This is a genomic window from Nocardia sp. NPDC049707, assembly GCF_040674855.1.
Taxonomy (GTDB): Bacteria; Actinomycetota; Actinomycetes; order Mycobacteriales; family Mycobacteriaceae; genus Nocardia.
Genome location: NZ_JBFANN010000022.1, coordinates 1 through 54,958, shown reverse-complemented (window position 1 = coordinate 54,958; position 54,958 = coordinate 1). Strand labels below are relative to the sequence as shown.

Annotated in this window: 56 protein-coding genes and 1 pseudogene (1 of these 57 cut by a window edge); 32 read left to right on the top strand and 25 right to left on the bottom strand. The window is 65.6% G+C overall.

The window, feature by feature from the left end; translation table 11 throughout:
• The 3 genes in view from AB0J29_RS20615 to AB0J29_RS20605 are tightly spaced (each overlapping or abutting the next) and all read left to right on the top strand, a layout consistent with a single transcriptional unit that may run on beyond the window.
• Positions 1 to 26, top strand: partial view of an ABC transporter ATP-binding protein gene (locus AB0J29_RS20615; RefSeq protein ID WP_364788285.1) — the final stretch only. It extends 610 nt beyond the left edge of the window; only the last 26 of its 636 coding nucleotides appear in the window; its start codon lies off the left edge, out of view; the stop codon is at positions 24 to 26.
• Positions 23 to 865: a metal ABC transporter permease gene (locus AB0J29_RS20610; protein WP_364788282.1), complete on the top strand. Its 843-nt coding sequence runs from the start codon at positions 23 to 25 to the stop codon at positions 863 to 865. Before AB0J29_RS20615 ends, AB0J29_RS20610 begins: the two co-directional genes overlap by 4 nt.
• The gene (locus AB0J29_RS20605) at positions 844 to 1,650 is read left to right on the top strand and encodes a zinc ABC transporter substrate-binding protein (protein WP_364788279.1); all 807 of its coding nucleotides are present in this window, start codon (positions 844 to 846) and stop codon (positions 1,648 to 1,650) included. Before AB0J29_RS20610 ends, AB0J29_RS20605 begins: the two co-directional genes overlap by 22 nt.
• A 54-nt stretch (positions 1,651 to 1,704) precedes the next feature.
• Here AB0J29_RS20605 and AB0J29_RS20600 read toward each other — a convergent pair whose 3' ends face one another.
• Positions 1,705 to 3,339: a class I adenylate-forming enzyme family protein gene (locus AB0J29_RS20600; protein ID WP_364788275.1), complete on the bottom strand. Its 1,635-nt coding sequence runs from the start codon at positions 3,337 to 3,339 to the stop codon at positions 1,705 to 1,707.
• Positions 3,336 to 5,117, bottom strand: coding sequence for a CoA transferase (locus AB0J29_RS20595; RefSeq protein ID WP_364788272.1), 1,782 nt, complete (start codon positions 5,115 to 5,117; stop codon positions 3,336 to 3,338). Before AB0J29_RS20595 ends, AB0J29_RS20600 begins: the two co-directional genes overlap by 4 nt.
• Before the next feature lie 123 nt (positions 5,118 to 5,240).
• Between AB0J29_RS20595 and AB0J29_RS20590 the strand changes: the two genes are divergently transcribed.
• The gene (locus AB0J29_RS20590) at positions 5,241 to 6,443 is read left to right on the top strand and encodes an acyl-CoA dehydrogenase family protein (RefSeq protein WP_364788269.1); all 1,203 of its coding nucleotides are present in this window, start codon (positions 5,241 to 5,243) and stop codon (positions 6,441 to 6,443) included.
• A 7-nt stretch (positions 6,444 to 6,450) separates the two neighbouring features.
• Here AB0J29_RS20590 and AB0J29_RS20585 read toward each other — a convergent pair whose 3' ends face one another.
• The 3 genes and pseudogenes from AB0J29_RS20585 to AB0J29_RS20575 all read right to left on the bottom strand — a co-directional run.
• Positions 6,451 to 7,503 (bottom strand): hypothetical protein, encoded by a 1,053-nt coding sequence (locus tag AB0J29_RS20585; RefSeq protein ID WP_364788266.1) that lies wholly within the window; start codon positions 7,501 to 7,503, stop codon positions 6,451 to 6,453.
• The gene (locus AB0J29_RS20580; protein WP_364788427.1) at positions 7,500 to 8,705 is read right to left on the bottom strand and encodes an MFS transporter; all 1,206 of its coding nucleotides are present in this window, start codon (positions 8,703 to 8,705) and stop codon (positions 7,500 to 7,502) included. The genes AB0J29_RS20585 and AB0J29_RS20580 overlap by 4 nt, the downstream gene beginning before the upstream one ends.
• Positions 8,706 to 8,965: 260 nt before the next feature.
• Positions 8,966 to 9,058 (bottom strand): annotated as a pseudogene (locus tag AB0J29_RS20575) (short-chain fatty acyl-CoA regulator family protein); the annotation flags it as partial.
• Positions 9,059 to 9,257: 199 nt separating this feature from the next.
• Here AB0J29_RS20575 and cbiM point away from each other — a divergent pair.
• Genes cbiM through AB0J29_RS20560 form a run of 3 tightly spaced genes read left to right on the top strand, consistent with a single transcriptional unit; the run spans position 9,258 to position 12,113 of the window.
• Complete coding sequence (gene cbiM / locus AB0J29_RS20570) at positions 9,258 to 10,355, top strand: cobalt transporter CbiM (RefSeq protein WP_364788263.1); 1,098 nt, start codon at positions 9,258 to 9,260, stop codon at positions 10,353 to 10,355.
• A complete protein-coding gene (gene cbiQ / locus AB0J29_RS20565) occupies positions 10,352 to 11,299 on the top strand; it encodes a cobalt ECF transporter T component CbiQ (RefSeq protein WP_364788260.1) in 948 nt (315 codons plus the stop codon). Before cbiM ends, cbiQ begins: the two co-directional genes overlap by 4 nt.
• Entirely contained in the window at positions 11,187 to 12,113 is a 927-nt protein-coding gene (locus AB0J29_RS20560; protein WP_364788424.1) for an ABC transporter ATP-binding protein, read from the top strand. The genes cbiQ and AB0J29_RS20560 overlap by 113 nt, the downstream gene beginning before the upstream one ends.
• A 15-nt stretch (positions 12,114 to 12,128) precedes the next feature.
• Here AB0J29_RS20560 and AB0J29_RS20555 read toward each other — a convergent pair whose 3' ends face one another.
• Complete coding sequence (locus AB0J29_RS20555; RefSeq protein WP_364504569.1) at positions 12,129 to 12,329, bottom strand: zinc transporter Slc39a7; 201 nt, start codon at positions 12,327 to 12,329, stop codon at positions 12,129 to 12,131.
• A gap of 433 nt (positions 12,330 to 12,762) precedes the next feature.
• Here AB0J29_RS20555 and AB0J29_RS20550 point away from each other — a divergent pair, with 433 nt between their 5' ends.
• The gene (locus tag AB0J29_RS20550; protein ID WP_364788257.1) at positions 12,763 to 13,302 is read left to right on the top strand and encodes a Fur family transcriptional regulator; all 540 of its coding nucleotides are present in this window, start codon (positions 12,763 to 12,765) and stop codon (positions 13,300 to 13,302) included.
• A gap of 316 nt (positions 13,303 to 13,618) precedes the next feature.
• Here the strand turns inward: AB0J29_RS20550 and AB0J29_RS20545 are convergent, their stop codons facing one another.
• Complete coding sequence (locus tag AB0J29_RS20545) at positions 13,619 to 13,834, bottom strand: heavy metal-associated domain-containing protein (RefSeq protein ID WP_364788254.1); 216 nt, start codon at positions 13,832 to 13,834, stop codon at positions 13,619 to 13,621.
• Between the two features lie 225 nt (positions 13,835 to 14,059).
• Here AB0J29_RS20545 and AB0J29_RS20540 point away from each other — a divergent pair, with 225 nt between their 5' ends.
• Positions 14,060 to 14,638 carry a TetR/AcrR family transcriptional regulator gene (locus AB0J29_RS20540; RefSeq protein WP_364788251.1) on the top strand — a complete coding sequence of 193 codons (579 nt, stop codon included), beginning with the start codon at positions 14,060 to 14,062 and terminating at the stop codon, positions 14,636 to 14,638.
• A 17-nt stretch (positions 14,639 to 14,655) separates the two neighbouring features.
• Here AB0J29_RS20540 and AB0J29_RS20535 read toward each other — a convergent pair whose 3' ends face one another.
• From AB0J29_RS20535 to AB0J29_RS20520, 4 genes are all read right to left on the bottom strand, one after another.
• Positions 14,656 to 15,363: a ubiquinone/menaquinone biosynthesis methyltransferase gene (locus AB0J29_RS20535; RefSeq protein ID WP_364788248.1), complete on the bottom strand. Its 708-nt coding sequence runs from the start codon at positions 15,361 to 15,363 to the stop codon at positions 14,656 to 14,658.
• A gap of 53 nt (positions 15,364 to 15,416) precedes the next feature.
• Positions 15,417 to 16,343, bottom strand: coding sequence for an NAD-dependent epimerase/dehydratase family protein (locus tag AB0J29_RS20530; protein ID WP_364788245.1), 927 nt, complete (start codon positions 16,341 to 16,343; stop codon positions 15,417 to 15,419).
• Positions 16,340 to 16,702, bottom strand: coding sequence for a hypothetical protein (locus AB0J29_RS20525; RefSeq protein ID WP_364788242.1), 363 nt, complete (start codon positions 16,700 to 16,702; stop codon positions 16,340 to 16,342). Before AB0J29_RS20525 ends, AB0J29_RS20530 begins: the two co-directional genes overlap by 4 nt.
• Positions 16,703 to 17,141: 439 nt before the next feature.
• Complete coding sequence (locus tag AB0J29_RS20520) at positions 17,142 to 17,489, bottom strand: DUF6463 family protein (protein ID WP_364788239.1); 348 nt, start codon at positions 17,487 to 17,489, stop codon at positions 17,142 to 17,144.
• 30 nt (positions 17,490 to 17,519) lie between these two features.
• On the opposite strand from AB0J29_RS20520, the gene AB0J29_RS20515 reads away from it, so the two are divergent.
• From AB0J29_RS20515 to AB0J29_RS20505, 3 genes are all read left to right on the top strand, one after another.
• On the top strand, positions 17,520 to 18,119 hold the full coding sequence (locus AB0J29_RS20515) for a TetR/AcrR family transcriptional regulator (protein ID WP_364788236.1): 600 nt from the start codon (positions 17,520 to 17,522) through the stop codon (positions 18,117 to 18,119).
• A 401-nt stretch (positions 18,120 to 18,520) separates the two neighbouring features.
• Complete coding sequence (locus AB0J29_RS20510) at positions 18,521 to 19,534, top strand: alcohol dehydrogenase catalytic domain-containing protein (protein WP_364788233.1); 1,014 nt, start codon at positions 18,521 to 18,523, stop codon at positions 19,532 to 19,534.
• Positions 19,535 to 19,601: 67 nt separating this feature from the next.
• On the top strand, positions 19,602 to 20,387 hold the full coding sequence (locus AB0J29_RS20505) for an SDR family oxidoreductase (protein WP_364788230.1): 786 nt from the start codon (positions 19,602 to 19,604) through the stop codon (positions 20,385 to 20,387).
• 18 nt (positions 20,388 to 20,405) lie between these two features.
• Here AB0J29_RS20505 and AB0J29_RS20500 read toward each other — a convergent pair whose 3' ends face one another.
• Positions 20,406 to 22,139, bottom strand: a complete 1,734-nt coding sequence (locus AB0J29_RS20500) for an MOSC and FAD-binding oxidoreductase domain-containing protein (protein ID WP_364788227.1) — start codon at positions 22,137 to 22,139, stop codon at positions 20,406 to 20,408.
• 249 nt (positions 22,140 to 22,388) lie between these two features.
• Between AB0J29_RS20500 and AB0J29_RS20495 the strand changes: the two genes are divergently transcribed.
• Positions 22,389 to 23,252, top strand: coding sequence for a DUF427 domain-containing protein (locus tag AB0J29_RS20495; protein WP_364788224.1), 864 nt, complete (start codon positions 22,389 to 22,391; stop codon positions 23,250 to 23,252).
• A gap of 227 nt (positions 23,253 to 23,479) precedes the next feature.
• Positions 23,480 to 24,421: an acyl-ACP desaturase gene (locus AB0J29_RS20490; RefSeq protein ID WP_364788421.1), complete on the top strand. Its 942-nt coding sequence runs from the start codon at positions 23,480 to 23,482 to the stop codon at positions 24,419 to 24,421.
• A 194-nt stretch (positions 24,422 to 24,615) separates the two neighbouring features.
• Here AB0J29_RS20490 and AB0J29_RS20485 read toward each other — a convergent pair whose 3' ends face one another.
• From AB0J29_RS20485 to AB0J29_RS20475, 3 genes are read right to left on the bottom strand one after another with little or no spacing between them, the layout of a single operon-like run.
• Complete coding sequence (locus tag AB0J29_RS20485; protein WP_364788221.1) at positions 24,616 to 25,464, bottom strand: class I SAM-dependent methyltransferase; 849 nt, start codon at positions 25,462 to 25,464, stop codon at positions 24,616 to 24,618.
• Between the two features lie 3 nt (positions 25,465 to 25,467).
• A complete protein-coding gene (locus AB0J29_RS20480; protein ID WP_364788218.1) occupies positions 25,468 to 25,812 on the bottom strand; it encodes a VOC family protein in 345 nt (114 codons plus the stop codon).
• Positions 25,813 to 25,832: 20 nt separating this feature from the next.
• On the bottom strand, positions 25,833 to 25,991 hold the full coding sequence (locus AB0J29_RS20475) for a CopG family transcriptional regulator (protein WP_364393553.1): 159 nt from the start codon (positions 25,989 to 25,991) through the stop codon (positions 25,833 to 25,835).
• 155 nt (positions 25,992 to 26,146) lie between these two features.
• Between AB0J29_RS20475 and AB0J29_RS20470 the strand changes: the two genes are divergently transcribed.
• A complete protein-coding gene (locus AB0J29_RS20470) occupies positions 26,147 to 26,740 on the top strand; it encodes a hypothetical protein (protein ID WP_364788215.1) in 594 nt (197 codons plus the stop codon).
• 6 nt (positions 26,741 to 26,746) lie between these two features.
• Here AB0J29_RS20470 and AB0J29_RS20465 read toward each other — a convergent pair whose 3' ends face one another.
• From AB0J29_RS20465 to AB0J29_RS20455, 3 genes are all read right to left on the bottom strand, one after another.
• Positions 26,747 to 27,421: an LppP/LprE family lipoprotein gene (locus AB0J29_RS20465; protein ID WP_364788212.1), complete on the bottom strand. Its 675-nt coding sequence runs from the start codon at positions 27,419 to 27,421 to the stop codon at positions 26,747 to 26,749.
• A 198-nt stretch (positions 27,422 to 27,619) separates the two neighbouring features.
• Positions 27,620 to 28,000: a hypothetical protein gene (locus AB0J29_RS20460; protein WP_364788209.1), complete on the bottom strand. Its 381-nt coding sequence runs from the start codon at positions 27,998 to 28,000 to the stop codon at positions 27,620 to 27,622.
• A complete protein-coding gene (locus AB0J29_RS20455) occupies positions 27,997 to 28,809 on the bottom strand; it encodes a TetR/AcrR family transcriptional regulator (protein ID WP_364788206.1) in 813 nt (270 codons plus the stop codon). The genes AB0J29_RS20460 and AB0J29_RS20455 overlap by 4 nt, the downstream gene beginning before the upstream one ends.
• Before the next feature lie 149 nt (positions 28,810 to 28,958).
• On the opposite strand from AB0J29_RS20455, the gene AB0J29_RS20450 reads away from it, so the two are divergent.
• The 4 genes from AB0J29_RS20450 (at position 28,959) to AB0J29_RS20435 (ending at position 33,239) form a co-directional block, all read left to right on the top strand.
• A complete protein-coding gene (locus tag AB0J29_RS20450) occupies positions 28,959 to 29,756 on the top strand; it encodes an ABC transporter ATP-binding protein (RefSeq protein ID WP_364788203.1) in 798 nt (265 codons plus the stop codon).
• Positions 29,753 to 31,087 carry an ABC transporter permease gene (locus tag AB0J29_RS20445; RefSeq protein WP_364788200.1) on the top strand — a complete coding sequence of 445 codons (1,335 nt, stop codon included), beginning with the start codon at positions 29,753 to 29,755 and terminating at the stop codon, positions 31,085 to 31,087. The genes AB0J29_RS20450 and AB0J29_RS20445 overlap by 4 nt, the downstream gene beginning before the upstream one ends.
• A 63-nt stretch (positions 31,088 to 31,150) precedes the next feature.
• Positions 31,151 to 32,410 carry a saccharopine dehydrogenase NADP-binding domain-containing protein gene (locus tag AB0J29_RS20440; protein ID WP_364788197.1) on the top strand — a complete coding sequence of 420 codons (1,260 nt, stop codon included), beginning with the start codon at positions 31,151 to 31,153 and terminating at the stop codon, positions 32,408 to 32,410.
• Between the two features lie 247 nt (positions 32,411 to 32,657).
• On the top strand, positions 32,658 to 33,239 hold the full coding sequence (locus AB0J29_RS20435) for an ElyC/SanA/YdcF family protein (RefSeq protein ID WP_364788418.1): 582 nt from the start codon (positions 32,658 to 32,660) through the stop codon (positions 33,237 to 33,239).
• Positions 33,240 to 33,276: 37 nt separating this feature from the next.
• Here the strand turns inward: AB0J29_RS20435 and AB0J29_RS20430 are convergent, their stop codons facing one another.
• From AB0J29_RS20430 to AB0J29_RS20420, 3 genes are all read right to left on the bottom strand, one after another.
• Positions 33,277 to 33,477 carry a hypothetical protein gene (locus AB0J29_RS20430; RefSeq protein WP_364788194.1) on the bottom strand — a complete coding sequence of 67 codons (201 nt, stop codon included), beginning with the start codon at positions 33,475 to 33,477 and terminating at the stop codon, positions 33,277 to 33,279.
• 147 nt (positions 33,478 to 33,624) lie between these two features.
• On the bottom strand, positions 33,625 to 34,155 hold the full coding sequence (locus tag AB0J29_RS20425) for a phenolic acid decarboxylase (protein WP_364788191.1): 531 nt from the start codon (positions 34,153 to 34,155) through the stop codon (positions 33,625 to 33,627).
• A gap of 103 nt (positions 34,156 to 34,258) precedes the next feature.
• Entirely contained in the window at positions 34,259 to 35,140 is an 882-nt protein-coding gene (locus AB0J29_RS20420; protein ID WP_364788188.1) for a LysR family transcriptional regulator, read from the bottom strand.
• Between the two features lie 127 nt (positions 35,141 to 35,267).
• Between AB0J29_RS20420 and AB0J29_RS20415 the strand changes: the two genes are divergently transcribed.
• A complete protein-coding gene (locus AB0J29_RS20415) occupies positions 35,268 to 36,617 on the top strand; it encodes an MFS transporter (protein WP_364788185.1) in 1,350 nt (449 codons plus the stop codon).
• Positions 36,618 to 36,637: 20 nt separating this feature from the next.
• Positions 36,638 to 37,591 (top strand): non-homologous end-joining DNA ligase, encoded by a 954-nt coding sequence (gene ligD / locus AB0J29_RS20410; protein WP_364788182.1) that lies wholly within the window; start codon positions 36,638 to 36,640, stop codon positions 37,589 to 37,591.
• Between the two features lie 4 nt (positions 37,592 to 37,595).
• Here ligD and AB0J29_RS20405 read toward each other — a convergent pair whose 3' ends face one another.
• Positions 37,596 to 38,594, bottom strand: coding sequence for a DUF4389 domain-containing protein (locus tag AB0J29_RS20405; RefSeq protein ID WP_364788179.1), 999 nt, complete (start codon positions 38,592 to 38,594; stop codon positions 37,596 to 37,598).
• Positions 38,595 to 39,056: 462 nt separating this feature from the next.
• Between AB0J29_RS20405 and AB0J29_RS20400 the strand changes: the two genes are divergently transcribed.
• Positions 39,057 to 40,481: an aminotransferase class V-fold PLP-dependent enzyme gene (locus AB0J29_RS20400; RefSeq protein ID WP_364788176.1), complete on the top strand. Its 1,425-nt coding sequence runs from the start codon at positions 39,057 to 39,059 to the stop codon at positions 40,479 to 40,481.
• Between the two features lie 10 nt (positions 40,482 to 40,491).
• On the opposite strand, the gene AB0J29_RS20395 is transcribed toward AB0J29_RS20400, so the two are convergent.
• Complete coding sequence (locus tag AB0J29_RS20395; RefSeq protein WP_364788172.1) at positions 40,492 to 41,412, bottom strand: hypothetical protein; 921 nt, start codon at positions 41,410 to 41,412, stop codon at positions 40,492 to 40,494.
• A gap of 127 nt (positions 41,413 to 41,539) precedes the next feature.
• Positions 41,540 to 42,094: a hypothetical protein gene (locus AB0J29_RS20390; protein ID WP_364788169.1), complete on the bottom strand. Its 555-nt coding sequence runs from the start codon at positions 42,092 to 42,094 to the stop codon at positions 41,540 to 41,542.
• A 117-nt stretch (positions 42,095 to 42,211) separates the two neighbouring features.
• Between AB0J29_RS20390 and AB0J29_RS20385 the strand changes: the two genes are divergently transcribed.
• The 9 genes from AB0J29_RS20385 to AB0J29_RS20345 all read left to right on the top strand — a co-directional run bounded on the left by AB0J29_RS20385 (position 42,212) and on the right by AB0J29_RS20345 (position 53,091).
• Positions 42,212 to 43,561, top strand: coding sequence for an ATP-grasp domain-containing protein (locus tag AB0J29_RS20385; protein WP_364788166.1), 1,350 nt, complete (start codon positions 42,212 to 42,214; stop codon positions 43,559 to 43,561).
• Positions 43,555 to 45,030, top strand: a complete 1,476-nt coding sequence (locus AB0J29_RS20380) for a pyridoxal-dependent decarboxylase (protein WP_364788163.1) — start codon at positions 43,555 to 43,557, stop codon at positions 45,028 to 45,030. The genes AB0J29_RS20385 and AB0J29_RS20380 overlap by 7 nt, the downstream gene beginning before the upstream one ends.
• A 149-nt stretch (positions 45,031 to 45,179) precedes the next feature.
• Positions 45,180 to 46,544 carry a glutamine synthetase family protein gene (locus AB0J29_RS20375; RefSeq protein ID WP_364788160.1) on the top strand — a complete coding sequence of 455 codons (1,365 nt, stop codon included), beginning with the start codon at positions 45,180 to 45,182 and terminating at the stop codon, positions 46,542 to 46,544.
• Positions 46,525 to 47,265 (top strand): gamma-glutamyl-gamma-aminobutyrate hydrolase family protein, encoded by a 741-nt coding sequence (locus AB0J29_RS20370; RefSeq protein WP_364788157.1) that lies wholly within the window; start codon positions 46,525 to 46,527, stop codon positions 47,263 to 47,265. Before AB0J29_RS20375 ends, AB0J29_RS20370 begins: the two co-directional genes overlap by 20 nt.
• Complete coding sequence (locus AB0J29_RS20365; RefSeq protein WP_364788415.1) at positions 47,265 to 48,620, top strand: aldehyde dehydrogenase family protein; 1,356 nt, start codon at positions 47,265 to 47,267, stop codon at positions 48,618 to 48,620. The genes AB0J29_RS20370 and AB0J29_RS20365 overlap by 1 nt, the downstream gene beginning before the upstream one ends.
• 10 nt (positions 48,621 to 48,630) lie before the next feature.
• On the top strand, positions 48,631 to 49,398 hold the full coding sequence (locus tag AB0J29_RS20360; RefSeq protein ID WP_364788154.1) for a 3-oxoacyl-ACP reductase: 768 nt from the start codon (positions 48,631 to 48,633) through the stop codon (positions 49,396 to 49,398).
• Positions 49,399 to 50,231: 833 nt separating this feature from the next.
• A complete protein-coding gene (locus tag AB0J29_RS20355; protein WP_364788151.1) occupies positions 50,232 to 52,199 on the top strand; it encodes a TerD family protein in 1,968 nt (655 codons plus the stop codon).
• Positions 52,200 to 52,517: 318 nt separating this feature from the next.
• On the top strand, positions 52,518 to 52,916 hold the full coding sequence (locus AB0J29_RS20350; RefSeq protein WP_364788148.1) for a hypothetical protein: 399 nt from the start codon (positions 52,518 to 52,520) through the stop codon (positions 52,914 to 52,916).
• A gap of 28 nt (positions 52,917 to 52,944) precedes the next feature.
• Entirely contained in the window at positions 52,945 to 53,091 is a 147-nt protein-coding gene (locus AB0J29_RS20345; protein WP_063721623.1) for a DUF1059 domain-containing protein, read from the top strand.
• A gap of 71 nt (positions 53,092 to 53,162) precedes the next feature.
• Here AB0J29_RS20345 and AB0J29_RS20340 read toward each other — a convergent pair whose 3' ends face one another.
• Positions 53,163 to 53,882 carry an SDR family oxidoreductase gene (locus AB0J29_RS20340; protein WP_364788145.1) on the bottom strand — a complete coding sequence of 240 codons (720 nt, stop codon included), beginning with the start codon at positions 53,880 to 53,882 and terminating at the stop codon, positions 53,163 to 53,165.
• A gap of 91 nt (positions 53,883 to 53,973) precedes the next feature.
• Here AB0J29_RS20340 and AB0J29_RS20335 point away from each other — a divergent pair, with 91 nt between their 5' ends.
• Positions 53,974 to 54,558 carry a TetR/AcrR family transcriptional regulator gene (locus tag AB0J29_RS20335; RefSeq protein WP_364788142.1) on the top strand — a complete coding sequence of 195 codons (585 nt, stop codon included), beginning with the start codon at positions 53,974 to 53,976 and terminating at the stop codon, positions 54,556 to 54,558.
• Positions 54,559 to 54,958 lie beyond the last annotated feature (400 nt).

The window sequence follows — 54,958 nt, the reverse complement described above, 5'->3', positions numbered from 1 at the left end:
CGGGCCGGTTGCGGGAGGTGGCGTGAACGGACCTGCTCAGCTGGGCGATTTGCTCGGGCTGGTGCCGGTGCGGCGGGCCGGGGTGGCGCTGGTACTCGGTTCGATCGGGCTACCGGTCATCGGGGTGGTGATCGTCGGGCTCGACATCATTCCGGTGCGATTCGCGATGATGCACGTCGCCCTGCTCGGCGCCGCGGTCGGCATGCTGGCCGGTCTCGATCCGGCGCTGTGTGGCCTGGTGGCGTGCGCGGTCGCCGGAGCCGGGATCAGCCCGCTGGCTCGCACACCGGAAAGTCTGTCCGGGGCAATGGGTTTGCTGATGAGCCTGGCGATCGCGGCGGCGCTGCTGGTGCTTTCGGTGGCCGGGGTGAACGCCTCGGCGGCGTTCGCGCTGCTGTGGGGTTCCATCCTCTCGGTGCGGACCCAGGACGTGGTGGTGCTCGGCGTACTGGCCGTGCTGGTTCCCGCGCTGTTGTGGTGGCGACGGCGCGATCTGGCGCTGCTGCTGCACGATCGGGAATTGGCGCTGGTATCCGGCGTTGCGGTGGGGCGGCTCACTCTGGTGCTGCTGGTGCTGGTGGCCGTCGCGGTCGCCGGTGCGATCCGGCTCACCGGGGCGTTGCTCGTCGACGCGCTCACCTTGCTGCCAGCCCTGGCCGCCCGTCGGCTCGGGCATTCGCTGGCCTCGATCATCTTCTGGGCCATGGGCATCGGTGTCACCGTCAACCTCGTCGGATTCCTCCTCGCCCTCACCTTCGACCTGCCTCCGGGGCCGGTCCTGGTGCTCACCGCTGGGGCGGTCGCCCTCGCGGTTCACTTCATTCCTGAACGGAGAAGACAGTCATGGCACGTTTCCGCTCATTGATCGCGGGCCTGTCCTGGACAACCGGCCTCGCGGTCGCCGCGGGTGTGCTGCTCGGCGGCTGTTCGAGCACCGATGACGAGCACGATCATCACGATGGGCAGCACCGACCGAAGGTCGTCGCCACCACCGCGTGGGAGGCGGCGTTCGCCAAGGCGGCGGGTATCGAGGACGTCAAGGTCATCGTGCCCGCGTCGGTGCACCACGCGCCGGACTACGACCCCAAACCGTCGGATCTGACCGCGGTCGCCGAGGCCGACTTCGTGCTGTACGCGTCGTTCGAACCGTTCGCGGGCAAGATCAAGGAGGCGGCGGGTTCGAAGGCGAAGCTGATCGAGGTGAATCTCGACAATTCCGCCGATAAGGTGACCGCACAGGTGAAGTCGCTCGGCACCGAATTCGGCACCTCCGACCATGCTGATCCGTGGGTGACCGCGTTCGCCGCCGAATACGACAAGCTGGGCAAGGACATTCGGGCGGCATGGCCCGGCAGCAAGCAGCCGACCGTTGTCGCACAGGTCTTTTCGACCTGGGCCGCGCAGCTGGCCGGTGCGGATATCGTCGGCACCTATGGACCCGAAGCCGTCACTCCCGGGCAGTTGGCCGGTTTGGCGGCCAAGAAGCCGGACTTCGTGTTCGACAATGCGCACATGTCCACCGGAGCGGTGTTGCCGGATTCGGGCGCCAAGCAGGTCTCGATCGTCAACTACCCAGGTCAGGACCTGGATCTTTTGACCGTCTACCGCGACGCCGCGACCACGCTGAAGAAGGCCATGTCGGGCTCCTGATCGTGGCGATCAGTTGCGGGGCAGGTGTTGAAAGCGCCTGCCCCGCAGCTGGTTTCAGCCTGTCGCCGCGATGAGTCGGGACCGCAGCGCGGCGCGGTCCGGTTTGCCCGCCGGGGTCAGTGGTAGTGCGTCGAGCAGCAGCAGGGACTCGGGGTGTTTTCCGCGTTCGAGTCCCTGGGACCGCAGGTGAGCGCACAATCCGGCGAGGTCGGGGCGGCGATCGGTGCGCGCGACCACCACTGCGGCCAGTTGTTCGCCCAGAACCCGGTGTGGCACACCGACACACACGACATCGCGCACGTCCGGGTGGGCGGCCAGCAGCTGCTCTACTTCGGCGGTGCTGATATTCGCCCCGCCCCGGATGACAATGTCTTTGAGCCTGCCGACGACGTGCAGCCGTCCCTCGGGGTCGAGGACGCCGAGATCGCCGGTGCGGACCCAGCCGTCGTCGGTGCGGTAGCGGGCGTCGAGTTCGGGAGCACCGACGTAGCACAGCGGTGTCATGGGGCCGCGCGCCACGATCTCCCCGGTCTCGCCGACCGCTGCCATCTCGCCGGTCTCGGTCCGGGCGATCCGGATATCGGCGACGCGCGGATCGGGCCGCCCCACCAGGACACCGGGACTCGCGGTGGCCGCTGCGTCCTCGACCAGTCCGGTATGGCAGTTCACACCGTCTGCCGAACCGTAGAGGTTGACGACCGGGCATCCGAAAGCCCGCTGTGCCTCCTCGGCGGTTGCCCGATCCAGCGGCGACCCGCCCAGCACCAGCGCTGTCAGCGCGGAAGTGTCGGCGGCGGCAGCATTGTGGTCGAGCATCATTCGCACCATCGTGGGGACGCCGAACACATGTGTCGGCCGATGGCGTTCGATCGCGGCGATCGCGGCTTGCGGGGTGAAGTGGTCGAGCAGGATCAGTGCGCCGCCGTGGCGGGCCAGGGTGACGGCGGTGCCGTTGCTGCCGAACGCCGAGGCCAGCGGGACCAAGAACAGACTGCGCGGCGGTGCGCCGTCGCGCAGCAGGGAAGCCATGAAGTTCCCGCGCCCACCCAAGAGCGCATTGTGGGTGTAGGCCACCATTTTCGGTTCCGCTTCCGACCCCGAGGAGACCAGGATCCGGACCGCGGCGTCCGGATCGGGGCGATTCGGGACGAACGCCTCGCCATCGGCGCGCAGCAGACTGGCGAAGGCGAGACAGCGGTCGGGAGTATCGGTTCCAACGGAGACGACGAACCGCAGCGTGGGCAGCCGGGTGCGCAGTTCGGACAGCTCGGTGGCGTGGTCATGGCCACGGAACTCGGAGGTGGCCACGACGGCGACGGCTTCGGCGCGGCGCAGCAGCGATTCGGCGTCGCGTATGCCCCGTCCTGCGGGGAACGGCAATGCGACGGCTCCGAGTGCGGCCAGCGCGAGGTCGGTGATGACGGCCTCGCGGCAATTCGGCAGTTGCACGCCAACGACGTCGCCGGGGCCGATGCCTTCGGCGGCAAGCCCGGTCGCCAGCCGCCGTACCAGTACGTCGAGCCGGGTGTAGCAGAGTTTGCCCTTGGCATCGAGGACGGCGGTGCGGTGTGGGTCCAGGCACCGGTGCGCGCGGAACAGCGAATACAGATCGAGGTCGGGGCAGGCGCCGTCGGCGGCCCAGGAACGGCGTAGCCGGTGTGGGACCAGGTCGCGCATCAGGACGGTCATCGGAACCTCCAAGCAGACGAAACCGCGACGGCCCCATGCCCGTCGGTGGTCAGGGCGTCGGCGAAGCGGGGATCGGCGGGCAGGTCGGCCAGGTCGGTGGTTACGGCCGTGGCCTGAATGCCGTTGTCGCGCAACAGGGCAATGGCGTCATTGGTGGCCAGCTCACGAATCCTGTCGGTATAATCTGTGGCTGCGTTCGCGTGTTCATCGGTTGCGGCCACCAGACCGTCGCCGGTGGGCAGCGGGCGGCGGAATCCGGCTGGGCGGCGCGGCTGACCTCCGGCTCTGATCCGGTCCAGCGCAGGTGCGGTCAGCAGGTTCGCCGCGGCCAGCAGTGAGGATTCGACCCGCATACCTCGGCCGGTGTGCTCGCGGGTGAGTAGACCGGCCAGGATCGCCTCGGTGCCGAGCATGCCGCCGAGCACATCCAGCAGCGTCATCAGCGACGGCAGCGGTGGTTCGTCGGCCGGTCGAGCAGCCTCGCCGACTCCGGTGCGGGCCTGCACCATGAAATCGGTGCCCATCGGGGCGTCGGCCAGTCGATCCGCCCAGCCGCTGGTGTAGGCGTAGACCAGGCCGGGGTTGACTGCCGACAAGTCCTCGGCGCCGAGTCCGAGTTGCTCTGCCTTGCCGGGCGCCCAGTTGTGTAAGAACACGTCGGCGTCAGCGGCCAACTCACACAGTCGCTTTCGGTCAGCGGGCGATTTGATGTCGATCTCCACTGCGTCTTTGCCGCGGTTCAGTGCCAGCCAGCGGGCCGAGATATCCGAACAGGTGGGCGGCATACCGCGCAGCGGGTCGCCGCCCGGAGGTTCGACCCGCACGACATTCGCGCCGAGCAGCCCGAGTAGGTGCGCCGCCAGCGGCGCCTGCACGCGGCGACCCGCCTCGAGTACGGTGAAACCCGTCAGCGGAAGATCGGTCGATCCGATGGAACCGCTACCAGCGGTGCGCCTTTCGGCTCCCGCAAGCAATTCCCACGGCAGCACGGGCTCGGTCCGGATCTCCGCGGCCCGCTCGGTCAAGGTGTGCAGTCGGCACACATCCGCTCCGGACGCATCCGCCGCCGCCCGAACCTGTATCCAGGTGCGCGCCGAGGCAGTGTGATGCAGGTCCTCGGGGAAAGGTGCGCAGGCCGTCGCATAACGGAATTGGAACGGCCGCCAGCCCTTTCGCAACGCCGCCTGCGGCGCGTCCATGGCCCGCCAGAACTCGGCCCACACGCCGACATCGAGCGCTTCCACCTCGAATCGAACACCATCGGCCGTGGTGAACGGCGGCCCGCCGGGTGCGAGCGCGATGGCTTCGTCGTCATCGGCACACGCGGCGGCCAGATACTGGGAGATGGTCAGCAGCGCGACGCGGTCGGCCGAAACGTCCACGGCGGTCACGGATCCGCCGCGCATCCTGCCGATGCGGGCGGCGAGCAGCCCCTGCACGGTGCTGATTCCGGTGGCGGTAGCGATGTAGTCGACCGCGAGACCGCGCGGTGACCCGTCGCGGCGGCCGTGCACCAGCATCAGTCCCGCGGCGGCCTGCGCGGTCGCTTCGTCATATACCTGATTGCCCGCACTGCCCCAGGTCACTCGCGCCTCGACCACCGCATCATCCGGGGCGGTCAGCAACAGCGCGTCACCGCGGCCGGTGACCGGTTCGGCGCCGAGCAGGCGCAGATGATCGAGAGCCGTCGCAGGCCCGCTGCCCGCGTGAAATCGCATGCCGCGCAGCGGTATCGAAGGTGGGCTTATTTCCGATGTTCGCATGGTGCCGGGTGTCATGGCTCTCCTCTTGAACGACGTGCGCCGTCGGGAACTCGGCGGCGGTCGCCACCGACCAGTTCCACGAACACAGCAGTCGGACCGTCTAGTCCCCGGGTTCCCGGCCAGTGCGGAGGAGAAATCATGGAGTCGTTCACATCTGGGAGTTCGGTGCCGACCACGGGCGTCCCAACCCCTGCGGTACAACCGAATTCAGATCCGGAGGCACTGCGCGAAAGGGTCACGGCCTTCATCGACCACCAGGTGGTGCCGAAAGAGACACAGCTCGACGCGGGCGGGTCCGCGGCCGCCGCGGTATCGGCTGAGCTGAAGGCGGCCGCACGGGCGGCGGGACTGTGGGCATTGCCACTGCCCGCTGCGCTGGGCGGGCAAGGGCTGCCTTTCGCCGACTATGCGCGACTGGCCGAGGCAGAGGGCGCCAGCGACCACGGGCCCGCGGTGCTCGGGTCGGCGTCGCTGCTGGATGTGCGGATGCTGCAACAACACGCCACCGACCCGATCCGCGAGACCTACCTGACACGACTGGTATCCGGAGAACTGCGCGCCGCCTACGCGATGACCGAACCCGACACCCCGGGCACCGATCCCGCCATGACAACCACCCGCGCGACCGCCCGACCCGACGGCTCATGGACGGTGACCGGCCGCAAATGGTTCGTCAGCGGCGGCGCGGACGCCGACCTGATCACGGTGCTGGCCCGCACCGACGGCACCGCGGCGAACCGTGCCGGACTGTCCCTGCTGCTGATTCCCACCGACGCTCCCGGCGTCCGTATCGTCCGGGAAGTGCCGATACTCGGCGTCGGCGGACAGTGGGAGATCGCCCTGGACGAAGTCCACGTGCCCGCCGCTCACCTGATCGGCGAACGCGGCGGCGCTCTGCGCATCGCGGGCGAACGCCTGCAACTCGGTCGCACCCTGCGCTGCCTGCGCTGGCTCGGCCAAGCAGAGCGAGCCTTCCGATTGATGTGCGACCGCGCCCGCATCAGAACCCAGGCGACGGGCCGACTAGCCGATCGACAACTGGTGCAGCAGCACGTCTTCGAGTCCCTGCTCGCCATCCGCAGTGCCCGCCCCCTGGTGCACAAGGCCGTCGCGCTCATCGACGCCGGTCACGATGCGCGGATCGAAGCCGGACTGGCAAAGGTCGCGGCGGCCCGAACACTGCAGCAAGTCGCCGACTCCGCGATCCAGGTCTACGGAGCCGCCGGGCTGGGCCCCGACACCGCATTGCCCGGACTGCTCAGGACGGGCCGGATGGCACGCATCCTCGACGGACCGGACGAACTGCACATCGAGGCAGTGGCCCGCCGTGTGCTGCGGTGAGGGCGGTTCAAGTATCGAATGGCCCGACGAGATCGATGTGGATTGCCAGGGCCAGCGCGAGAAAGTAGTCGCCCCAAACGAGTTCGTGTTCGGTGGCCGATCCGCGATCGAGATCGTAGCAGCCATCCAGCAACATTCCGGCGGGGCGCGCGCTGGTTGCGCCGCTCAGGTGGGTTGTCACCAGCTGTTCGATGATGTCCGTCGCTCGACTCCGCAACCGCGCGGTGCTGTACGAATCATGTTGCACAGCAGCAAGTTTCAGTAAAGCTACGGCCTCGATCGCGGCCGCGGAGGTGTCCGGCGGCGCGGACGGCACCGTCTCGGCGGCCGGGATCAGGGGCGACTCGTAGTCGATCAATTCCTCAGCGACGTAACGGTAATCGGGATCGATATGCCAGGTGGCGTCGGCGAGTCCGAGCAGCAGCCATGCCCGGCCCCGACTCCATCCCGGCTGCGGCTGCGGACACGGCACCCAGGAGCTGTTGGTCCATTCCCAGGCCGGTGTACCCATGGGCTCAGCACGCCATCGGGCCAGGTGGGTATCGATATGCGTCCGCGCCGCCGCGAGGCCGGTGGGGGCCTGCGATGCGGCCAGTAGCGGTAGCAGACCCGCAACCCCGTCCATCCGCGCCAGCAATCTGGGGCCACCGAATGCCGAACCCCAAGGCAGTACACCCAATTCGTGGTCGAAGTCGGCAGCGCACGCGCGCGCGGCTGCGTCACGCAGTTCGGCGGCAGCTGCGTCAGCTCCGCGTCCAGCTGCCAGAGCCGTTGCGTACCAGAAGATCAACCCTCGCGTCGAGGTATCGGCCGCAACCCACGAGGCCAGCCGACTGGAGACCTCCGCCGCTGTGGCCCTGTCGATCTCCGAGCCGCTGCGCAGCGCCCGCAGCCACAGCAATCCCGCCCAGAAACCACCGGTCCACGACCCCCGCGCCGTGCTCACCCATTCACCGGATCTGCTGTCGGCGTACAACGGAAACCGGTCGCCGACCTGCTCGTGGGTGTCGGCGACACGGCCGAGCATGGTGTCCAACGCGGCTGCGGTCCATGCGCTCATGCGTGCACCCGATCGCGCATCGCCCACATCGCCGCCACGCCGGCCGCGACGGCGAATTCCGCGGCCACCATCAGCCAACCGGAGCTGTAACCGATCCTTGGCACCAGAGAACCGAAAAGCGGTGGCCCCACAGCGAATCCCGCGAAGAAGCCCGCCGAGACCAGCGCGGAGTCCCGTCCGGCCCGCCCCGGTGCGGCCCGCTGGATCACCAGCACCATCGACACCGCATTGCCCGCCATCCCGAACACGCCCACCGAAACCACCGCAACCCACACCAGGCCGCTCACCATCGGAGCCACAGCCAACAACAGCGCCGACACCGCCGACCCGAACCCCAGCCCCGCAGGCAACACCACCGCCACACCCGCCCGCCCCGCGACCCGCGCCCAGCCGATCCGACCCGCGATACCGGCAACGCCGAGCACCGCGACCAACATCCCGGCCGCAGCGGCGCTCAACCCCAACCGACGCTCCCCGAACAACGCGAGATAAGTATTGATCGACGCCATTCCAGCACCCAGGAACACCGAAAACACGGTCAGCCACGGCACCACACCCACGGTCGCCGCCCCGATCGGCCTGGCTGCGAATCCCGCAGCGGCGCTGGCTTGTTCGTCTCGTTTCGGATCAGCGGGCAATGTCCGCCACACCCACAGCGCCGCCACGGCCGCGGTTCCCGCCGCCACCCACACCGATGCCCGCCATCCCGCCACCGAAGCGAGTGCCGTCAGCGGCAGTCCGGCCGCGATCGCTCCGAACTGGACACCGGACTGCTTGGTGCCGGTCACACCGGCCCGGCGCGCGGCAGGGACCACCGCCAAAATCGCCTTGTTCGTTGCGGGATTCGCCAACGCCTGTGGCGCACCACCGAACCCCACCGCCAACAACAGCACCCAATACGCCGGCGCGGCAGCGATCAGCGTCAGCGCCACAGTAACCAGCCCCAACAGCGCAGCAAGACATCGGCGCGGGCCGAGCGCATCCACCATCCGCCCGGCCATCGGTGAAAGCAACGCCGCCATCCCGAACCCGACGGTTGTCGTAAGGCCCAGCATCGCCGGTGACATACCGAGATCCGGCACGATCCGCGGACCCAGTGCACCGAGCAGGAACAACTGCAACATCGAAAACCCCATTGCCGCAGTGAGCATCCCGGTCACCGACGCCATCGCCACCCGATCCGAACGAACCCGCGAACCCATCTGCACGCCCCACTCCTTCCAACCGCACCGCCGCATAGACAACCCCGAGCTGAAATAGTCGGACCGAGCACCTTCCCGGTTCCAGACATCCACGCACTACCCGCGGTTCTGGAACGGCTACGCAAGGCCACGGTCGCCGGTCCCGAGGAGGGGCGCTTCGCAGTGCGTCAAGTTGGTGTCGAGATGGCCAGCGGCTCATCGACGAAGATGCGCCCTGCCTGCACTGCATCAGCCGCAACTACACGAAATGTGTTGAAGTACTGGCATTTCGAGATGTTTCCTGCGCGGTCGGTACCGGCGAAGGAGAACGGCACTCCGTGCTTGCCGAGGCGTTGCCGCGTCGACAGGCGGTGGCTGGCGGTCGAGGTGGACTGTCGATCAGGCCGGGGCTGCGGTGTTTTCGAGTTGGTCGCCGGTGCAGACGATGTCGACTTCGCTGCGTCCGACGGCCATCTCTGCTCGGCGACGATTCGTGCGATGCGCTGGTCCGCGCCGTGTCCGAGGGTTACCGTTGATGCCAGTAACTTGCAGATAGACCCCGGAGGAGTTTCGATGCACATTCCTGACGGGTATCTATCGCCGGCGACCTGCGCGGTGGGTTACGCAGTGGCTGTGCCGATGGTCGCGGTGGCGGCGCGGCGGGTCGAGAATGTCGTCAAGACCAGACAGGTCCCCACGCTGGCGATGCTGTCAGCGGCGTCGTTTCTGGTGATGATGTTCAACATCCCGATCCCGGACGGTACGACGGCGCACGCGGTGGGCGGCGCGTTGATCGCGGTGCTCTTGGGGCCGTGGGCGGCGCTGATAGCCGTGGCCGTCGCATTGGCCTTCCAAGCACTGTTGTTCGGAGACGGTGGCGTACTCGCGTTCGGTGTCAACGTGTTCAACATGGGCGTCGTGCTGCCGTTCGTCGCCTATGGGATCTATCGACTGCTGGCCAGAGGGAGCACCCTGACCTCATGGCGTCGGGTCGCGGCTACCGCGGTCGGCGGCTACGTCGGCCTCAATGCCGCCGCCATCTGTGTGGGCATAGAGCTGGGCATCCAGCCCGATCTGTTCCACGATGCCTCGGGCACACCGTTGTATTCGCCCTACCATCTGTCGCAGGCGTTGCCAGCGATGCTGTTTGCCCATCTGCTGATCGCGGGGATCGCCGAGGGCGCGCTTGCCGGTGGTGTCGTCGCGTACCTGCAGCGAGCCAATGTTCCGCTGCTGCAGGTCAACAATGCGGGAGTGCCCGTCGATGCGGCGGACAACGCGGCGCCGAAACCGAAACTGCGCCCGGTCGCGGTCGCACTGTCGGTGATGGCGGCGCTGGTGCTGTTGACGCCGCTGGGTTTGCTGGCGCCGGGCGGTGCCTTCGGTGAAGATTCGCCAGCCGACCTTGATCTCAGCGATCTCGGGCTCAGCACGGTGCCGACGGGGCTTGCGAAGTATGCCGGGTTCTGGAACCACACATTGCTCGGCGATTACGGATTCTCCGATGGTTCCCATCCCAATATCGGCTACCTGCTGTCGGCGGCGGTGGGGATCATCGTGGTCGGCGCGGCGGTCTACCTCGTCGCCAGCGGCTTGCGCATGCTCGGCTCGCGCCGTTGGAGCGGGGCGCGGACCGAACCCACCCGCAGTCCGGCCGATACCGGCGCATGACCACCCCAGCGGCTACCGATCCGCGTCCGGTGTCGGCCCCGAACTGGTTGCTCACTCGTGATGTCGCATTGTGCCCGTGTGGCTGTATCGGCAAGCGCCGCAAGGGGTCCTATGTCGAGAAGACGCTGACCGGCGGTGCGGACCTATTGCGGCAGGTGATGTTCAGCGACGACACCTCCGCCCACCATGGGTTGCTGCAACGAATCGATCCCCGCGTCAAGATCGTCACCCTGTTCGGGCTTTTGCTGGTCGGGGCGTTCCTGCACACCATCGCAGCACTGATTGTGCTGTATGCCGCGACGCTGGTCCTGGCAGCGGGTAGTGCACTGCCGGTCGGATTCTTCGTCAAACGGGTGTGGCTGTTCGTCCCGATTTTCACCGGGATCGTGTTGATCCCTGCGACATTGAGTGTGGTCACCGGCGGCGACGTGATCGTGACTCTGTGGCATTGGCACGGTCGAGCCGAGGGGATCACCCGGCAAGGTCTCATGTCGGCATTGCTGGTCGTGGCCCGCGTCGCGTCGTCGATCAGTGTGGTCGCGCTGTTGACGCTGACAACGTCTTGGACGCGGCTGCTGGCCGCACTGCGCACTCTCGGCGTACCGCGCATGTTCATCCTGATCATCGGGATGGCCTATCGGTACTTGTTCTTACTGCTGGCGACCGTCACCGATATGTACCAGGCGCGCAAAGCCCGCACGGTCGGCGCCGAGAAGCATGACAAGTACGCGCGTCGTTTCGTGTTCGCCACCGCTGGCGCGATGATCGGGAAAGCGATGGCGATGTCGGAGGAGGTGCATCAAGCGATGGTCGCGCGTGGATATCGCGGTGATGCGAAAGTCCTTGCCCAGCCGCGACCGTCGAGCAGCGACCTGCATTTCGCCGTCGCTGTTGCGGTATTCGGGGCAGCCCTGTTGGTGGGTGAGCATGCCATCGCCGGATGAGGAGTCCGTGTCCGGTCAGAGCTGTCGTCTGCCTTCGAACAACGAGCCGATCCTGAAGTGTGCAGACCTTCGATACCAGTACCTCGGAAGGTTCGATGCCCTCTGCGGGGTATCGCTCGAGGTGTCAGCGGGGGAGAAGGTCGCGCTGATCGGAGCGAACGGCTGTGGCAAATCCACGCTGCTGAAAATATTGGACGGCTTGATGTTTCCCGACAGCGGGACCTACACCGCGTTCGGCGAAAAGGTTACCGAGGACGCCCTGGAAGACGAACAGATGAACATGGGCTTCCGATCACGGATCGGCTTCGTGTTCCAGAACAGCGATGCGCAGGTGTTCTCGCCGACGGTGCGCGACGAACTCGCTTTCGGCCCACTGCAACTCGGTCTGGACCGTCACCGCATTGCGGCCCGGGTCGCGGACATCCTTGCCCTGCTCGGCATCGCCGATATCGCCGACCGTGCGCCGTTTCAGCTCTCGGGTGGGCAGAAGAAGCGCGTCGCGATCGGCACCGTCTTGGTGATGAACCCGGAGGTACTGCTGTTCGACGAGCCGACCGCCGCGCTCGATCCACGCACCGGCGAGTGGCTGACCGAACTGATCGAGGATCTCGCCGACGCGGGCAAAACGATCGTGCTGGCCACCCATGACCTCGACAGCCTGGATCGACTCGCGGACCGGTGCGTCGTCTTCGGCGAGGACCACACGATCCTCGCTGAGGCAACACCGGCCGCCGTCCTTGCCGACCGCGAACTACTGCTGGCAGCCAACCTCATCCACGCGCGCACTCGATTGCCGGTCCAACAGCCCGAATGACCCGCCCGGTACAGCTCAGTCGTGGGTGTGCGAGTGATCGTCGAGCAGATCGCTTTGATGCACATGGCGATGCGAATGTTCCACGCCGTCATGGGTATGGGTGTGTTCGTGTTCGACATGGTCATGCTCGTGTGTGGTGTGGGCGTGGGTATGGGTCAGTGTGCCGTGACTGTGCGCGTGAGAATGCGGCTCGTGATGGGTGTGTTGGTCGGTCATCTCTGCATTTCCTTTCCGTCTCGAGCGGGTTCGCCGGGCACTGATATCGACACCGCCTCGGTGCTGCTGGACCGATATGCGGCGATATGGGCCGTGCCGAGAAACAGTTGACGCACCTGGTTGTTGTGAGCCGATAGAGCAGCGATTGCCTTCATCGCGGGCCCGCACCGATCGCGCCATCCGCAGTTTCGTCAGGCGTTGGGACACCTGCGGTGTTTTGCTTACCGACATGGCCAGCCAGATCGTTCACAGACAGTACGGCATCGATCGAAGCCAACAGTGTCCGAACACGGGTCGAATCGGCGAACATCCTCAACCGGTCGACGACCAACGCAGCTGATCATGTGGTAACCGCGTTACCAGATCATCTGCATTCATACGCAGATAGTAGCGTTAGATGAGGAAAGCGGTTCCGTGGCGAACGAGGTACTCCATGAACGAGGTCGACGATTCGGCGACAACCGCTGCACCGTTCGTGGGCCAGACCGTAATCGACCACGACACCAGGCCGATGCTTACCGCGGGTGCATCCGGCGACCCGGCGGTCGAGCGCGCACGATCGATCCTGCGCAGTTGCGGGTTACGTTGCACCGCACCGCGTTTGGCGGTGATGTCGGTGCTGACCAGCAACCCGGCAGCGGGACACCTCACGGTGCAGGAGATCGTTGCGCGACTCACCGAACGTCGGGAACCCGTCGACTTGACCACGGTTTATCGCACCCTCGCGCGGATGGTCGAGATGGGTGCCCTGCACGTGCTCACCGTTGGGGAGCGGGCCGCGAGCTACGGTCTAACCGTGCATCCCCACCACCATGCCGTCTGCACGCGGTGCTCGGTGGTGATCGAAGTCCCCGCCGAACAGTTGACAACCGCGCTGGACCACGCCAGCCGCGGCAGCCGGTTCGAACTCGCCGACACCGCAGGTCTGACTCTGCATGGGCTGTGTCCTGCCTGCCAAAAGGTCGCGTGTTAGCCGAGCTGCTAGTCCCTGGCGTGATGGCGGGCCGATTCCTCCGCGGGACCCGCGCTCGTCCCAGTGCAAACCTATCGTCGAGCCGGCATCTCGCAGCAGAGCCTGTTGCTGATCGGCGAAATGTTCGCAGATCGCTTGGGGTGCAAAGCCTCTGATCGGGGCGGGGAAGCCTGCTGCGCACTTCGAGCGCCGACTCGACAATCCCGCCTGATCGAGCATCGGCCGTACGCTCCACTCGCCACGTCCGGCTCGACTACCGAGCCGGACGTGGTCGGTGAAGTCCTGGTCATCGATATGACATAGGACCTCGGGCTGTTCAGACCAACGTGAAGTTTCCGCCGCTGCGAAGTGCGCGCTGGATTTCGTCGGCGCGCAGTTCGTGATCGGCATCGACCGTCACCGTCGACGGTCCTTCGATATCGAGGTCGACACTGACCCGATGGACGTCGGGAATCGCCGAGATCGCCTTCTCGACCGTTCCGACGCATCCCTGACAGTGCAGACCATCCACCGAGAACGTGACTTGAGACATGGCACTCCTGTCATCCGCGATGATGGGTAATTCCGGCGCATGGGCGGCAGTGACTCAGCAGACGGGATCTGAGGGCGATGGTACTGCGGTTGCCAGGCGTATACCAGGACATGGAGTGGCCGGGTGCTGATAGGCGCCGTGACTGCACATTCAGGACGGCCATGGCCCGAAGCACCCCTCTTAGAGAATTGTCTCTAAAACGAATTCGAGCATAGTCTCCACACCATGGGAAGACCGGCCAAGCACAGCGCGGACCGCTTGCTCGATGCCGCCGCGACCCTGCTGGCCGAGTCGGGTCCGGCGGCGGTCACCATGTCTGCGGTAGCGCGGGCGGCCGGCGCGCCCAGCGGGTCGGTGTACCACCGGTTTCCGGACCGGTCCGCCCTGCTGTCCGCGCTGTGGCTGCGCACCCTGACTCGTTTCCACGAAGGAGTTCTCGCGACCCTCGCCATCGATCCGCCGGAGTTGGCCGTGCGGCGGACCGCCCGGCATGCCGTCGACTGGGCGCGCCGGCATCCGGGAGATGCGGCCGTTGTAGCGGCCGGGGCGGAGGAACTCGGACTGCGCGAATGGGACGATGCGGCACGGGAATCGACGCGACGGGGCAATGCCGCCGTGCAGGAGGCGATCGCCGATGTCATCCGTCGGCTCGGCGGGGGCGATGACCGCACCGCCGAGCGGGTGCTGGTGGCAGTGGTGGACGTGCCCGCCGCGATGATCCGGCGCTATCTACGGTCGGGTCGCCCGATTCCGAGTGATGCCGCCGACCTGGCCGAGCGGGCGGCAGCCGCGCTATTGAGCTGAGTGAACCCAGAGGCTGATCACTTCGATTTGGTGGCCCACAATATGACATTCGTACCGAAGAATTTCTTGCGCCACCCGACTTCCCGAAAATTGAGTTCATGCAGAATGTCGGCTAGCTGTTGTGGTGACACGAAGGCGAGTGTGGTGGATCCGAGATAGGCGTAGGATGCTCGGTCGCGCGCCACGATCTGCCCCAATAGCGGAACCATTTTTCCAAGCGCCCATTTCGCAGCCGATTTCACCGGGCCACTCGGGGGGCAGGTTTCGAGCACTACGAGTCGGCCGCCGGGTTTGAGAACTCGATGCTGTTCGCGAAGAACCCTGCCGAGGTCATCGACATTTCGGAGTAGATAGCCTTCGGTAATCCCGTCGAAAGATTCGTCCTCGAACGGTAGCCGTGTTGCATCGGCAACCTGCCATCGAACCGCGCCCGCCCCCGACTTGGTCCTGGCCCGACTCAGCATTTCCTCCGAGAAGTCGATGCCTGTCACACTCGCGGCAGGATACTTGCGTGCCGCTGCCAAGGCGATCACACCTGTCCCGGTGGCCAAATCCAAGAGTTTCCCACCCACCGGCGGCGCGACTCGTGCGGCCACCTCTCGGCACCATTGTTCATGGCGGCCGAGGGTCATGACGAAGTTCATCCGATCGTAGTATCCGGCAATCTTCTCGAATATCCCGCGTACATCGGAGCCGCTGTCCCGAGGTATGTCGTCAGCAGTCATCTTGCGAACCTCTCTGCCCGGCGAATTTCGCCTGGGTCATTCCGAATCGGCGCTCAGCCCCAGTCGATCGCAGAAAGTCCCTCGTGACAGGACGGGAATCGAGGCGACCAATTCAGCTCGCGTTTGGCCTTTTCATTGGACAGGCGAATGCGGGTGCGCACCATCAGCGCATGCATATACGGGGTGGCTCGCAATAGCCACGACGGTATTCGGCGCGGTTCTGGGGCTCCGGCCGCTCGGGCGATGGCTCGGACGTATTCGTCGAAGCCGACGGGGTGGTCATCGGCAATGTTGTACGGCTCTCCGCCGCGCCCCCTCTCGAGGGCCGCGACGGTCGCCGCCGCGGCATCGACGATATGGATGGGTGAGGTGACGCCCGCTGGTCGCGAGACCGGCAGTCGACGCTTGCGCGCCATGTCCGCGAGGGTGTAGGTGCTGACCTCTGGACCGTAGAACAGGCCGTAGCGCAGGGCTATGCCATCCATCCCCGGCGCGGAGAGCACCTGGTTCTCGTTGGACAGCATCGAACGCAGGTGGCGGTCGAACGAGTCGCCTGCGGGTACGCCGAAGGGGGCGTCTTCGGTGACCGGATCGTCACCGTGGTCGCGGTAGCCGTAGCCGAGAAAGAATGATTGGGTGATGAATCGGTGCGCACCGACGGTTTCGGCCGCCCGCAGCAGATGCGTGGTGCCCATGTCGCGCAGGGCGTTGGTCGCATAGAGATGGCGATGCGCCGTCGGGGTCTGGGTGAGCGCGGTGGCTTCGTGAATCACCGCGTCGGCCGCACGGCCTTCGAGAGCTGTCAGCAGTCCACGCTCGTCCATGATGTCGGCGAGCACTGGTTCGGCTCCGCCCGCAGCCAGTCGTCGGGCTCCGGTCTCGGTCCGGCACAATCCGATTACCGTGTGCCCGGCGTCGATCAGTTGCGACACCAGTTCACTGCCCAGTGTCCCGGTAGCGCCTGCTAGCAAAATTTTCATCGGGCGGCCTCCGTTCGCTGTGTCCGCAGCCGGACGACCAGTGCGGCAGCGGCGATTACCGACACCAGCCCGAGTGTCCAGAAGTCGGAGTCGTTGCCACCGAGTTCGTGGTCCAGCGCATGGTTGATCGCGTGGAAGGAATTGGCGAACACAAACCCCGCCAGCGTGACCGCGAGTGCGTCGCGCCACCACAGTGCGCACAGCAGCATCAGCCCGATGCCGATTTGGAAGACACCCGCGTCGTGCAGAAAGTGCACATGGTTGGGCCAGTTCGCCCAGTCGGCGAATCCAGCGGGATCAACCCGCATCCAGACCCCGAACCCCATCATCGACGCCGCGGCCAACACCGTCGCAATCACAACGAGAGTGTTCGTGGGAACGTGCCGAGCACTTGTCATCGCGCCGCCTCCGGGGACCTCGGACCTGTTGGCACGTGCATGACGGCTACCGGCATCGTCGCTCACCTTTCCGTTTTAGTCATCGTTCTCTAAAACCAATTAGAGCACTTCCTCCAATACATCGGGAGAGCGGCGAAATATGATCTGCGACACCGCGTTCGATGCCTCTCGAACGTCTTTGCGTGGCAGTGGTTGGACGGATCGCGGTGAGCGGCACGGGTCTCTCTGATGTGCCGGTGCTGATTGTCGGGCTATGGCCGATCGGATCCCTTCGGTCAGGACGACTGAACTATCCGGGCGATCTTGGTAGCTCGGTGTTGGGTGGCGCTGTGGTCGGGAGCTTGGCGGCGCACACGAGGAGACCTGTCGGGCGGTGTTGGATCGGGCTGGGCTCGGCTTATCAGGCTGGGACTGCGGCGTTGCGGCGATGGCGCATCCATTCGCGGACGCCGAGGGCCAGAGGTATCAGGACGGTGAGAAACCCTGACACGGGCTCGCAGACGAGGCCGAACATGGTGAGAGTCGCGATTGCGGCGAGGACCGGCGCCGGTACGTAGCCTCGGCTTCGCTCTATCTCGGTCACGGCGATACCGAGGCAGACGGCGGCGACACCGAACGCGGTGAACCAGAAGTAGAGCTCGGCCTTCTCGTCGCCAATCGCCCACATGACGGCGCCGAGCACGGTGTGAGCCGATCCGATGAAGGTGAACAGGCTGCCCGCCAACGGGAATCTAGTTTTTGAATCCACATTCAGAAACCTTGCCTTAAGCTGTCCCGCGTGGCAAGACCTCGGCGATTCACCGATGACCAGATCCTCGACGCGGCGCGCGATCTGCTCGCCGACCCGGCGATCGCCCGGCCGACCATCGCCGCGATCAGCGCTGCCTCCGGTGTGCACACCGGGTCGATCTACGTGCGTTTCGCCTCCCGCGAGGAGCTGCTCGCCCGGCTGTGGCTGCGTTCGATCCGGCGCTTCCATATCGGGTTCATCGCCGCCCTGTCCGGAGCCGACCCACTGCTCGCCGCGGCGGTGTACCTGCCGCAGTACTGTCGCGAACATCCCACCGAAGCTCGTGCGATGCAGATGTTCCGGCGCGAGGAGCTTCTCGGAGTCGGCCCCGATGAGCTGCGCGCCGATATCGCCTCGGTCAACGACCGAATGAACGACGCGCTGCGCGGCGCCATCGTCGCGGAGTTCGGCGCCGCCGACGAGCACCGTACGTCGATCGCGATGGCTGCGGTCAAGGCCATCCCCTACGGACTCGTACGCCAGTACATCGGGGGTGCGGAGCCCATTCCGCACTGGGTCGACGACGTCACCGCCACCGCGACGGCCGCCGTTGTCGGCACATTGCGCACGACCCGCGCCGGCTGCTAGGCGAGTGCTTCGATCGAGACGCCCGCGTTCGTGCAGGCCGCGGCATCGACGATTGTCACCTGATGGCGAGACCAGCGGACGTATGATTCCCACAGCATCTTTTCGGCCGGTGCCTTTGCGGTGGGGCGTGCGACGCCGCGGGATGGAATGGCGACTCGTCGGCTGGCCATTGCGCAGTGGCCTGAGCAGGTAGTGCTGACCGGGGTTCCGCCGGCGCCATCGTTGTAGGCGAGAACAGCGTCGATGGCATCCGGGGTTGCTGAAGGCAACAAAAGATAAACCGTGAGAACCGATGTTTCATCTGGTGCCCGATTACCGTTCGAGAATTGCCGGCGCCGCTGCCTCGGTCCGCTGTGCTGAGGGCCGCGTCGCCGCCGCTCCCCAGGAAAGCGAGGATACCGATGTCTACTCATCAGGCTGTGCACGTGCAGTCCGCTGGTGCGGCACTGAAACTGGTCGATGTTGAAACAGCCTCACCGCCTCGCGATCATGTGCGGCTGGCGGTCTCCGCGTGTGGGATCTGCGGCACCGACCGTGCATTCGTCAGCGGAGCATTTCCGGACATGTCCTGGCCGTTGACACCCGGGCACGAGATCGCCGGCACCATCGCCGAACTCGGCGCCGGCGTCGACAACTACATCGTCGGTGACCGCGTTGCTGTCGGCTGGTTCGGTGGGCACTGCAACAAGTGCGTCCCATGCCGGAAAGGCGACTTCATCTACTGCCAGAACCTGCAGGTCCCCAGCTGGCAGTACCCCGGCGGATATGCCGAGTCGGTAATCGTGCCGGCCAATGCGCTGGCGCGCATCCCGGACGCGCTTTCGCTGGCCGAGGCCGCGCCGATGGGTTGTGCCGGAGTCACCACCTACCATGCGCTTCGCGAAACCAAGGCGGTACCCGGCGACCGTGTCGCCATTCTGGGGGTCGGCGGATTGGGCCACCTCGGCGTGCAGTTCGCCCGCGCGATGGGCTTTGAAACGATTGCGATCGCACGCGGCGCGGGCAAAGCGGAGGACGCTCGGGCGCTCGGCGCCCACCACTACATCGACTCGACTGCTGGCGACGTCGGCGAAGCGCTGCGGCGGCTCGGCGGTGTGTCGGCTGTTCTGGGTGCTGTGGGCAGCGCGCCAGCAATGGCCGAAACGGTCGGTGGTCTGCTACCTCGCGGTGAGCTCATCACCATTGGCGTCACCACCGAGCCACTGCCGATCAGCCCGATGCAGTTGATCAATGACGGGCTGAGCGTCACCGGCCATGCCTCCGGCACCGCGCGGGATATCGAGGAAACGATGCAATTCGCGGTCCAATCCGGCGTGCGCACGCGAATCCAAGAACGGCCGCTGGACCAAGCCGCCGAGGCGTATGCCGCTATGGAGCAGGGACGGGCCCGATACCGCATGGTCCTCACGGTCTGACCGATCAGGGTTGGCCGCAACCCAATCCTGATCCGACAGTAATGGAGCTGGCGACGGGAGCAACAGCATGGATCTACATCTGTCGGGCAAGACCGCCGTGGTGACCGGCGCAAGCAAAGGTATCGGGCTCGCGATCACGCAGGCGCTGGTGCGCGCTGGTGCCCACGTCGTGGCCGGATCGCGCGGCAGAGGGCCCGGTCTCGAGACGCTGGAGGAGGCCGGGACGGTGACCTTTGTATCCGCCGATTTGTCGCAGCCCGGCGGTGCGGATGACCTGGTTGCGGCTGCGGCGGACCGCGGTGGCATCGATGTGCTGGTGAACAACGTCGGCGCGGTCGCCGTGCAACCGGGCGGAATCGCGCACGTTACCGACGACCAGTGGCAGGCATCCTGGGACCTGAATGTGATGGGGACGGTGCGGCCGACCCGGGCCGCTCTGGCGCAGATGTACCGCCGTGGCGGTGGATCGATCGTCATCATCGGATCGGTCAACGCGTACTCCCCGGACCCCGGGATCTACGACTACTGCGCCACCAAGGCCGCCGTCACGAACTTCGGTAAGGCCTTGTCAAAGGAATTGGGGCCGAAGAACATTCGCGTCAACTCCATCAGCCCCGGCCCCGTGACGACCGGGCTGTGGCTGGACGATGGCGCAGTGGCCGACATGATCGCCGACGCCAGCGGTCAGACCCCCGAAGAGGTCATGTCCGCGACCGCCGGTGCTGCCTCGATGGGCCGATTCACCACTCCGGAACAGGTTGCCGACCTGGTCGTATTCCTGGCCAGCGACCGGTCCGCCAATATCACCGGATCCGATCTGCGGATCGACGGCGGCTTCGTCGACACGATGTGAGGTAGCGACCGGTCACTCTCACAGATCCAGCACGACGTCGCTGTCCGGGCGGGCGCAACAAATCAGTACCTGACCGTTGTCGGGGGCTTCCAGCGGGTCCGGTAGATAGGTGGTGGCTCCAGCCAGTAGCGGGGTGATGCAGGTGTGGCACACGCCGGTGCGGCATGACCACCGGGTGGGCACGTCACATGCCTCGGCGAGTTCGAGCAGTGATCGCGCATCGAGCTGCCAGCGCGTGGACAGGCCACTGCGACCGAAAGTGACCAAAGGGCCGGTACCCGGCGTACCCGGTGGCTGGTGGGGTGGGGTGCTCGACACGGTGGTCACCCCCGGGTTGATCGGTGTTCGCGTTCCGAACAGTTCGGTGTGGATGCGCGTGATCTCCAGTTCGGTAAGTGCTTCGCGGATGTCGGTCATGAAGCGTTGCGGTCCACACAGGTACGCCGTGGCATCGGTGGGCAGACCGAGGTCGGCGAGTGTTTTGCCGGTCAATCGGTGCGGCGTAATCCCGGCGGCGGGAGCAGTGTGGAATACGTGCTCATGAGCGGTGGGTAGTGATCGCAGCAATTGGTGTGCCTCATCGGCGAACGCCTGCTCGTCGCTGTTGTGTGCGGTGTGCAGCCACCACACGTCACGGTTGCTGCGATGGGCGGCGAGTTGGTGCAGCATCGCGAGTACCGGCGTGACGCCGACGCCCGCGGATATCAGCAGCACCGGTTCGGTGCCTGCCGTGAGGACGAAGTCACCGCGTGGTGCGGCGACCTGAACGATGGTGCCGGTCTGCAGTTGGGTGTGCACGTAAGTGCTGACCAGTCCCTCACGTTTGACACTGATGCGGTAGGTGTCGCTGCCGGGTGCTGAAGACAGCGAGTAGCTGCGGACGGGCGCGGGGTCACCCGCACCGGGGAAGCGGAGTGTGAGGTACTGGCCGGGCAGCGCGTTGGGCAGGTCGGCTCGGTCAGCTGTCGCGAGGTAGACCGAAACGATGGTCGAGCTTTCGCGGACGATATCGACAACCTCCATCGCACGGAAGCCGCTCCAGCTCGGTTCGACCATCGCACGGAAGCCGCTCCAGCTCGGTTCGACACCGCTGGTCGGCGCGTCGGCGTGTTCGCTGGCCAGTAGCTCCCGGAACGATTGCTGCCAGCCCGGGCTGAGTGCCGGAATGTCGAGTGCGGTCGACAGGTCGTTCGGATCGCGGTCGGGGAGATAGAGCAGTGCGTCGATCGCGGCGACACTCATGTGGTGCGCTCCACGTCGGGTGCGGGTGATCCGGTCGCCGGCCTGAACACGCCCCTCGGTGATGACCCGGAAATAGAAGCCGGGCCGGTGGTGGGCGACCAGCAGTGCCGCCAATGTCGGTATGCCGAGCCGCATGCCGACGCGAAAACAGGTAACCCGGGGCTGGGTCACTTCGAACTCGGCATCTCCGATCCAGAACCGGTCGCCGATGCACACTTCCTGGTCGCTGAGCCCCTCCACCGTGAAGTTTTCGCCGAACTGTCCGAACTCGAAACCGGTGTGCCCGAAGTAGTGCTGCCAATACCGGATCGAGTCGATCTGGTACACGAGCACAGCGCGCTGCTCACCACCGTGGCCGTTGAGATCTCCCTGGCCATCGCCATCGATATTCAGTTTGCGCACCAGCACCGAACCACTCACCGGCGACTTGAAAATTCCGGTACGGACCGTTCGTCCTTGCCAGGCGACATCTTTGGGCATACCAACGTTGACCGAGAGCAAAGAAGCCATGGGTTTCGTCTCCTCGGTTGTTGCTCTATTCACGCTACTCCGGCTCACCGTCGGTGCGAGGCTGTCGCGGATGCTCGGTGTCGATGACAATCGGCCGGAATACGCTGGTAGCCATACATCCAAGACGGTGCGGTGAGTCGAGTGGGTCGCTCAGAGACTGCACTGCGATCAGTGTCGGAAAGGTTGAGCGACCGATGGCTCGGCCCTATCGGAAGTACTTCGAGCGCGTCCGAGTGGAGGGAGCTGATTATGGGGCTGTCATGGCAGCAGGGACCACTTTCACCGAGATCGGTCGGCCGGTTCCTGACCGAGCAACCGCTGCCCGAGCGGCTGCTGTTCGCGGAGCCACTGCGTCGGCGCATGCGGGTGCGGTTCGGTGACGAATGGATCGCCGAAAGCGACGATGTGGTCCTGCTCCACGAGCCGGGTCACTATCCGGTGGCCTACTTCCCGCTCGAGGGTGTCGAACAGGGTGTCTTGCGGCAGACGGATCGCCGAACACAGCACCGCGATCTCGGTACGACGTCCTGGTTCACCGTGACAGCGGGGGAGCACAGCGCCGAGCGGGCCGCCTGGCAGCACATCGAGTTGCCCGACTACGCGGGCGAGTTGCGCGATCGCGTGGCCTTCGCCTGGCGCGCGATGGATGCCTTCTATGAAGAGGATGAGCGGATCGTCGGCCATGCCGCCGACCCGTATCACCGCAACGATGTCCGCGCCACCTCACGACATCTGGTAGTCCGCGACGGGGACCGCACCATCGCCGATACCCACCGACCAGTGGTGCTGTACGAGTCGGGATTCGCGCCACGCTGGTATGTGCCGCGAGAGGACGTCGACGAATCGGAACTGACATCGGTGGACGGTCAAACCTTCTGCCCTTACAAGGGCCTGGCCAGCTACTACGACATCGGCGCGCGCAGCCGCGCCGCATGGTCGTACGTGGATGCCTGGCCAGAAGTGGGCCGCGTACGCGGTTTGGTGTCGTTCGAGCCCGACAAGATCGAGGTCTACCTCGACGGAAACCGGCTCGAACTCGCGCCGGGCCAAGCGGTCGTGGCGCATGGTATCGACCGCGGCCTCGACCCCGACGAGATCCTCGCGCGGCGATAGGTCAGCAGTCCTGCCGCTGGATTCGACGGAGCGGCTCAGCGCCGCAGCCAGATGCCGTTGCCAGGCATGCGTCTCGTCGGTCGGTTGCCAGCAAACCGGGCCTGCCCGATCTGCGCCGAACCGGTCGCGCTCGATTAGGGTAGGGGTGCGGCAAGGCTGCGTAGTCAAGGAAATGCGTGAACAGCGGTACGTTCCGTGGTTGCTTCCACCGAATCGAAAGGCGCTGCATAGCAATGGATTTGACGCAGATCGAGCTACTGACCGAGCTGGAGCCGGTAGTTGCGGCCAATATCGACCGGCATTTGGCCACCGCCAAGGACTGGTGCCCGCATGATTATGTGCCATGGGACGAGGGCCGCAACTTCCTGGCAATGGGTGGCGTGGACTGGGATCCCGAGCAGTCGCAGCTCTCGGAGGTTGCCAAGGTCGCGATGATCACGAATCTGCTGACCGAGGACAACCTGCCCTCCTACCACCGCGTGATCTCCGAGAACTTCTCGCAGGACGGTGCTTGGGGCACCTGGGTCGGCCGCTGGACCGCCGAGGAAAACCGCCACTCCATCGCCATGCGCGACTACCTCGTATGCACGCGCGCTGTCGATCCTGTCGCGTTGGAGAGCGACCGCATGGTGCATTTGACCCGCGGTGTACACGCGCCGGAGGGCTTCAGCGGTGTGCTCGATCAGGTCGCGTACGTGACGTTCCAGGAGTTGGCCACCCGGGTCAGCCATCGCACCACCGGACGGGTCTGCGACGACCCGATCGCCGACCGGATGCTGCAGCGCATCGCGGCCGATGAGAACCTGCACATGATGTTCTATCGCAACGTCACCGGTGCCGCGTTCGATATCGCTCCGGACCAGACGATGGAGTCGGTGACCAAAATCGTGAAGACGTTCGGCATGCCGGGCAACGGCATGCCGAACTGGCGTCGCAATGGCGTATTGATGGTCAAGCACGGGATCTACGACCTGCGTCAGCACCTGGACGAGGTGTTGATGCCGGTCCTGCGAATCTGGAATGTCTTCAAGCGCACCGACTTCACCGCGCGCGGTGCACGCAGTCGCGAAGAACTCGCCGAGTACCTCGACAAACTCGGCCGCGACGTCATCCGGTTCGAAGAACAACGCGCCCGCATTCTCGCGCGCGAGGCGGCGCGCGTCGGGTAGCGCGGCACCCTGTGCACCACAGTCGTTCGTGAACTCCATACGACTGTGGGATGCAGGCTCGCGCGCCAACGCTCTTCGGCGGAGGTAGTTCGACCGCCGCGATCCATCCATGCCCGACTGCTACGGCGCGGCGGCCGACATCCGAAAACGGCTCGAACAACGGACTCCGCGACGGCCGGGCGCCACCGACGTCGTCAAGTCGTCGCCACCAGGAACTGTTCCGCGCTAGGGGGTCGCAGACCGTCAGTTCTGTCGGCGAAGTAGCGCTGGGTCAGGATGGATGTCGAAATATGTTGTGTCGATGCGAAACCCGCTGCCTCAGCCAGCTCGATCAGTTCGTCGGGGCTGAACAGGCTGAGGAATGGCACGCCACTTGCTCGGGCGGCATTCTCGACGACCTGGCGTATCGGGCGTTCCTCGGCATCCAATAAGTCCAGCGGCAGTTGGAACGTCATGGCCAGGGTGGATCCGGGTGCGAGGGTCGAGATCCGTTGCAGGGTCTGAATATTCGCTTCGCGCGTGAGGTACATGGAGACGCCGGTTTCGGCGACCACCGCGGGACGCGACGGGTCGAAGCCCCCGGAGATGAGTCGGTCCCACCAGGATTCGGCCTCGAAATCGACCGGGACCAGCCGCAGCCAGGGCGGAATTCCGAAGCCGAGCTCGACCAACCGCTGCCGCTTCCATGCCTGCGGGTCGGGCTGGTCGACCTCGAATACCGTCATCCTGGAAGCGATTTCGGGTCGACGCTGGGCGAATGTGTCGAGCCCGGCGCCGAGGATGACGTACTGATCGACGCCACGCGTCGCCTGTTCGACCACCAGATCCTCGACGAAACGGGCGCGCGCCACGACGCATGCACGCGAGAGGCTGGTCGTCTCGGGGGCCATATCTCCTCGGGCGCGCCATTCGTCGTCGGGATCGATCAGTCGTAGCCCGATCTCGTCTTCGAGTACATGCGGCGCCGGATCGATCTCGACATGCAAGGCGCGCCACAGCGCCACGCGCTCCGCCGTGCTCTCGGGGCCGATGACCTGTTGCATGGTTCAGCCGACCTTTCCGACTTGCAGACTCCATACCCGACCGTCCGGGTCGCGGACCGTCATTTCCTTTGTCCCGTAATGGGTTTCCTCGAACGGCGTCACCACCTCGACATCACTGCTCGGCCGGAACGCATCCGGCTCGGTCACCGTCAGTACGAGCTGTGTCTGCGGGGTCTGGCTGCGCGGGATCTCGGCGATGAATACATACGGACCATCGCCATTGCGGAACAGTCCGGAATTGTGGTCTGTGGTGAATTCGGGTTCGAAACCGAGCGCCTGAAAGAACCGCGCCGATTTGCCCCAATTGTGCGTCTCGACGAATACGCCTTCGATGCCCTGCGTCGTCATCTCGTCTCTCCTTATCGTGCTCACGGTTGCTGATCGTGGGCGTCGTCGAGGTATCCCCGCAGTGCTTCCGCGACCAATGCCGACAGCGACATACCGGACTCGATTGCTCGGAACTTGACCTGCTTGATCAAGCCCACCGGCAAATACACGTTGAACTGCTTCACGTCCTCGTCGCCCACACGTCGATGCTAGCATCCTAGTAAGCTAGGAACAAGATCACCGAGCGCTGCCGGCGGCAAACATCGCGTGCGGAACCAGGTGCATGGTGATCTGATCGGCCGCCGGAGCGTGGGGGCGTTCGGCGGGTCGCGGGGCGGCGCGATAACTTGATCGGGTGATCGAGAGTTCGGTATCCGCAACAGCGGGGGCATGGCGGGCAGGTGACGGCGTCCCGGTGACGTTGCGGGAGGCGACGGTGGCATGGGCTGTCGCGGCACATGCGCAGCTGTCCGAGATCGCCACGGAGTACGGGAACTTCGTCACTGTGACGGAGTTGGCCGAGCGGGTGCAGGAAGCGTCCGGGGTGCATACCGGTGCGCCGACGCGGATGTGGATGGATGCCATTCTGCGCAAGGTCGCGCGGCGCTGCCACAATGCGGGCGAACCGCCGCTGACCTCGCTTTGTGTGCAGGAGGACCACACCGTCGGCGATATGTACAAGTACGTGCTGGAACTCGCCAGGCTGCCGATTCCGAAGGACCTCGAGTTACATGCCGCCTACGCCCGGTGGCAGTGCTACGAGCAGCATGGCGCCGCCATGCCCGCCGAGCCGACCGCCCCGCCGCTCACGCCCAAGGTGGCGGGCAGCCGCTCGACGAGCACGACCCCGCAGGCGACCAAGCCGCAAACCGAGCCTGCCCGCGCGGCGGTGTGCGTCGAGTGCTTCATCGAGCTACCTGCCAGTGGAACCTGCCATTACTGCGTGTAGCGCGGCTCAGTTGTCCGGCGGGAATTGTCCGTTCGCGTGGACCGAGTTTCCGTCGAGGGTGAAGGTCACCACGCTCGGTCCGCCCTGCGGGCAGCACAGCGCATCGTCGGGCTTTGCCCAGCGGTATCGCACCGAGACGGTGTCCCGAGTCTTGCCGAGTATTTCGGTGTAGCCGTACGGCTTCGATGTCGCGGTGCCGAGGTAGGTGCCGTTGGTGAAGAACAGGATGTGGGTGCCGGGGTGAATGCCCTGCCACTCCACCTGCATCCACGACAAAACACCCGAGCAGCCTGCCTGGATCGGATCGTCGCTGCCGCCTTGAACAACCCATGTGCCTCCGACCGGGGGCGGCCCCAACTTGGCGAGTGCCTCGGCGGCCAGTGCCGAGTTCACATCGAAGCACAGACCGTGTCCGCTGCCATACGGTGCGGGTTCCGCGGGCGCGGTCACCGGATGGTCGACTGTGGGCTCCTGCCTTGCTGTCGATTTCGGACTCGACGCCGAAATGCCCGGCGTAGCAGCGGGTTTCGGATCCACCGCGTTTTGTGTAGCGGACGCACCGGCCTGTGCCGAAACGGACGTCCCGGTGGCGCCGGATGGCGACGAACTCGCGCCACACCCGACAGTGCCGACCATAATGCTCGCCGCGAGTACGGTAAACGCGCATGACTTGATATTCATGGCTTCCCCTCGATACCGATTGACAACACGAAACTTACTGTGCCGCAACGAATTGCAGACATAGTGAGCATCGGATGATTCGCGGCCGGCGTTACCGAGAATCGGACGCGGTACGTGCCCCCAAATGTCGGGGCGGCGACGGGTGGGTCGACGAGGCCGCCGACCCACCACGCGGCTCGGCGCGCGGAATCCGGGTATTCAACGCCGGACACTCAACGCGCCCTCCATGTTCGCGTGATACCGGCAGTAGAAGGGGTGCGAGCCGACCTCGTCGGGTGCGGTGAAGGTGATGGTCTGGCCCGGGCCGATCTCGTGATCGAAGAGGCCGGGACGTTTGCTGGTGATGCTGTGTTTCACCGAATCGAGGTTGACCACTGTCAGCACCGCGCCCGGTGTGATCGGGGGCGTGCCGGTGTAGTCCTGGTGTTCGATGGTGATGGTGACGGCGGGTATCGGCACGGGGCCGGACCACGCGGGCGGGGCGCTGTCCTCCGAGGTGCCGCACCCTGCCGCGCATGCGGCGGTGAGCAATCCGATCGCGATCCGATGCCGCCACCGAGAGGTTCGAGTGCTGTTCACCTAGACCGGCTGCCCACAATCATTTTGTCTACACCGTCGAGCAAGCACCGCAGTCCGAACTCGAAAACGCTCTCCGGTTGCGACGCTTCGAATGCGTCCACACCGAAGCGGGCGATCATCGGCATGGTTCCGACGGCCAGCGCCTGCCGGATCTGCGCGTCGCGCGCGCCCAGCCACTCCTCGCGGGTGTGCTTCGCGAACTGTTCTCTGGCAAGCGCATACGCCGAACTCTGCGCGTGGTTCCCCACCATGATCGCGATCCGGACCATGGTGGGGAAGTCGAGTCCGAGGTCGTCGACCGCGCGGATGCGCCAATCGGTGTAGACCATCATCCGCGGGGCGATCGGTGGTCTGGTGGTGAGCGCGAAAAGCTGCGGAACCCAGGGATGGTCGAGGTAGATCTGCCATTCCTGGCGAGCGGACAGCTCCAGCTTGGCCCGCCAGCACGGTGGGCCGGGTTCCGGGAGGGGATGGTCGCCGAAGACGGCATCGATCATCAGTCGACCCAGTTCCTCCTTTCCCGGAACGTAGCGATAGAGCGACATCACCCCGACGCCCAGTTCGGCGGCGGTGTGGCGCATGGACAGGCCGGAAGTGCCTTCGCGGTCGACCAGTTCGATCGCCGCACGCACTACCCGCTCCACGGACAGACCGGGGACGGCTGCCTCCACCGGTGCGGCGGCCTGTTCCTGTTTCGCCGAGACGCGCTCGCGGTAGGCCCGCGCACGGCAGGCGCGGGAGCAGTAGCTGGGCGGGCGGCCGCGCGCGGCGGGCGCAAGTTCGCGGCCGCAGACCTGACAGGTGGGCATTCGAGCCTCTTTTCGTCACGCGATCTGATTGATGACGAAAGTCTACACCCGGTCTGAATTGTGTCGAAAATCGAGCGCATTATGTGGCTTTAACTCGATTAACTTCCTCTCATTGCGCAAACTTCAGGTTGCTTGGGTACGGTGTATTTATGACTCGTACAGTGTACTTCGACGAAAGGTCGAAGGCGGCCCCCGCTCGGTACAGCGTGGAACTGCGTCAAGTGGTGAAGGTGTACGGCGAGGGCGCCGCGGCGGCCCGGGTCCTCGACGAGGTGAGCCTGGGCTTTCCGCGTCACACGTTCACCGCCGTCATGGGACCGTCCGGCTCGGGGAAGAGCACGCTGCTGCAATGCGCGGCCGGGCTGGACCGGCCGACCTCGGGTTCGGTCTCGATCGAGGGCACCGAACTGACCACGCTCGACGAGACCGCGCTGACCCGTCTGCGCCGTGATCGGTTGGGCTTCGTTTTCCAGTCCTACAACCTGGTGCCGACCTTGACTGTGGCGCAGAATGTCACGCTGCCCATGGAGTTCGCCTCCCGGCCGGTCCCCGCCGGCGCGTTGCGCGACGTCCTCGCCCGGCTGGGCCTCGAGCGATACGCGCGCTCCCGGCCCGCGGAGTTGTCGGGAGGTCAGCAGCAGCGGGTGGCGATCGCTCGTGCGCTGCTGAGCGCTCCGGCGGTGGTCTTCGCCGACGAGCCGACCGGCGCACTCGACAGCCGTGCCGCCGCCGATGTGCTCCGCCTGTTGCGGGAAGCCGTGGACGGCGCAGGGCGCACCATCGTCATGGTGACGCACGATCCGGTCGCGGCGGCAGCGGCCGATGCCGTCGTGTTCTTCGCGGACGGCCGGGTCGTGGATATGATGCACCGCCCCAGCGCGGACGCCGTGGCGGCCCGGATGGCTCGGCTGGGTGAACGCATCCCGGCACGTGGGGGCCTCCGATGATGTGGCGGTTCGCGCTGCGCACGGTACGGGCGCGTACTTCGGCCTACCTGGCCTCGGCGGCTGTGATCGCGGCCGGAACCGCGCTACTGATCGCCTTCGCCGCGCTTCTCGACTCCGGAAGAGCGATACCGGACGGTGGCGGAGAGTCGCTGTCCATCCTGGCGGGGATCATGGGTGGCTGGACTCTCGTCGTGGTGATCTTCGGTATCGCCGCCACGGTTTCGCTCGTGATCGAGCAGCGCACCAGGGAATTGGCCCTCATCAGATCGATAGGTGCCATTCCCCGCCAGATGCGCGCGATGGTGCTGATGGAAACAAGCGCCGTGGCATTGCCCGCGACGCTGGCCGGTGCGCTGCCGGGGATCGGGCTCGGCGCGTTCCTGCTCGATCGTATGGTCGCGTTCGGCGTGGTCACCGAACCGGCCCGGTTCGTCGTGCACGGACCGACGATCGCGGCGGGTGCGGGAGTTTCGTTGCTGTCGGCCACAGTCGCTGCGGCGCTGGCGGGCAGTCGCGCCGCGACGATCGCGCCGGTTGCGGCGCTCGCCGACGCCGCGGGCGCGGAGGGCGTCGCGATCTCCCGGAAGAAAACCCTCCTGGGAGCGATGTTCGTGCTGATCGGATTCGGCTGCGGAATCGGCACCCTGTTCATGGCCGACGGGCCGTTGCTGGCCGCCGCAGCCGGGCCCGCGTGTATCGGTGTGGCGATTGGTCTGGCGCTGTTGAGCCCCTGGGGCGTCGCCTCACTAGAGTCCCTCGCGACCCGGTTTCCCGGCAGCGCGGCACGATTGGCTCTGCGCAATCTGGCCGCCCGCGCCGCCGACGCGACTTCGGTCGTCGGCGCGCTCACACTGCTGATCGGCATCGCGACCGGCACGCTGTACATGCAGGGCACCGAGGACAGCATCGCCGGCCGCGCTGCCGATGACAACGGCCCGCAATTCGCAGCGGCGAACTACATGGTCGTGACGATGATCATCGCCTTCTGCTCGATCACGGTGGGCAACTCGCTGATCGCGGCCACCTGGAAGCGTCGCAGGGAATTCGGCCTGCTCCGCCTGACCGGCGTGACACGGCGTCAGGTGCTGGGCATGGTCGTAGTCGAAAGTGCCGCAGCGACATTCGTCTCGGTCGTGCTCGGCACGGTCGCGGCTGCGGCCACCATCGTCCCCTACAGCCTCGTCAAGACCGGGTCCCCGGTGCCGGGTGGCCCGTGGTGGATGTTTCCCGCGATCATCGCGGGCAGTTTCTCGATCGCGCTCGCCGCTGCCACCTCGACGAGTTTCCGTGCCACCCGTGAGCGCCCGCTCGCTGCCCTCGCGACACCGTGACACCGAGTGGTTCCGGCAGCTACCGGGACACCGGCTCCACTCTCTATCGAAAGCAGGTTCATCATGATCGAGAATCGCGAGTTCGATCTCGTACTGTTCGGCGCGACAGGTTTCGTCGGAAAGACGACAGCGCAGTATCTGGCAGAGGCCGCGCCCGCCGGCGCACGTATCGCGCTGGCCGGGCGGTCCCGGGAGAAGTTGGGCGCACTGCGCGACCAGTTGGGACCAGCCGCGGCAGAGTGGGAACTCATCGCGGCCGACGCGGGCGACTCCGACGCGCTCGGTGCTCTCGCCGCCCGGACCGCCGTCGTGATCACCACCGTCGGCCCGTATCAGCGATACGGGCTACCGCTGCTGGCGGCGTGCGCGCGGCACGGCACCCACTACGCCGACCTCACCGGCGAATCGATATTCACCCGCACCGCAATCGACCGCTACCACGACTCGGCGGTCGCATCGGGCGCCAGGATCGTGAACTCGTGCGGATTCGACTCGATACCCTCTGACCTGAGCGTCTACCTGCTGCACCGGGCCGTCGCCGCGGACAACGCCGGCGCACTGGAGCAGACGACCCTGATCGCGACGATGAAGGGCGGCGTCAGTGGGGGGACGGTGGATTCCGCGCGAGCGATGTGGGAGGCGATCGCCGCGGAACCCGCCGCGCGGGCGGTGATCACGGATCCGTATTCGCTGAGCCCGGACCGAGCGAGGGAACCCCGGGGCGGCGGCCCATCCGACCACGCCCTCGGACGTGCGAAAAGCATCGCCCCGGACCTGAAAGGCTGGGTCGGCACCTTCGTCATGGCGCCGCACAATACGAAGATCGTCCGCCGCAGCAACGGACTGCTCGGGTGGGCATACGGGCCGGACTTCCGCTACCGGGAGGTCCTGGACGCGGGCGCCGCACCCGCCGCCCCGCTGATCGCCGCCGCGACCGCGGGAACTGTGGTGGCCGGTATGGGGGCGGTGGCAATGCTGTCCAGGTCGCGAGCCGGACGCCGGTTGCTCGATCGAGTACTGCCCGCACCGGGCACCGGACCGGACGAAAAGGCCCGCGCCGCAGGATGGTTCCGTACGGCGACCTACACCCGGACCTCTGCGGGCGCGCATTATCTGGCCACCTTCGCCGGGCACGGTGATCCCGGATATCAGGCAACCGCGGTGATGCTCGCCGAGAGCGGCCTGTGCCTGGCCTTCGACGGGTCGCGGTTACCCGACCGCGCCGGAGTTCTCACACCGGCCACCGCGATGGGTGACGCGCTCACCGCGCGGCTGCGCGCGGCCGGGATGACGATCGAGGTGACGGCCACCGCAGTGGGTTAGCGAGCAGGATTCTCATCGTCGAACACCGCCGACTCCGCGGCGAACCTGTGCGGAACTTGCACCCGAAGTGTCCTGCTGAGCTGTGCGATTGTTGCCTGGACAACAGCAATCATCGCAGCTCGAAGGACACTTTCTCATTCAAACCCCACTGACGGGCGCAAGCCTGTCGGTGGATCGAGGCTCAGTGCCGCGCCAGTATCGTCGGGCAGGTGCAGTTGATAACCGACGGGAAGAGTTCGGCGTGGTAATGCTCCGGGTGGGTGTCGGTCTGGTCGCCGCAGTGGCGGTGGTCGTCGCGGGTGCCAATATCCGATTGTGGTTGGTATCGGCCGAATATCGGTTCGGAGCCGCGGCGGCGCCGACGGTTCCGGTGGTGATCGTGCCGGGCGCGAAGGTCGGGCCCGATGGTGCGCCGATGGCCTACATGCGTGGACGACTCGATGTCGCGATCGAACTGCTGCGGGCCGGAAAGGTGCGCGAGATTCTGGTTTCCGGTGACGCTGCTGGTACATCCGGCGACGAAATCGCCTCGATGACAAAGTATCTCGCGGACCATGGCATCGATCCGGCGGTGGTGCGCTCCGACGGCGAAGGATTGTCGACCCGAGCGACATGCGAACGAGCCAAGAATCTGTTCGGTATCGACCGTGCGATCATCGTCACCCAATACCAGCATCTGCCACGGGCGGTCGCCTTGTGCCGCGGCGCGGGCATCGATGGCTACGGCGTCGTCGCATACTGTGAATGCAAGCGAATGACTTTGGTGCGCAACACTATTCGTGAATGGTTGGCCGCGCCCAAGGCGGTCGCCGCGCTGATCTGGCGCTGATTTACCTTTCGTTACCGAAGGCCCGGCAGCGCTGGAGTCATGGCTGCGGCGCCGGATCAGGTATCGGTTCCGGATACGGCTCGGGATACGGTTCCGGCTCCGGATGCGGCTCGGGCCGCGGCATCGGTTCCGGACCGGGTTTCGGTGGCACCGGATCCGGGATCGGTGTCGGTGGCACCGGGTCCGGGATCGGCATCGGCGGGATGGGGCTCGGATTCGGTGGCACGGGACGAGTCATGCGCGTACCTCCTCAGGGCAGCGGTACCCATTCGATTGCGGGTGAATCAGCCAGGACGTCCGCGAGCCTTCGATCCGCGCTGCTGTGACCGACCCCGCGCCCGACGAATGTCGATCCGTGCCCTTCCGGTTTACTAGCCTGACGCGCTCAGTTGGTTCGCGCGGCGTACCCCGGCGGCAGCTTGTCCGGTGGACAGTTGATCACCGTGTCGTCGTCGAGATCCCGGGATTCCAGGAAGGTGATGCGCCCAGACGAGGCGACCAGGGTCAGCGGATAGGTCGGTCCCTTCTCCCGGTCGGCGATGACCGCCTCGAGATTGTCCTCGTATCGGGTGAGGGTGCTTTCGGGATAGTCGAGCATCCATTGCGGGTAGGAGATCGTGGTGTGCACCCGGCGATCGCCGAGCCAGATGATGATCACCGTCGTCGTTCCGGTCGGCTCCACCCAGGCGATTTTGTACAGATCATCGTTGAGTTGGACCAGCTTCGCCGCCTGATTCTTGGACCACCGCCCGAACATCGGTCCCATCAGACATCGCGATTCGATCCGCTGCGGACCCCGCACATACAACTCGAATTTCCAGCCGTTGTCGTAGGCGTAGATGAGGTGCTTGCCGACAATTCCGGAGAGATCGCCGGTTAGTGCCGAGACCGTGATCGCAGACTGCTGCGCGCTCATCGGTAACTCCTCTCGGTCGACCAATGCGGTCGGGACCTGCGTCTATATGGTCAGCCTAATCACATGACCGAGCATTGCGGCCGGTTTGCCGGGAACGGTGCGGTCATGGCCGCGCGGCCGCGTACAGGACCTCGCGCAGCCCGGGTAGTGCCTCCTGATCCGCCCGCCACACCAGCCGCAGATTCAGATCGGGCATCGGGAAGTCCAAGCGCGCGAGGGTGCCGTGCGCGATGCCGTCGGCGACCGCGAATTCCGGTAGTAGGGCGATACCGAGTCCGTGCTCGGCCCATGCCCGCATGACCGGAACCGCACCGGCTTTCACGCGCCGTGGACCCGAGCCGAGCACCTTTTCACCTGCCATCCAGAACGAGCATTCGGGCACATTGACCAGCAGTCTTTCCTCGATGAGGTCGGCAGGTGTCAGGCCGGACCGCGTCGTCAGCGGATGCGCCGGTGCGGCGACCAGGGCCAGCGGTACCGGATCGAGGTCGAGGAAGGCCAGCGGTTCGGCGGGGGCGGGAAAACCCAGATCACCAACGGCGCCACCGGAATCCAGCAACAGCGCGGCATCGAGATCGCCGCGGACCACATCGGCGAGCAGGCCGTCGCGGGCCCGGTCCGAGCGCACCTCGACCTCGATATCGGGCCGTCGCTCGGCCAGTCGCGTCAGCACCTGCGGCACATACGCACCCGCGAGGGTTTCCAGCGCCCCGAGCCGCAGCACCGGCCGTTCCTCCCGTACGGCGCGCACCGCCTGTTCGGCCTGTTCGAGTAGTCGCCGCGCCCATCCGGTGAGGCGCTGCCCCGCGGGCGTGAGCCGCATGCCCTTGGGATCGCGCACGAAAAGTGCCACCCCGAGCGTGGTTTCCAGCGTGCGGATCTGCTGGGACACCGACGACGGCGCGAGCTCGAGCGCGACCGCGGCCTCGGTGACCGTGCGGTGGCGCACCACTGCCTCGAAGGTCCGCAGCTGGCGTAATTCCATGGCCTGGCCAACAGCGACAGAGCATTCGGATATTCCGAATGCAGCATGCGCTGTAGCCGGTGGAGCCGTCGGGCCGGTCCGGCGAGAGTGATCGCGTCATCACCGAGCCGAGGAGCTGTTGTACCGGATGAGCATGCTGCAATCGCGGGCGCGGACGTCCGCCGCGTCGACCAGGGCCCTGCTGGGGATATCCCTCGGGTACTTCATGGTGCTGTTGGATATGACGGTGCTTTCGGTCGCCGAGCCGGATCTGGCGGCGTCCCTGCACACCTCGATCGCCGGACTGCAATGGGCGACCACCGGCTATACCGTCGCCTTCGCCGCACTGCTGCTCTCCGCGGGCGCGGTCGCGGATCGCCATGGTGCGCATAGGGTATTCCGTTTCGGCACAGCGGCTTTCGGTCTGGCCTCGCTGCTCAGCGCCTTCGCGCCGAACCTGTGGGTGCTGGTCGCGCTGCGGATGCTGCTCGGCGTCGCGGCGGCGGCGTGCGTGCCAGCATCGATGGCGATGATCACCCAGCTGTATCCGGATCCGGGCCGGCGCGCGCGAGCGATTTCGACGTGGGCGGCGATCAGCGGCGCGGCGGTCGCGGCGGGGCCGATCGCGGGTGGTGCACTGGTCGACCTGGCCGGTTGGCGGTCGATATTCGTCGTCAATGTCCCCATCGCGGTGCTCGTATTGGGGCTGAGCATGGGTTCCGCGGTCACCTGCGCGCGCGGTGATCGCCGCATCGACTGGGCGGCACAGCTGACCGCGGCCATCGCCCTGGCGCTGTGCACCGACGCGCTGATCGCGGCGGGCGCGCAGTCGTGGGGACACATGGCGTACTCGTTCGGCGGCACGGCGCTCGCGGCGATCGCTTTCGTACTTCTCGAACGACGCAGTGCCGCACCGGTATTGAATCAGGAACTGCTCCATGCGGGCCGGGTGCGGGCCGGACTGCTGGTGGGTGCCGCGGTGAATTACGCGCTGACCGGGGCACTGTTCGTCCTGCCGTTGCTGCTGCAGCAAGAGCGTCAGCTGAGCCCACTGCAGACCGGGCTCGCCTTCCTGCCGCTCACCGTGCCGTTCGCCGTGATCCCGCCGCTCGCGGGCAAACTCGTCGCCCGCGTCGGCCCGCGTCGTCCGATCCTGATCGGACTCGGCCTGCTCGCGGTGGGTGGTGTGGTGCTGGCCGTTGCGGTGTTCGCGGGACTCGGCTATCCGGTGCTGGCATTCGGCCTGCTGTTATCGGGATTCGGTGTCGCCTTTGCCCTTCCGGCGCTGGTCACCGCCATTGTCAGCGTGGCACCGCCCGGAACCGCCGGTGCGGTCGGCGGCCTGCTCAACGCTGTCCGCCAAGTGGGCGCGACCCTCGGCGTCGCGGTCATGGGCGCGCTCGTCACCCCTGGCATCGGGTGGTCATTGCTGTCCTGCGCGGCGGCTTGCGGACTCGCCTTCCTCGTTTTCGGCTACTACCGCGCCGCCGAATCCTGACGTTCTACTAGTTTTGACCGATGACCAGCGAAGAGGTCCGTGCGGGTGTTCGGCTGACCAATCTCGACGCGCCGCTGTTCGACGGTGCCGACGCGACGAAGCGCGATGTGATCGACTATCTCGAATTCGTCGGTGATCGGCTGGTCGGGCAACTGCGCGACCGTCCGCTCTCGGTGGTACGCATCCGGCCGGGGCAGGAACCGTTCATGCAAAAAAATCTGCCCAAGTACACCCCGGAGTGGGTGCGTCGGGTGAAGGTGTGGGCCGAGACCTCCAAACGTGAAGTGACCTACGCCCTCTGCGATGACGTGCGCACCCTGCTGTGGTTCGGCAATCAGCGCGCGGTCGAATATCACCCGACGCTGTCGCTCGCCGATCACACCGCGGGCCCGACCCATCTCATCCTCGATCTCGATCCGCCTGAGGGCGGCGCCTTCCGGCAGGTCGTGCTGGCCGCCGAGCTGATCAGACAGGCGCTGGCCGACGACGGACTCGCGGGTGCGGTGAAAACCAGCGGCGCCAAGGGCGTGCACGTCTTCGTACCGATCGAGCCGCACATTCCGACCGAGGATGTCGCCGCCGCCACCCGGGCGGTCGCGGCCAGAGCCGAGCGCATCGATCCGGACCTGGCCACTACCGCGTTCATCCGCGAGGACCGGGCGGGCAAGGTCTTTCTGGATTCGACGCGCGCGGGCGGCGCGACCGTCGTCGCGGCCTACAGCCCGCGGGTGCGTCCGGGTGTGCCGGTGTCCTTCCCGATCGAATGGGCTCAGCTCGCCGATATCAGGCCGGGCGATTTCACCGTGCGCACCGCGCCGAATCAGTTGGGCGATCGGGATCCATGGGCGCGGGAGATGCCCGCGCCGCAGGCGTTGCCCGCCGATCTCATCGAGGAGGGCCACACCATCCCGGTGGCCCGGGTCCAAGCGATGCACGAGGGCAAGCGCCGGGCTCGGGCCCGTAGGCAGAGTTAGCTCTTCAGTGCTCGATGACGGTGCGGAAGTGCGCCGCTCCGTGGGTGATCGCGTCGACGGTGACCAAGGTCCGGAACTCGATGCCGTTATCGGTGACCGTGCAGACCTCGGTCGCGCCGATATCGGCGTTGAGGAAGTTGGGGCAGTGCACGTGTTGCGGTGTGTGCCCGATCCAGTCGGTGAGGTCGATGGCGACCTGTCGGGCGGGTTGTGCGCTGGAGATCGCATCGGTGTCGTCGTCATCGTTCCAGCGCACGGTGGTTCGGGCGAAGCTGCCCAGTATGCCGACGATGAGTATGACGATCAGCAGGGTCCGACCGCCGCTGGAGAGCGCCAGCGGGCGGGTAGGCGACTGCGCAGGCGGTGCGGTCATTGCCGGACCGGCAACCGGCGCCCGCTGATCGCCGAAAACGCCCTTCAGGTACGTCGGCGTCAGCAGGTACGTGTAGGTGGATACCCGCATTTCGGTGCGCAGCACCGCCGAGGTGGCCTCGAAGATCGCGCCCGGCATCCGGCCGGTGATCAGGACGATCAGCCACAGAATGAACGAGATGATCGCCCATCCGGAGATGAACCAACTCGACAGCACCAGGATCGGGAATGCCAGGATGAGCCGGAACAGCACCGCGAGTCGGTTCAGCGGCGTCGGCGCGGGGAACAGCAGGCGGACCGGGTAATCCGGTGCGGTCCACGCGAAGGGCGGGTAGTCGTCGACCAGCAACATGAGGTAGCCGTGCACCCGCACGGTGTAGCCGTAGTATCCGCGCAGGAACGCACCGCACCAGTCCGGTAATCGACCGAGCACCAGCGCGCCGAACCAGCCGCAGACGCTCACCACGAAGGCGGCGATGCTCAAGGCCCAGAGCACGATCAGCTGGGGAATGGCCAACAACAGCCGCAACAGAACGGTCCAGCGGCGGTGTTGCTCCGGTGGAAAGACATCCAGTCCGACCGATGCTTCGCCACTGGTCGGCGACCCCTCGTTCATTGCCACGGCGACCACTCACTTCCTTCGTCCAGCGGAATTGTCCAGAACTCGGATGAGCGAGATCGAATGTAGCTCGAAGATTGCTGATAGATCGGTAACCGCGCCGACCTCGGCGGCTTCGGTGGCCGCGGCGGTATCCGGTGAGCTCGCTGTTAAGGGATCTTGAATAGTCGTTTCCGAACAGGCGCCGCCGATGGACGCGGCGCACAATTCCGTTGTCGGAGAGAACAATCCACTCCCGCCGGTACGGGGTCCTCAGTGGCTCGAGTGCGATAGTTGTCAGCGGAGCGGTATCGGATCCTGCGTGACTGGTCGGGGCCGCCGCCCACCGCACGGTCGGGAGAGCGCAGCTCGGTGACGCTCGGTGCACCACCGGACGTACAGTGACCATCATCTGGAACACCGAGAAAGGGCGGATATATGCGAGATGCTCAGCGGTCGCCGGCTCCGGAAGCCGTCGATCCTGCGCCCAGGCATATGACTGCGGATGAGTTTCGGGAATACGGTCGTGCGGTAGTGGATTGGCTTGCGGACTACTGGGACCGAGTGGAGTCCTTACCCGTCCTCGCACAAGTCGCGCCGGGACAGGTGCGAGAGCAACTCCCGGCCCGGGCGCCGGAGCTCGGTGAAGATTTCCGTGCGGTGCTCGAGGACATGGACACGATCGTGGTGCCCGGTCTCACGCACTGGCAACATCCGAGTTTCTTCGCCTACTACCCGAGCAATACCTCAGGACCGGCGGTGCTGGCCGAATTACTCACCGCCGGACTGAATGTGCAGGGGATGATGTGGCAGACCAGCCCGGTATGCACGGAACTGGAGCAGCACGTCCTTGATTGGCTGGCCGGACTGTTGGGGTTGTCCGATCGGTTTCTTTCCACCGGCAGCGGAGGTGGCGTCATTCAGGACACCGCCTCCAGCTCAATACTGGTGGCCCTGCTCGCCGCGCTGCACAGGGCTTCGAGCGGACGGGTCACACGCGACGGTGTGGCAAGCGGTCGGTTTACCGTCTACACATCCGCCGAAGGACATTCGGCATGCGAGAAAGCCGCCCGCGTTGCCGGGCTCGGCGCCGCAGCGCTGCGAACGATCGACACCCGCGCCGACTTCTCGATGGACCCGGACGCACTTCGGAACGCGATGAAAAGCGATATCGCTGCGGGGTATATCCCCGCAATGGTGATGGCGACAATCGGTACGACCTCGACCGGCGCTATCGATCCCGTCCCAGGAATCGGGGCTGCCTGCAAGGAATTCGGTGCCTGGCTGCACGTAGACGCAGCACACGCCGGGGTGGCGGCCATCTGCCCCGAACTGCGCTGGATTCATCACGGCGTCAACGACTATGCGGACTCCTACGCCACCAACCCGCACAAATGGCTGCTCACCACATTCGACTGTGACGCCTGCTATGTAGCCGATCGTGACGCGCTGATCGGCGCCTTGTCCGTTCTGCCGGAATATCTGCGCAACCAGGCCAGCGAGTCGCACGCGGTGGTGGACTATCGAGATTGGGGCGTGCCGCTGGGCCGCCGGTTCCGCGCCCTGAAGCTCTGGTCGGTCATCCGCTGGTACGGCGGGGAAGGTCTTCGCGCGCACATCCGGCACCATGTCGCGCTCGCGCAGCAATTCGCCGAATGGGTTTCCGGCGACAGCCGATTCGAGCTGATGGCGCCACATCCGTTATCGCTGGTGTGTTTCCGATTGCGCGGGCCGGACGAAATGAACCGGCAACTGCTCGAAGCCGTCAATGCAACCGGACGGATCTACCTGTCCCACACCAGAGTTCGGGGAGCATATACGTTACGAATGGCCATCGGCGCGATCTCCACTCGCGACCGGCACGTAGCCGACGCCTGGGATCTGCTCTGCCGCGAAGCCACTCGTCTCCAGACGGGATGAACAACCTTGCCTACGGTTCGAGAAGGCGACATCGCGAACGGGCAAGGCGGGACAGTACCGTCGTCGCGGGTGTAGTGCTGTGTGCGGCCGTCCGCAGACTCGGGCTGTGGTCGCCGTCGAATCGAGCGCAGATACCTTGGTGGGCAAGGTAAACGGAGCGCAATGTGGCACCCAGCGCCTCGCGGTGTTCGGAGAACTCCACCGGCATGGCTTGCAGCGCCGGTCCTACCGATCGCAGCAGTGCGACAAGGTAGGCGTGGTCAGCGGACGCGAGGCCGGTGAATTCTGCCGGCATGGCGGGACGCACCCTCCGGCGGTAGTCGTCGGAGGGGAAGTCGGCGGTGAATCGCAGGCACGCCTCGGATGCGGCCAGCATCGTGGTGCCATAGTCCAGCGCGGTGACCGCGTCACGCCACGCCGCACGTTCTGTGGCGTCCAGAAAACCGCGTAATCCGATGATGACGCATTGGGTGAGGACAAAAAACGCGCGGTGTCCCACTCGCCAGCGCCGGACAGGATCAGCAACGCAGTGCGCGTGTGGCAGCGGAGAATATCGGTAACAGGTGCGCCTGTCGGCAGGCAGCAGGAAGTTCAGCGTGCTGTGTATTCCGGCCGCCAATGGATGCCATTGCACCGGTGCAAGATTCGATCGGGCCGACCGTAGATTGTCGAGCACGCCATGGAAGCCGATGAGGACGCCATAGGCCAGGGTGTCGCGGTCTCGAGTTCTGCGGACTCCGAAGTATGCGTCGTAACGAGCCTGTGCGGTGTCCAGCCGTACAGCAGGGTCGTCGTTGTTCGCCATGATCAGTGGCTGGATATCCCGGAGGTCGGGTAGCGGTACATCCTCGTCGTCCATCGCCTGGCGAAGACACATCGCCAGCTCGGAGCCGATGGCGCTCGGCGCCGAAACCAGACTCTGTTCCTGCATGCCGGGAAGTTCCCGAGGATGCGGAAGGGGAAGGATGGGTAGCAGCACAGCGGACTCCGGGTCACGAGGCGAATGTTCACCGAGGCGTCCGACACATGTCCGCACGCCTCGGGCAAGTGCACAAGGCTCACTTGGTGATCGTGAAGGTTCCTTCGAGCGTCGCGGAGGTCACGCCGAGGCACAGTTGGCCGAAAGGGGTCGCTATGGTGGAACCGATTATGGGGGTCACTGTGTTGGTGTCGGTGGCGGTCTTGCCTTTATAGGGTCCGGTGCTGATCAGGGTCGGGAATTCGCCGCGACGGGATCCGTCGGCTTCGATCTCGGAACTTCCGCTGCTGACTGCGGTGGTGGTGCCATCGGACCAGATAATCGTTCCTGTGCTTTCGTTGTCGGTGGTCGGCTGGCCGCAACTGGCGGTCTCGGTGCCAGCGTCCGTCTCGCTGACGGGGTAGGGCAATCCCTGGTCGACAGCAGGACCGGTGCAGTTGCTGAAGGTGATCGTGTCGGTCCAACCGACCTTTGCGGGTGCGTCACCGATCCCCGCGCCGAGCCAGGTGACGGTTCCTTTCTCGGTGCACGTGAGCAACACGTCATCGGCGCTGGCTGGTCCTGCAAGCGGTATCCCGACGACTGTGGCGAGGAGCGGAACCGACAGGGCCACAGCAAATCTCGAGTTCATCATGGCCGTGAGATTAGCAATGCCCCGTCGCAATCATGGCCGCCGCGACCATGTCCGCTCAATGACATCTCGCGTCGTTGATCCAGAGCCCAGCAAACGGCTCGGATAGAGTCACCGGCCATGACGATCAGCCAGGCAACCGGTGGGCGGGAGATGGTCGAATCCGGCCTTGCCCCACAACGATTCGCGAAGATCGACGGAGTAGGCCTGGACGCGGGCATGGACATGTTGGAAGCAGTCGTCGACGAGATTCATTGGCTGGACCGCTCGCCCTTCCTGGCCGCGTCCGCTCGCCCTTCGTTCCGTGCGGGACGTGGGCCTGAGCTGCATGCCTTTTCACCATTTTCGAACACCGATAAGGATGATCTCGGGACTGCCAGGCGTGCGGTGTGTGTGGCATTCGCCCCCGAACATGGTCCGACGGCCAGTGCGTGGGCTGCGGCCAGGGCCTTGCCGTTGCTTGCGCCCGACCCGGTGGCGTCGGCCTTCGCGGCGGACAAGCTCGACGCATTGGCCGTGTTCCTGGAAGCCGGCATCGAAACACCGGAATTCGTGCGAGTGCCAGCGGACGGCCGTGCCACCGCGCGACGGTACTGGCCCGACGCCTGGGAGGCGGTGGTGGTCCAACGCCGCGAGAACAATCTGATCGGCAGGGGCACTCGTTTGGCGCGGAATCACGATGAGTTGCAGGAGTGTCTCGATGCCTGGGCCGGAAGAGAATTGCGAGTGGGCCGGTACGTGGACGGCCCCTCGGTAACCGTCACCGGGTGCGTCGCCGGGAACGCGACGATCGTAACGGCGGTATCGCATCAGCTGGTGGGCATCCCTGGCTTGACCACCGTCTGGGGTGCCCACTGCGGCAATCAACTCATCGCACCCACCGATCTACCCGACGGCGCCTACGAAGCCATCCGCACGGCTGCGGCTCGCGTGGGCGATCAGCTGCGCCTGCACGGATACCGCGGGGTCTTCGGCTTGGACCTGGTGCTGGAACGGAATCGGCCGTTGGCCATCGAAATCAATCCTCGTTTCCAGACGGTCGTGTCGTTGGTGCAGGCAGTTGAACAGCACGCAGACCTGCTGCCGTGCCTCGGTCTGCATGTGCTCGCGTGTTTGCTGCCCGAACTGCCGGTCCAGACCGTTGTCGCGCCGGTGCCGACGCTCGGCCAGTTGGTTGTGCATGCCCTCCGAGACAGGCAGCTCGGCGCTCTGCCGGAATCTGGAACCTACCGACTGGAACGCGGTGCCCTGGTGCCCGGGGAAAACCGTTGCCTGGCAGATCTTCCGGCTGGTCACGCACTGCTGTGGGCGCAAGCCCAACCCGGAACGGAGGTGGGAGAGGGAGACGAGCTCATCCTGCTGCAACTCGCCGAAGCTGTCGCGGGCCTGCAGGCACATCCGCGACTGACCGCGGCCGGGTCCGACTGGGTGAGCGCCGTGTCTGCCTGCGTCGAGGAATCGTCATGCTGACCCGACCACCGCTGACGTTGCCGGCCGACCAGATGCGTGCGGCGGGCCAACGTGCGATCGAGCTGATCATCGAGCGCATGAGTGAAGGTGAGCTCGGGCCGGTGCTCGTCCGCCGGTCTCGCGATGACCTCGAACAGAACTGGGATGAGCCGATCCCCGAACATGGGCAGGACCTGGTGGGGCTCTTGGAGCGGCTGGCCGGCGACGCTCTGCCTTCCGGTATGCACTCCGACCATCCGCGGTGCTTCGCCTTCGTGCCGACCTCCGGCAACTATCCGGCGGTACTCGCGGACGCGCTGGCGGCGGCTTTTCTGTCGGTTCCCGGGGCCTGGCTGGTCGGCTCCGGACCCACCCAACTGGAGTTGGTCACGCTGCGCTGGTTGCGCGAACTCCTCGGTCTCGACACGTGTTTCGGCGGACTGTTCGTCTCCGGCGGCTCGATCGCCAACCTCACGGCATTGACCGCGGCGCGTGACAGCTTGCTCGGCGGCGATCTCAGCACAGCGCGCGCCTACTGCTCGACCCAGGCTCATCCCTCGATCGCGCGCGCCCTCCACATCATCGGCCTGAAGCGTGACCAACTCGTGGTCCTACCGCCCGACGAGCGGCTCCGACTGGACCCGACGCGATTGGCCGAGCGTATCCGTGCCGACCGCGACGGTGGATGGCGTCCGTTCCTGGTCGTTGCCACAATCGGCACCACCAGTACCGGCGCGGTGGACCCGATCGAGAACCTCGCCGACGTCTGTGGTCGAGAAGGGATGTGGCTGCACGCCGACGGCGCGTTGGGTGCGGTGGCCGCGGCGACCGCTCGCGGCCGCCGCATCCTGGCGGGCCTCAATCGTGTCGATTCGCTGACCCTGGACCCACACAAGTGGCTTTTCCAGCCCTACGAACTCGGATGTGTCCTGCTTCGACGACCCGAGCAGCTGAGGGAGACTTTCGCGATCGCTCGGCACTTTCTCGACAGTGGCTACCTCGCGGTCGCCGAATCCGATGGCAGAGAACCGAATCTATCCGACTACGGCCCGCAGCAGACCCGCGGTCTGCGTGCGCTCAAACTGTGGTTGTCGCTGAAAACCTTTGGCGCGAACGTCTTCCGCGACGCCGTCGACCAAGGAATCACCCTGGCCGAGCACGCGGCCGCATTCATCGGCAACCATCCCGAACTCGAACCGGCCAGCGAGCCGGGGCTGGGGGTCGTCACCTTCCGATATCGCCCGCCCGGCATGCCGCCGGGCACCGGACTCGACTCCTTCCAAGCCGAGCTGGCCCGCACCGTGCTGGAGGCCGGGTTCGCCATGATCACCACTACAGCAGTGCACAACGAGACCGTCCTGCGCATGTGCACCATCAACCCACGAACGAGCGTCCGGCACATCGACAACACCCTCGATCATGTGGTGGAGTGCGGCCGAGTCCTCGCCGCTCGCACTGACCGTTCGGCAGCGAACAACGTGCCGCATTGACATCACGCATTCGGTGTGGAGTCCGGACCTTCGATCTCGCTCATCAGCATCCGTTCAATGCCGAACGGCCATCTGGTTTTGTGTGTCGGGTCACACGCTTGCCCCTTTTGCTCTAGCGTTGGCAATGTTGCTGCCGAGAGGGGTCGTTGATGCGTACGGGGATGCTGGAACTGGCGCAGTTGCGGGCGCTCGTGGAGGCGGGGGAGATCGATACGGTGCTGGTGGCAATGACCGATATGCAGGGCCGTTTGCAGGGAAAACGGTGTGCGGCACGGTTTTTCCTGGACGAGGTGATCGGGCACGCAACGGAGGCGTGCAACTATCTGCTCGCGGTGGATGTCGATATGACGACGGTCGACGGGTATGCGATCTCGTCCTGGGAGACCGGATACGGAGATTTCGTCCTGCGGCCGGATCTGAGCACCCTGCGGCTGGTGCCGTGGCAGCCGGGAACCGCGCTGGTGCTGTGCGATGTCGAGCACGTGGAACCGGCGCGTCAGCCGGTCACGGTATCGCCGCGGCAGATACTGCGGGCGCAATTGGCGCGGCTGGCCGAGCGTGGAGTGCGCGCCTATGTCGGGACCGAACTCGAGTTCCTGATCTTCGACGACAGCTACGAGGATGCGTGGAACTCCGGCTACCGCGATCTGCGGCCCGCGAATCAGTACAACGTGGACTATTCGATGCTGGGGACCGCGCGCGTCGAGCCACTGGTGCGTCGCATTCGCAATGAAATGGCCGGTGCGGGAATGTATGTCGAATCGGCCAAGGGTGAATGCAATCCGGGGCAGCACGAAATCGCGTTCCGCTATGACGAGGCGCTGGTGACCTGCGACAACCACAGCATATACAAGAACGGCGCCAAGGAGATCGCCGCACAGGAGGGCCGCAGTCTCAGCTTCATGGCGAAATACAATGAGCGCGAGGGCAATTCGTGTCATATCCATATCAGTCTGCGCACCGATTCGGGTGCGGCGGTATTCGCGGGTGACGGCCCGGACGGCACCTCTGCATTCATGCGGCACTTTCTCGCCGGGCAACTGGACTGCCTGCGCGAGTTCACCTATCTGCTCGCGCCGAATATCAACTCCTACAAGCGATTCGTCTCGGGCAGTTTCGCGCCCACCGCACTGGCCTGGGGACGTGACAACCGGACCTGTGCGCTGCGCGTGGTGGGCGAGGGGATGTCCCTGCGCATGGAGAACCGGATCCCGGGCGGGGATGTGAATCCCTATCTGGCCGTCGCCGCGACCATTGCCGCCGGATTGCACGGTATCGAGCACGGGCTCCCGCTCGAGCCGGAGTTCCACGGCAATGCCTACCGGTCTCAGCGTCCGCGGGTGCCGCGTACGCTGCGGGAAGCGGCGCAATTGTTCGGCGAGAGCAAGGTGGCACGGACAGCGTTCGGCGATGACGTGGTGGACCATTATCGGAATGCGGCACAGGTCGAGCTGGACGCCTTCGACGCCGCCGTCACCGATTGGGAGCGAATCCGTGGTTTCGAACGGCTCTGAGGAGATCCGTCCGGTTATCGGCTTGCCGACCTACCTGGAGCAGGCCCGATTCGGCGCCTGGGAGGTACCGAGCGCGGTGCTGCCGCACAATTACGTGCAGATGGTGGAGCGCGCGGGCGGCATCCCGGTGCTGCTGCCGCCCACTGGCGTGGCCCGTGCGGAACTGGTGGATCGGCTCGACGGACTGGTGCTGACCGGCGGCGCCGATGTCGATCCGGCGCGTTACGGTGCGCCGCCGGATGCGGCGCTCGGACCACTGCGAGCCGACCGCGACGATTCCGAATTCGAGCTACTGGCCTTGGCACGCGCTGCCGGTTTGCCGATCCTCGCGATCTGTCGCGGGTTGCAGCTGGTCAATGTCGCGCTCGGCGGCACCTTGATCCAGCATCTGCCGGATCTGCTCGGCCACGACGACCATTCCGGTACGCCGGGCGGCTTCCACCCGAACCGGGTTACGACCGTCCCGGACAGCCGGGTCGCCACCATCACCGGATCGGAGCTTCCGGTGCATTGCCACCACCACCAGGCCGTCGCCATCCTGGCGGAGGGCCTGGTCGCGACCGCGCATGCGGCGGACGGCACGATCGAGGCGGCGGAGGCGACGGACGGTCCGTTCCTGGTCGGTGTGCAATGGCATCCTGAGGCTGATGCGACCGATACGCGGCTGATGCGCGCACTGGTCGAGGCGGCGGGCACCTATCGAAAGGAACGGAATTCGTGATGACAACGCAGGTGGTCAACCCGGCGACCGAGCAGGTCGTCACGACACTCGAACTGGTCGGCGCGGCCGAGACCGATGTGGCCATCGAGCGGGCGCAGCGGGCCGCGGCCGATTGGCGCGCGGTCGCGCCGGGGGACCGGGCTCGGCTCCTGCGTCGGTTTGCCGAGGCCGTCGATGCGAATCTCGAGCAGCTGGCCCAGCTCGAGGTCGCCAATGCCGGACACACCATCGGCAATGCGCGCTGGGAGGCGGGCAATGTCCGCGATGTGCTGCATTTCGCCGCCGGGATTCCGGAACGCCTGCTGGGCAACCAGATTCCGGTCGCGGGCGGGGTGGATATCACCTTCCATGAACCGCTCGGCGTGGTCGGGGTGATCGTGCCGTGGAACTTCCCGATGCCGATCGCGGCGTGGGGGTTCGGGCCCGCACTGGCCGCCGGGAATACGGTGGTGCTCAAGCCCGCCGAGCTGACACCGCTCACCGCGATCCGGTTGGGTGAGCTCGCGCTCGAAGCCGGCGTGCCGGACGGGGTTTTCCAGGTGCTGCCCGGCAAGGGGTCGGTGGTGGGGCAGCGGTTCGTGACTCATCCCGCCGTTCGGAAGGTGGTCTTCACCGGGTCCACCGAGGTGGGCAAGGAGATCATGGCCGGATGTGCGCGCCAGGTGAAGCGGGTGACGCTCGAATTGGGTGGTAAGAGCGCGAATATCGTTTTTGCCGACGCCGATCTGGAGCGTGCGGCGGCGACCGCGCCCTACGGAGTTTTCGACAATGCCGGGCAAGATTGCTGTGCGCGGTCGCGGATTCTGGTGCAGCGCAGTGTTTTCGACCGATTCCTGGAATTGCTGGAACCTGCCGTGCGCGGTGTGCGAGTCGGCGATCCTGCGGAAGAATCCACCGAAATGGGGCCGCTGATTTCGGCCGCGCATCGGGCGCGGGTGGCCTCGTTCGTCGAGCCGTCGACCAAGGTCGCGTTCACCGGAACGCAGCCCGACGGGCCCGGATTCTGGTATCCGCCAACGGTTGTACTGCCCGACGCGCCATCGGATCGGGTGCTCACCGAGGAAGTGTTCGGGCCGGTGGTCGCGGTGGTTCCGTTCGAGGACGAGGCCGATGCCATCCGCATTGCCAATGACACCGAATACGGTCTGTCCGGCTCCATCTGGACCAATGATGTCGGTCGCGCGCTGCGGGTATCGCGCGGTGTGGAAGCCGGGAATCTGTCGGTGAATTCGCATTCCTCGGTGCGGTATTGGACGCCGTTCGGCGGATTCAAACAGTCCGGGCTCGGGCGTGAACTCGGACCCGATGCGGCACTTGCCTTTACCGAGACCAAGAACGTCTTCATCGCCACCTAGTTAAGGAGATGTGTTGCAGCGCTTACAGGATCGAGTCGCGGTCGTCACCGGTGGCGGGAGCGGTATCGGCCTCGCCACCGTTCGCCGGTTCGCGGCGGAGGGTGCGAAGGTCGTCGTCGCCGATATCGATGCCGCCGCGGGCGAGGCCGCGGCCAGCGCGGTGGGTGGCCTGTTCGTGAAGGTGGACGTCACCGACGAGGCGCAGGTCGAGGCCATGTTCCAGACCGCCGTCGACGCCTACGGTGGCCTCGATATCGCCTTCAACAATGCCGGAATCTCACCGCCGGAAGACGATTCGATTCTGACCACCGGCATCGAGGCCTGGCGTCGGGTGCAGGAGGTCAATCTGACCTCGGTGTATCTGTGCAGCAAGTACGCCATCAACCATATGTTGGAGCGGGGAAAGGGTTCGGTGATCAATACCGCGTCGTTTGTCGCGGTCATGGGCGCGGCGACCTCGCAGATCTCCTACACCGCATCCAAGGGCGGTGTGCTCGCGATGAGCCGCGAACTCGGAGTGCAGTTCGCGCGCAACGGCATTCGGGTCAACGCGCTGTGCCCGGGACCGGTGAACACGCCGCTGCTGCAAGAGCTGTTCGCGAAGGATCCGGAACGTGCCGCGCGCCGCTTGGTACACATCCCCATCGGACGCTTCGCCGAGCCGGAGGAGATCGCCGCGGCCGTCGCATTTCTCGCCAGCGACGACTCCTCGTTCATCACCGCATCACAGTTCCTGGTGGACGGTGGCATCTCCGGCGCGTACGTCACGCCGTTGTGAAGGTACGGTTGATTCGGGCGGATTGCTGAGCGGTAAGCCAGGATTCGCCATACGTCGCCGATCAGAGGGAGGCTCGTGAGATGAGTACGGAAGATGGGCGATCGCCCGGGCTGTTCAGTGATGCCACGTCGGCAGAAGCATCGTTCCAAACCACTGCTTCATCGGCAGGAAGTGGTGGCGGCGCGGATTTCCGCCCAGTGTTCAGCCGCAGTGACGGCAGCGCCCCCGGTTCGTATCCGCAGCTGGATCAAGGAAATTGAGCACGCTACGTCGACAGCGATAGCCAGGGCATGGGTAGCGCCACGGCGTTATCCATGCCCATATGGTCGACAACGGGTAGCCCTCGAGCTTGCAATTATCGGGTACGTCCCGGGAGGAGGCGTTCGGTGATGGCGTCATGACCATCCCCTGGGCCCCTTGTGGTGGCATTTGCTCCACGACCCCGAACTCTTCTAACCCGGCTACGACGCCGCCTTCGACCGCCGCGAAACCATCCGCGCCTACCCCGGCATCCTCATCTGCGCCGTCTGTATAGCCATCGGCCTCTGCTGGCCCGTAGCCGCTCTGATCCGCTACCTACTGACAGCCATCTTCTACGCCTTCACCAGCCAAGGTTGGGCGAAGCAGGCCGCCGAGGACGTCGATTAGGTTCCACCGCTCCAAAGCCGTTGATACGCAGGCGATGCATCTTGTGGCGGATGTAACACCGAGCTGGTGTGGGTCGACTACCACTGCGTCGCCGTCCGCATAGCGGGCGTTGGGGTCAGCATTCCTTGGGGCTGGGCCGGATCTCTGCGACTGTGCGTACCGAACCGTGACAAGGGGTGAGTGTTGTGACGTCTCCGATACTGGCCAAGGGCCAGAATGTGCCGCTACCGGACGATGTGATCCGCATCGATGTGGTGATCGGGTGGACCGAGTCGGAGGTCGAGGTCGACGCATCCGCGCTGCTGTTGGGGATCGACGGAAAAGTCGGCTGCGATGGCGATTTCGTCTTTTACAACCAGCCGGAATCACCGGACGGTTCGGTACGGTTCCTAGGTACCAGCGCGACCGCGGAGGGGGCCCAGGCCAGGATCGCGATCGATCTGTCGGCGGTGCCCGAGCAGGTGCATGCGGTCGCACTCGTCGGCAGCGTCGGCGTCGGGACATTCGGTGATCTCGGCAAATTGGCGCTGCGCGTCGTCGATTCGGCGGGGCATTCGCTGGCCGAGTACACCACCGCCGATGCCACTACGGAATCGGCGTTCGTCTTCGGTGAGGTGTACCGCCGTGGAAGCGCATGGAAGGTGCGGGCAGTCGGTCAGGGCTGGGAGTCCGGATTGGCGGGTCTCGCAACGGATTTCGGTGTAGACGTGGACGACGATGCCGAAGCGAGCGACTCCCCGACGAATGATGAACCCGTCGCACCCGCTCCTATTGTTGCCACGTCCGAACCCCCCAATAGTCCCAAGCAGGCGCGGACCCACGGCGTTCGCACAGTCAAGCGAACCTTGAAGAAAGCCAAACAGATCGAGTTCAAACTCGCAGAACTCGACAGCTGGCAGCCAGCCCGGCTGTTTCCGGTGATGGCTGGTAGCGGAGATGAGCAGGAGCGGCGCGCGACCTCGGCCCTGGTCGCCACCATGCAGGCGGTTCGGCCCTTCGCGCGGGCAGTATGCGCGCGGATGGGGGCTCCGGCGGGCACTTTCGAGGGGTATGTCGAGGTGCAGTACGAACTGGGTGAGTCGAAGGTCATCCCGGACGCGGTCCTGAAGATGTCGCGAGGGAGCCGGGTGTGGACCGCGCTGCTCGAGGTCAAGACCAGCAATGGCAAGCTCCGCCGTGATCAGCTCGAGAACTATCTCGATGTGGCGCGCAAGAAGAAGTACGACGTGGTGGTCAGCCTGTCGAACGACGTCCCCGCCGGTCCTGGCGAACTTCCCGTCGAGGTCGACCGTCGCAAGCTCGCCAAGGTCGCACTGCGTCACCTGTCCTGGGCGGAGGTCGCGCACGAGGCGCGAATGTTGCTCTCGCACGGCGGTATCGACGACGACTTGCACGCCTGGATTCTCCGCGAGTTCGTGCGCTACCTCGACCACCCGCGGTCCGGCGTTACGGAGTTCGTCGATATGGGGCGGCATTGGGTTGCCGTGCGCGATGCTGTGACCGCCGGTATTTTGCGCGCCGGCGACCAAAAGGCTGTGACCGTCGCCGATAAATGGGCGTCGCTGTCGCGCCACCTCGCGTTGCGTATGACCGCCGCGATCGGTGTCACCGTCAAACACATCCTGCCCCGTCGACACCAGTCCGACCCGGTCGCTCGTAGCACCGCCTTCGTGGAACGACTCGCCGCCGATGGCACATTCGAAGCCGTGCTGCGGATTCCCGATGCCGCAGGGGATCTGGTTGTGGTTGCGGACCTGCGTACCAACCGGATTCGCTGCCGCACCGCCGTCGACGCGCCGAATGAGGGCACCGCGGGCCGCCGGTTGTCCTGGTTGCTCAGACAACTCGCGGACGCACCGGGCGATGTCCAAGTAGAAGCGGTGTTCTCGGAGCGGGGCAACGAAGCATGCGAACACCTCGACCGCGTCCGTGCGGATCAGAAGGTGCTGACGACCGGCCGCACCGGGGCGATCGTGGCCTTCTCCCTGGAGCAAGCATTTCCCATGGGCAACCGCCGGTCCGGGACTGCGGCGAGCTTCATCGCCAGCGTGACCGCCGCGACCGACGCCTTCTACGGATCGGTCGTGCAGCCCTTGCGCGGCTGGGTCCACGCCGCCCCGAAACAACCTGAAGCGCCGACCGATGCCGAATAAGCCCAACCGCGAGCGGATCGTCACACCCGGCGAGCCCGATGACGACGATCTGTATTTCCAGGAGCGCAACCAGCGCGGATGGCTCGTGTGAAGCAAGACGTCAGGGTCGCCATTCGGCGCAACAGCGGTTCGATGACCGCGTTGGAGTCCCGCTGGCGTTCCGGTCTGACCGCCGAGCCCGGCTATATGGCTTTGGAATTGTGCCGACCACTGCCGGCGGTGTGTAGTCGGCACGGACGACCAGAAGTCGAACGCCGTCACGGTGTAGCGCGATTTCACCAGGCTTCCAAAGGACGTGTACAGAGCACCATCGGCTCGGTGTTTCTGTGGGGTCTCCTGGATTACCGGTCCGGGCCGCGAACCAACACCGAACTCCACGGCGACTGGTCGGTGTGCAAACTGTGCGCCTGGCAGCGACGAGTACTCCACTCGATCAGCCTGTCCATCGTATTCAGCGGTGTCGCCGCGATCATCGTGTTGTGCCTGGCAGCTCAGGCCGGAGTCGTTACCTCGATAGCAATGCCCGTTGTCCTCGTCTTCTTCCCCGGCTGGCTCCCGGGAGCCCTCATACTGGCCATCTCTGCGGCAGGCCGGGCAACCAGATACGTCCGGATTCGTCCCATCGTCGATGCAGCGACAGTTGTCATTCGCGGCCACCCGATCTTCGCCGCCGCCGTGGCCGCCCAGGACGTCAGTACCGAGGGTCCGCGTGCATAGACTGGCGGGCGAGAAGGAAGGACCGCTGATGAAGCGAAATCTGAACTGCCCCTGCGGCGAACAGATCGTCGGGACTGATGAGGACGACCTGGTCGAGAAGACCAAGGCGCATCTGGCCGAGAACCACCCGGGGCACGACTATTCCCGGGACGAAATTCTGTTCATCGCGTACTGATGCGCCAACCGGCTTTTCGTCACCCGTACCCGGGCGTCCCGGTGCTGTGACGAAAAGCCGTGTGGGGTGGGTTATTTGGGGGAACCGAGGCGAGCGCCGCCGTCCACGCGAAGCACCACACCGGTGGTGAAGGTGTTGTCGGTGAGGAATTCGATGGCCTTGGCGATATCGTCCGCGCTGCCGATCCGGCCGACCGGGGTTTGCGCCGCGATTCCGGCGAGCACTTCGGCGCGGGCGCCTTCGGGGAGGAAGTTCCACCATTCGGTGTCGATCACACCGGGGGATACGGCGTTCACGCGCACGGGTGCCAGTTCGACCGCGAGCACGGGGACGATGGCCTCTACACCGGCATTGACGGCGGCCAGTGCGGCTGTTGTCGGCATGGCGCCGCCCGCGGATGCGGCGGAGATCAGTGTGATGGATCCGTCGTGCGCGAGCTGGGGCAGCGCCGCCTGAATGGTGGCGACGTGCGGTAACAGTTTGCCCGAGACGTGGGCCTGTAGATGGTCCAGGCCGAGTTCGCGGAATGGGGTGGTGCCCGAAGGTCCGGTCACGGTCACGACCACATGGTCGACCGGACCGACCTCTGAAAACAGTTGTGCCAGTTCATTTTCGGCACGAGCGTCCACGACCCTGCCGGTGACCTGCGGGCTCAGGTCGGCCAGTGCGGCGGCGAGTCGTTCTTCGTTGCGTCCGGCGATGACGACCTCCGCGCCGTTCTTGGCGAGTCGGCGAGCGGTCGCCAGGCCGATGCCAGAGGTTCCACCAACGATGACGACTTTGTTGCTCACAAGATCCTCCTGAAGTTCGAGCCACGATGATTTTCGAACCATCGTGCCTCGTTAATATATTCGAGGCACAGTGTCTTGTAAAGTGGGCCGCATGACAGGAACCCGGGGGCGACCCCGCAGCGAGGACGCCAGGCGCGCCATCCTGCATACGGCGCTGGAACTCTGCGAGCGGGACGGCTACCAAGACCTGACGATCAAGGCCATTGCGGATGGGGCGGGCGTTGGGCGGCAGACGGTCTACCGCTGGTGGCCGGATAAGGCGTCGATCCTGATCGAGGCGTTGATCGGTTTGGCCGAAGAGCATGCGGCATTGCGGGTTCCGGATGACTCGGTGGATGTGCTCGTCGCGGTGGAGCGGCTGCTCACGGCCACTTTCCAACTCGCGCAGCAAATGACGGGTCAGGCATTGGTCGGTCTGATGGCGGACGCGCAGCGCGATCGAGCCCTGTCCGAACGATTGCAGGTCACCGTGATCGGCCCGCGACGAGCGACACTGCGCGCACTGCTCCAGCGTGGTGTCGACGCCGGCGAACTGGCTCCGGCGGTCCCGCTGGATCTTGTCGTCGATTTCGCCTTCGGTGCGATGTGGTACCGACTGCTCAGTCACCACGCGCCGGTGAACGCCGTGCTGGCCACGGACGTCACGAGCAGCATCGCGACCATGCTCGCGCCATGAGACCCAGATTTAACGGGGCGTAACCGGAGCGAACCCTCGTGTGATGACACTAGGTGCAGCAGTGTGACGCGAGACGCTTTACGCCACGGACACTTCGATGACCCGATGAGCCCCGAACGGTTGGGCCCCATCAACTCGCAACAATTGATACGCGAGCTCACCAGTAGCAACCCCGTAACCTGCCGGAGGTCCTGAGCGCGCTGGGCTGAGCACATCGGGCGAGCCTGGCGGTGGGTGCTCAGCGTTGGATCAACAGGGCGGTCGGGTTGAGTACGACCCACTCCTTATTCGAGAAGGTATCGGATCGGAATTTTTCAAGCTGAATGAGACCGGTGGGTGTGTTATGCGGCTGTCGTATCGGTCTCCTGGGCGGGCTGGTTGATCCAGGCGGTGTCGGGGA

What these genes read in the sequence shown, in the direction of transcription:
- AB0J29_RS20455 (WP_364788206.1), bottom strand. Translation starts at nt 28,809, where the DNA reads ATGCCCACCTGTCAGGTCTGCGGCCGCGAACTTGCGCCCGCCGCGCGC.
- AB0J29_RS20380 (WP_364788163.1), top strand. Translation starts at nt 43,555, where the DNA reads ATGCTGACCCGACCACCGCTGACGTTGCCGGCCGACCAGATGCGTGCG.
- AB0J29_RS20595 (WP_364788272.1), bottom strand. Translation starts at nt 5,117, where the DNA reads ATGACACCCGGCACCATGCGAACATCGGAAATAAGCCCACCTTCGATA.
- AB0J29_RS20425 (WP_364788191.1), bottom strand. Translation starts at nt 34,155, where the DNA reads ATGAGCGCGCAGCAGTCTGCGATCACGGTCTCGGCACTAACCGGCGAT.
- ligD (WP_364788182.1), top strand. Translation starts at nt 36,638, where the DNA reads ATGACCAGCGAAGAGGTCCGTGCGGGTGTTCGGCTGACCAATCTCGAC.
- AB0J29_RS20450 (WP_364788203.1), top strand. Translation starts at nt 28,959, where the DNA reads ATGACTCGTACAGTGTACTTCGACGAAAGGTCGAAGGCGGCCCCCGCT.
- AB0J29_RS20500 (WP_364788227.1), bottom strand. Translation starts at nt 22,139, where the DNA reads ATGGCTTCTTTGCTCTCGGTCAACGTTGGTATGCCCAAAGATGTCGCC.
- AB0J29_RS20480 (WP_364788218.1), bottom strand. Translation starts at nt 25,812, where the DNA reads ATGACGACGCAGGGCATCGAAGGCGTATTCGTCGAGACGCACAATTGG.
- AB0J29_RS20580 (WP_364788427.1), bottom strand. Translation starts at nt 8,705, where the DNA reads ATGGGTTCGCGGGTTCGTTCGGATCGGGTGGCGATGGCGTCGGTGACC.
- AB0J29_RS20390 (WP_364788169.1), bottom strand. Translation starts at nt 42,094, where the DNA reads ATGATGAACTCGAGATTTGCTGTGGCCCTGTCGGTTCCGCTCCTCGCC.
- AB0J29_RS20385 (WP_364788166.1), top strand. Translation starts at nt 42,212, where the DNA reads ATGACGATCAGCCAGGCAACCGGTGGGCGGGAGATGGTCGAATCCGGC.
- AB0J29_RS20495 (WP_364788224.1), top strand. Translation starts at nt 22,389, where the DNA reads ATGGGGCTGTCATGGCAGCAGGGACCACTTTCACCGAGATCGGTCGGC.
- AB0J29_RS20535 (WP_364788248.1), bottom strand. Translation starts at nt 15,363, where the DNA reads ATGACTGCTGACGACATACCTCGGGACAGCGGCTCCGATGTACGCGGG.
- AB0J29_RS20545 (WP_364788254.1), bottom strand. Translation starts at nt 13,834, where the DNA reads ATGTCTCAAGTCACGTTCTCGGTGGATGGTCTGCACTGTCAGGGATGC.
- AB0J29_RS20530 (WP_364788245.1), bottom strand. Translation starts at nt 16,343, where the DNA reads ATGAAAATTTTGCTAGCAGGCGCTACCGGGACACTGGGCAGTGAACTG.
- AB0J29_RS20430 (WP_364788194.1), bottom strand. Translation starts at nt 33,477, where the DNA reads ATGACTCGTCCCGTGCCACCGAATCCGAGCCCCATCCCGCCGATGCCG.
- AB0J29_RS20420 (WP_364788188.1), bottom strand. Translation starts at nt 35,140, where the DNA reads ATGGAATTACGCCAGCTGCGGACCTTCGAGGCAGTGGTGCGCCACCGC.
- AB0J29_RS20365 (WP_364788415.1), top strand. Translation starts at nt 47,265, where the DNA reads ATGACAACGCAGGTGGTCAACCCGGCGACCGAGCAGGTCGTCACGACA.
- AB0J29_RS20510 (WP_364788233.1), top strand. Translation starts at nt 18,521, where the DNA reads ATGTCTACTCATCAGGCTGTGCACGTGCAGTCCGCTGGTGCGGCACTG.
- AB0J29_RS20445 (WP_364788200.1), top strand. Translation starts at nt 29,753, where the DNA reads ATGATGTGGCGGTTCGCGCTGCGCACGGTACGGGCGCGTACTTCGGCC.
- AB0J29_RS20555 (WP_364504569.1), bottom strand. Translation starts at nt 12,329, where the DNA reads ATGACCGACCAACACACCCATCACGAGCCGCATTCTCACGCGCACAGT.
- AB0J29_RS20400 (WP_364788176.1), top strand. Translation starts at nt 39,057, where the DNA reads ATGACTGCGGATGAGTTTCGGGAATACGGTCGTGCGGTAGTGGATTGG.
- cbiM (WP_364788263.1), top strand. Translation starts at nt 9,258, where the DNA reads ATGCACATTCCTGACGGGTATCTATCGCCGGCGACCTGCGCGGTGGGT.
- AB0J29_RS20345 (WP_063721623.1), top strand. Translation starts at nt 52,945, where the DNA reads ATGAAGCGAAATCTGAACTGCCCCTGCGGCGAACAGATCGTCGGGACT.
- AB0J29_RS20435 (WP_364788418.1), top strand. Translation starts at nt 32,658, where the DNA reads ATGCTCCGGGTGGGTGTCGGTCTGGTCGCCGCAGTGGCGGTGGTCGTC.
- AB0J29_RS20395 (WP_364788172.1), bottom strand. Translation starts at nt 41,412, where the DNA reads ATGCAGGAACAGAGTCTGGTTTCGGCGCCGAGCGCCATCGGCTCCGAG.
- AB0J29_RS20560 (WP_364788424.1), top strand. Translation starts at nt 11,187, where the DNA reads ATGCGAAAGTCCTTGCCCAGCCGCGACCGTCGAGCAGCGACCTGCATT.
- AB0J29_RS20540 (WP_364788251.1), top strand. Translation starts at nt 14,060, where the DNA reads ATGGGAAGACCGGCCAAGCACAGCGCGGACCGCTTGCTCGATGCCGCC.
- AB0J29_RS20585 (WP_364788266.1), bottom strand. Translation starts at nt 7,503, where the DNA reads ATGAGCGCATGGACCGCAGCCGCGTTGGACACCATGCTCGGCCGTGTC.
- AB0J29_RS20375 (WP_364788160.1), top strand. Translation starts at nt 45,180, where the DNA reads ATGCGTACGGGGATGCTGGAACTGGCGCAGTTGCGGGCGCTCGTGGAG.
- AB0J29_RS20485 (WP_364788221.1), bottom strand. Translation starts at nt 25,464, where the DNA reads ATGCAACAGGTCATCGGCCCCGAGAGCACGGCGGAGCGCGTGGCGCTG.
- AB0J29_RS20465 (WP_364788212.1), bottom strand. Translation starts at nt 27,421, where the DNA reads ATGAATATCAAGTCATGCGCGTTTACCGTACTCGCGGCGAGCATTATG.
- cbiQ (WP_364788260.1), top strand. Translation starts at nt 10,352, where the DNA reads ATGACCACCCCAGCGGCTACCGATCCGCGTCCGGTGTCGGCCCCGAAC.
- AB0J29_RS20605 (WP_364788279.1), top strand. Translation starts at nt 844, where the DNA reads ATGGCACGTTTCCGCTCATTGATCGCGGGCCTGTCCTGGACAACCGGC.
- AB0J29_RS20550 (WP_364788257.1), top strand. Translation starts at nt 12,763, where the DNA reads ATGAACGAGGTCGACGATTCGGCGACAACCGCTGCACCGTTCGTGGGC.
- AB0J29_RS20415 (WP_364788185.1), top strand. Translation starts at nt 35,268, where the DNA reads ATGAGCATGCTGCAATCGCGGGCGCGGACGTCCGCCGCGTCGACCAGG.
- AB0J29_RS20440 (WP_364788197.1), top strand. Translation starts at nt 31,151, where the DNA reads ATGATCGAGAATCGCGAGTTCGATCTCGTACTGTTCGGCGCGACAGGT.
- AB0J29_RS20600 (WP_364788275.1), bottom strand. Translation starts at nt 3,339, where the DNA reads ATGACCGTCCTGATGCGCGACCTGGTCCCACACCGGCTACGCCGTTCC.
- AB0J29_RS20590 (WP_364788269.1), top strand. Translation starts at nt 5,241, where the DNA reads ATGGAGTCGTTCACATCTGGGAGTTCGGTGCCGACCACGGGCGTCCCA.
- AB0J29_RS20505 (WP_364788230.1), top strand. Translation starts at nt 19,602, where the DNA reads ATGGATCTACATCTGTCGGGCAAGACCGCCGTGGTGACCGGCGCAAGC.
- AB0J29_RS20335 (WP_364788142.1), top strand. Translation starts at nt 53,974, where the DNA reads ATGACAGGAACCCGGGGGCGACCCCGCAGCGAGGACGCCAGGCGCGCC.